The organism is Streptomyces sp. NPDC059166, assembly GCF_042755185.1.
Lineage (GTDB): Bacteria > Actinomycetota > Actinomycetes > Streptomycetales > Streptomycetaceae > Streptomyces.
In genome coordinates this window covers 114,675-159,640 of sequence record NZ_JBHZCI010000015.1, presented here as the reverse complement: position 1 = coordinate 159,640, position 44,966 = coordinate 114,675, and the positions used below count along the sequence as shown (strand labels likewise).

Here is a 44,966-nt window from a genome sequence, read left to right as displayed (position 1 = left end):
GTCGAGTTCAACGGCGAGAACAACCACGTCCACCTGCTCGTGAACTTCCCGCCGAAGGTCGCCGTGTCCAAACTGGTCAACAGCCTCAAAGGCGTGTCCTCGCGCAGGCTCCACCTGAGGGCACCTCCCGGCCGAAGGCTGGGGGAGAGTTCCCCGACCTCGTCCGCCACTACTGGCGGGCCCAGCGTCTGTGGTCCGGCTCGTACTTCGCCGGGTCGGACCCACTCGGGGCAGTTGACCGCCCAGATGCCGACCCGGTCGCCCTTCCCCACCCCGGACGCCATGAGCCCGCGGGCGAGTTCCGCCACGTCCGCGCCGAACTCGGCGTACGTCCAGCGGCGACCCGAGGTCACGTCGACCAGCACCTCACGCTCCCCGAACGCCTCGATCGCCCGGTCCAGGTTGCGTCCGATGGTGTCACCCAGCAAGGGCTTGTCGCCGGTGCCGTGCGCGTAGGAGAGTCCGGTCACAGCAGGTCCCCCTCGGCGTACTCGGTGCCGCCGCCCTGAGCGGTGCGCTCACGCAGCTCGATCCTGCGGATCTTCCCCGAGACGGTCTTGGGAAGTTCGGCGAACTCGATTCGGCGGACCCGCTTGTACGGCGCGAGGACCGCCCTGGAGTGCTCGAAGAGCACCTTCGCGGTGTCGGCGCCGGGCTCCCACCCCTCGGCGAGGACGACGTAGGCCTTCGGTACGGAGAGCCGCACCGGGTCGGGCGCCGGTACGACGGCGGCCTCGGCGACCGCCTCGTGCTCCAGCAGCGCGCTCTCCAGCTCGAAGGGCGAGATCTTGTAGTCGCTCGCCTTGAACACGTCGTCCGCCCGGCCGACGTAGGTGATGTATCCGTCCTCGTCGCGGGAGCCGATGTCCCCGGTCCGGTAGTAACCCCCCGCCATGGCCTCGGCGGTGCGCTCCGGGTCGCCGTGATAGCCCGTCATCAGGCCGACGGGCGGGGCGGCCAGGTCCAGGGCGATCTCTCCCTCCTCCGCACCCGGTTCACCGGAGACCGGGTCCAGCAGTTCGACCTTGAAGCCGGGGCTGGGGCGGCCCATCGAGCCTGCCTTGAGCGGCTGTCCCGGCGAGTTGGCCACCTGGACCGCGGTCTCGGTCTGGCCGAACCCGTCGCGGATGGTGACGCCCCAGGCGCGGCGCACGCTCTCGATGACCTCGGGGTTGAGCGGCTCCCCCGCCGCCACGACCTCGCGGGGCGGGGTCTTCAGCTGGGTGAGGTCGGCCTGGATCAGCATCCGCCAGACCGTCGGCGGGGCACAGAAACTGGTGATCGCGGACCGGTCCATCTCCGCCATGAGGCGGCCGGCGTCGAACCTGCTGTAGTTGAAGATGAAGACGGTGGCCTCGGCACTCCACGGTGCGAAGAGATTGGACCAGGCGTGCTTGGCCCAGCCCGGTGAGGAGATGTTCAGATGGACGTCGCCGGGCTTGAGGCCGATCCAGTACATGGTGGCCAGGTGGCCCACGGGGTAGGAGACATGGGTGTGCTCGACGAGCTTCGGACTGGCCGTCGTGCCGGAGGTGAAGTAGAGCATCAGGGGTTCGTCGGCGTCGGTCTCCCGGTCCGCGGTGAACTCCTCGGGCGCCTCGTCGGCGCCGCCGTAGGAGAGCCACCCCGCGACGTCGTCGCCGACGGCGATACGGGAGTAGTCCCCGGGTACCTCGTCGAACTTCGCCGTGTCCTGCGACCGGACGAGGACGTGCGCCACCCTGCCCCGGTCGACCCTGTCCCTCAGGTCGACCGGTCCGAGCAGCGGGGTGGCGGGGATGACCACGGCCCGCAGCTTCATCGCGGCGAGCGCCGTCTCCCAGAGCTCGGTCTGGTTGCCCAGCATGACGAGGATCCGGTCCCCGGCGCGCACCCCCTGTTCCCGCAGCCAGTTCGCCGCCTGCGCGGACCGTGCCGCCATCCGGGCGAAGGACACCTCCGTGCGCGTGCCGTCCTCCTCCACGATGTGCAGGGCGGTGCGGTGGTTGTCCTCGGCGATGACGTCGAACCAGTCGAGTGCCCAGTTGAACTGCGCGGGCCGGGGCCAGCTGAAGCCTTCGTACGCCGCGGTCCAGTCCTCACGGTGCTCGATCAGGAAGTCCCTGGCCTCCCGGAACATCTCGGTCGCACTCGTTGCCGGCATATGTCCTCCTCGTTGCTGCCACGTTCCTGACATCATGGGAACAGTGACCCTGATCTCACCACCCCCGGACGGGGGTAGGGGCGACGGGGCGGGGAGTCAGCGACGTGCCGGAACGCGGTGAGACCGAAGAGCTGAGGTCGGCGCTGCTCGGCCTGCGCCGGACGAGCGGGCTGCCCGTCGTGTTCGGCGGGCTGCTGTCGGACGCCCGTCATGCCCGGATCGGGGAGCTGAACGGGACCCGGACCCCGGCCCTGCGCGGGCTCGTCATCTCCTCCGGAAGCGGTCTCGGCGGCAAGGCCATCGCCTTGTCCCGGCCCTGCGCGGTCACCGACTATCCCTCCTCGCGCCACATCAGCCACGAGTACGACACGGCTGTCGCCGCGGAGGGCCTGCGCTCGGTGGTGGCGGTGCCCGTGGTCGTGGGGCGGACGGTACGCGGAGTGCTGTACGGGGCTCTGCGTGCGCCGCTGACGCTCGGGGACCGCACGTTCGACGCGGTGGCGTCCGCCGCACGGGACGTGGAGCAGGCGCTGGCCGTACGGGACGAGGTGCGCCGGCTCCTGGCGGCCACCGGCGGACAGGTCGCCGGTCCTGGCGTCCAGGCCGGGCCCTGGGAGGACGTACGGGAGGCGCACCGGGAGCTGCGGGCCCTCGCCCCGAGGATCGTCGACCCCGCCCTGCGTGACGAACTGCTCGCGGTGTGCGGGCGGCTGGCCTCGGCCGCAGGCCCGGAAGCCGCACCGGCGCCCCGTGTGCGTCTGGCCCCGCGCGAGGTGGATGTGATCGCCTGCGTGGCCTCGGGCGCCACGAACGCCGCTGCGGCCGAACGTCTGGGGCTCAGGCCGGAGACCGTGAAGAGCTACCTGCGGTCCGCGATGCGGAAGCTGGGGGCTCGTACCCGGTTGGAGGCCGTGGTGGCGGCCAGGCGCGCGGGGCTGCTCCCGTGACCGCGCACCGTGGGCGGAAGCTGGGGGCTCGTACCCGGTTGGAGGCGGTGGTGGCGGCCAGGCGCGCGGGGCTGCTCCCGTGACCGCGCACCGTGGACGGACCCGGGGGTGGCACCGGAGGTGCGGCCGGATCGCGGTGCCGCAGCCCTGAGATGAGCGGGTACGGGGCCACGGTGCTCGGCTGCTCGGCTCATGGGCAGACGGGGCGGCTCAGGGTCTCGCCCGGTTCCGAGGCCGTCCGGACGCGGCGGTGACCGGCGTTCCGGGAGGTTCCCCGCCCCGCGGCAGGTGGGCCACGCGTGCGGCGGCGTTCACGGGGCGGGCAGGTCACGACGGCCGTGCGGGGCGGTGGAACGGCGACACCCCGAGGCCGGCGGCATCGCCGGGGAAGCGGTGTCCGCCCCCATGATGGGGCGGTGATCAGTGTCCTGTTCGCCGTGCTGACCGCGCTCAGCAACGGCACCGCCTCGGTACTGCAGCGCCGTGCGGCCCTGCGCGTGCCCGACAGCGAGGCGATGCGGCTGTCGCTCGTCGGACACCTGCTCCGCCAGAAGGTGTGGCTGGGCGGCATCGGCCTCGTGATCGTCGCCGCCGTGTGCCAGGCGGTGGCGCTCGCCACGGGGCCCATCGCCGTGGTCCAGCCGATCTTCGTGATCGAGCTTCCGGCGACGCTGCTCATCGCGGGGTTCGTGATGCGCGTGGGTGTGGGGCGCACGGTGTGGGTGGGGGTGGCCACCGTGACTCTGGGCCTCGCCGTGGGTATGGCCGCGGCCGCGCCGGTCGGCGGGAGCGACGACGTCCAGGGGGCGGCCTGGATCCCGGCTCTGGTGGCGACCGGGGCGTTCGAGTTCGCCCTGATCACCGCCGCGCTGTCCACCTCGGGGAACGCCAGGGCAGCGCTGCTGGGCCTGGGGGCGGCCTGCGGCTACGCGCTGACGGCGGCACTGATGAAGGACGCCATGGCCCGGCTGGACAGCGACGGCGCGGTGGGCCTGTTCACCGCCTGGCAGTTGTACGCCACCGCGGCGGCGGGTGTGGGCGCTCTGTTCCTCCTGCAGAACGCCCTGCAGGCCGGGTCGCTGGTGGCGGTGCAGCCGATGCTGACCCTGGGGGACGCGCTGATCAGCATCACCTACGGGGTGACGCTGTTCGGTGAGGAGCTGCGCACCGGCTGGTGGCTGCTGCCGCAGATCGCGGGGCTCGCGCTGATCGCCGTCGGCTGTGTGGTCCTCGCCCGCTCCCCTCTGGCGAGCGCGAGCACCCCGCAGGAGGTGCGGCGGTGAACGGTCAGGGGCGGCCGCTCGCCGGGACGGCTTCGCCGGCCGGTACCGGCCCGGGCGGGGTCCCGTCGCCGAACGGACGGCCGCCGAGCTGCTCCCGGTGGTGCGGGGTGAGCCAGCCCGAGAGGCCGGGGCCCAGAGGGACGATGCCGGTGGGGTTGATCCCGGTGTGCACCTGGTAGTAGTGGCGCTTGATGTGGTCGAAGTCGACGGTGTCGCCGAAGCCCGGGGTCTGGTACAGGTCGCGGACGTACGCCCACAGGACGGGGTCCTCGGCGATCTTGGAGCGGTTGCACTTGAAGTGCCCGTGGTAGACGGCGTCGAAGCGTACGAGCGTGGTGAACAGCCGGATGTCGGCCTCGGTGATCGTGTCGCCGACGAGGTAGCGCCGGGCGGCGAGGCGTTCGGAGACCAGGTCGAGGCGTCGGAAGACATCGACGTAGGCGGCCTCGTACTCCGCCTGTCCGGCGGCGAACCCGGCGCGGTAGACGCCGTTGTTGACGTCCCGGTAGACGCCGTCCATCACGGTGTCGATCTCGTCGCGCAGCGGCTCGGGGTAGAGGTCGGGCGCGCCCTCGCGGTGCAGGGCGGTCCACTCGGTGGCCAGGTCCAGGGTGATCCGCTGGTAGTCGTTGGTAACCAGGGTGCCTGTCGGTACGTCGACGATCGCGGGGACGCTGACCCCTCCGGGATAGCCGCGCTCCCGCGCGTCGTACGCCTCGCTGAGGTATCCGATGCCCAGTACCGGGTCCTTGCCGCCCTCGTCCAGGGTGAAGCGCCAGCTGCGGTCGTCCTGGATCGGGTCGGCGACGGCCAGGGAGAGGGCGCTCTCCAGACCGAGCAGCCGGCGTGAGACGAGTGCGCGGCTCGCCCAGGGGCACGCGCGGCTGACGACCAGGCGGTAGCGCCCGGCCTCGACGGGCCAGCCGTTGCGGCCGTCGGCGGTGATGCGGTCGGCGAAGTGGCTGCGGGACCGCTTGAACGGCTTGCGGCCGTACGCGTCGTTCCCGTCCTGGTCGCGGGCCTCGGTGTCGCTCACGGTGTGCTCCTCGGCGAGTGGGTGGCGTCGGCGGCGGTCGTGCCGGCTGTCTCCGCGTGTCTCCTTCCCCGTCGGCCCGCCACGACGTCGGCGAGCGCCACGATCAGGGCGGCGAGGACGAACGCGACGGAGACGAGGAGTCCGTGGTCGTATGCTCCCGCCCAGCCCCCCGGGCCGAGCCGGGCGAAGAAGACGGAGCCCACCGCGGCGATCCCGATCGCCGAGCCGACCCGCTGACTTGTCTGGAGGGTGCCGCCCGCGCTTCCCGCGTTGTTCACCGGGACCTCGGCGAGGGTGAGGGTCTGGTTCGGGGCGATGACGAGGCCGCTCCCCAGCCCCGCCAGCAACAGTGGTGCCGCCATCGCGAGGCCGGCTCCACGACCCGGCACCAGGTGTGCCGCGAGGGCGGTGAGCCCGAGTCCGGCCGCCACCATGACGAGGCCCACGACGATGAGCGGCCGGCCGAAGCGGCCGACCAGCCGGCCTCCGATGCTCGCGGAGGCGCCCGCGCCCAGGGCGAACGGGGTGATGGCGAGTCCGGCCTCCAGGGCGCTGTAGCGCAGTCCCGACTGCAGGTAGAGGGTGCTGATGAAGAAGATCGAGGTGAATCCCGCGAAGTACAGAAGGATCATCAGGCAGCCCAGCCAGAAGGACCGGAGCCTGAAGAGCGCGAGGTTCAGCACCGGCTCGACGCTGCGCCGGGCGCATCGGGACTCCCAGGCGACGAACACCGTCAGCAGCACCGCGGACACCGGTACGAGCAGCCACTTGCCGTTGCCCTGCCACTGCTGGGCCTGGACGAACGGCAGCAGCAGCGTGAGGACGCCCGCCCCGAGCAGCAGCACGCCGACGGGGTCGAGGTCGCGGAGGCGGACCCGGGTCGCGGAGGGAGTGTCGGGGAGCAGGCGTCTGGCCAGCAGGAGGCAGACGATCCCGATCGGGAGGTTGACGTAGAAGACCCAGCGCCAGCCCTCCTGCGTGCCCGCGCTCTGGATGATGAGGCCGCCCAGCAGCGGACCGACGGCGGTGGAGATGCCGACGACCGTGCCGAACATGCCGAAGGCCCGGCCACGTTCGCGGCCGGAGAACATCTGCTGGATGAGTGCGGAGATCTGGGGCGAGAGGAGGCCGCCGGCGGCGCCCTGGAGGAGTCGGGCGATGACGAGCCAGAGGCTGGACTGCGCGGCTCCGCACGCGGCGGACGCGAGGGTGAAGAGGGTCAGCCCCACCATGAACATCAGGCGGCGGCCCCGTGCGTCGCCGAGCCGGCCGCCCGGGACGAGTACGAGGCCGAACGCGAGTGCGTACCCGGACAGCACCCACTGCAGGTCGGACTCGGGGGTGTCGAGTCCCTCCTTGATGGACGGCAGCGCCACGTTGACGATCGAGACGTCCAGCAGAGTCATGAAGCCCGCGACCAGGCACACGGCGAGCGCGCGCCAGCGGCGGGGGTCGGTGGGGACCGGACCGGAAGAGGGCGTGTCCCCGTCCCTCGCGCTCGCTGACATGATCCGCACCCTAAGGGCTGCCCGGCGATTCCCGGCGCATCAGCGCGCGGCTTCGGATGCGGTGCACCGTCCACGGTCTCCGCCCGGCCGAGCCGTACACCCGCTGTCGTCTCCAGCACCGGCCCCGACGTCCAGGAGTCCCTGCGGACCCCCGACTCCCCCGGTTTTTGCGGCGTGTGACGCCCCATCGGGGGTAGCGATGGGGCATGACTGTCGGGAAAACGAGCGTTCTCGTCCTGGACTGTGCCGAACCCATGGAACTCGCGCACTTCTACGCCACTCTCCTCGACGCCGAGACGCGGATCGGGAGCGATCCCGATTTCGTCGAGATCGTCGGCAACAGCGGGGTGCACCTCGCCGTGCGCCGCGACCACGGCTACGCCCCGCCCAGCTGGCCGCGACCGGAGGATTCCCAGCAGGCGCACCTGCGGGTCCTGGTGGACCCGGGTGACATGGACGAGGCGGAACGGGAGGCGATAGGCCTCGGCGCACGGCCGGTGGACACGGGCGACACCAACAGCGGACCGCGCGACGTCCGTGTGTACACCGATCCGGCCGGGCACTCGTTCTCGCTGGCCGTGTACCCGGCGCGCCTGCCGGAGCACACCACCGGGTGAGGCCTTCCGGGGGCGGGCAGACCCGAGTGTCCGCCGGTACGGGTGCCCGGGTCGGGGAGCATCCGGTTCCGGTTCCTCGGTCCTGGATCCCTCCGATCCGGTTCCCTCCCGGCCCGGGGGGCGTCGGACGGGAGCCATCGGTTCGGATCTCACGGCCCGGGTCCCCCGCCCCGGATCACCTCGGTCCGGCACCACCCGATGGACCTGGTCACCGGCCGGGGCCGTACACGGCTTCGGTCCGGTTCGCGGTTCGCGGTGGGTATGGACGGTGCGGGCATCGATCCGATTCGCGGTGGGTATGGCGGCGCGGGCTTCGGTCCGGTTCCGGTTCTCGGCGGGTATGGACGGTGCGGGCATCGATCCGGTTCGCGGGTCGCGGCGGGCACGGACGGTGCGGCATCGATCCGGTTCCTGTGCGCCGGGCGCCCCCACCGGCGCACAGGGACGCTCCCGGCTTCCCGGCATCGACGCGTCCGAGGGTGAACTGCCGTGCCCGCACTCCGGATTGACGCCCGGATTTAACCTCCGGTCTCTTGCCATGACAGGTCTACGCGCATAGCTTTTGGCCCCTCACCACACTTCTGGGGGCAATTCCCGTGCACATAGCCAGACCCGGTTCCGCCCTGCTGGCCACCGCCGTCGCCGTGACCCTGTCGGTGACCGCGCTGCCCGCCGCCTTCGCGGCGCCCTCGTCGTCGGCCGTCATCTCGGAGGTGTACGGCGGCGGTGGCAACTCCGGCGCGACGCTGACCCGCGACTACATCGAACTGGCGAACGCGGGGCAGAGTACGTTCGGCCTGTCCGGCTACAGCGTCCAGTACCTCCCGGGCACGCCCTCCGCCGGATCACTCTGGCAGGTGTCCCCTCTGTCGGGCGCCGTGGCGCCGGGCGGCCGGTACCTGGTCGCGGAGGCCGCGGGTACGGGCGGCACGGTGGCCCTTCCCGCCCCGGACACGACCGGCACCATCGCGATGTCCGCGACGAGCGGCACGGTGGCGCTCGTCTCCGGCACGACACCTCTGACCTGCAAGACCGCGGCGGACTGCGCGGCCGACACCCGGATCGTCGACCTCGTCGGATTCGGCTCGGCGGTCGTGCGGGAGGGTTCCGGCCCGGTGACGGGTGCCTCCAACACCGCTTCCGTGGCCCGCGGTTCGTCCCTGGCGGACACCGACGACAACGCCGGCGACCTGACCGCGGGCACCCCCACACCGGTCAACGCCGCCGGAGAGACCTCCGGCGGCTCGGGCCCGGGCGAGCCCGGCGGGCCGACCGAGCCCGGCACGGTCCGGATCCACGACATCCAGGGCACGACCCGCCTGTCCCCGCTCACCGGGCAGCAGGTCGCCGGGGTCCCCGGTGTCGTCACCGGTGTGCGGACCTCGGGCTCGCGCGGGTTCTGGATGCAGGACACCGCGCCGGACGGCGACGCCCGTACGAGCGAGGGCCTGTTCGTCTACACCGGGTCCTCGGCACCGGCCGTCTCCGTCGGTGACTCCGTACTGGTCAGCGGCAAGGTGGCCGAGTACTACCCGGCCACCGGGACCCAGTCCCTCACCCAGATCACCGCGCCGCTGACCACCGTCCTCTCCTCGGGCAACGCTCTGCCCGAGGCCGTCGCCCTCGACGCCCACTCGGTGCCGGACGCCTATGTGCCGACGGCCGGCGGCGCCTCGGTCGAGACGCTCGGCCTCGACCCGTCCGTGTACGCCCTGGACCTGTACGAATCCCTCGAGGGCTCCCGCGTCACGATGGCCGACACCCGGGTGACGGGCGCGACGACCGCGTACGACGAGGTCTGGGTGACGGTCAAGCCCAGGGAGAACCCCACCCGGCGCGGCGGCACGCTGTACCGGTCCTACGAGGACCAGAACACCGGCCGTCTCAAGGTGATGTCCCTGGACCCGGCACAGCCCGTCCCGGTCGCGAACGTGGGTGACGTGCTGTCCGGCACGACGACGGGTGTCGTCGACTACGCCTCGTACGGCGGATACAACGTCCAGGCCACCCAGCTGGGCACGCTCCGGGACAACGGGCTGAAGCGCGAGGTGACGCGGAAGCAGAAGCGCCGGGAGCTGGCGGTCGCCACGTACAACGTGGAGAACCTCGACGCGGCCGACGAGCAGGAGAAGTTCGACACCCTGGCGCAGGGGGTCGCGGTGAACCTCTCGTCGCCCGACATCGTCTCCCTGGAGGAGATCCAGGACGACAACGGTGCGGTGAACGACGGCACGGTGGGATCCGAGGCCACCCTGAAGCGCTTCACGGACGCGATCGTCGCGGCGGGCGGCCCCAGGTACTCCTGGCGCTATGTCGCTCCGGAGGACGGCAAGGACGGGGGCGAGCCCGGAGGCAACATCCGCAACGTGTTCCTCTTCGACCCTCACCGGGTCGAGTTCGTGGACCGTGCGGGCGGTGACGCGACCACCGCGGTGACCGCGGTGAAGACGCGGAAGGGAGTCGCGCTCTCCGTGTCACCGGGCCGGATCAACCCCACGAGCACCGCCTGGGACAGCAGCCGCAAACCGCTGGTGGGCGAGTTCCGCTTCCGTGGGGAGTCCGTCTTCGTCATCGCCAACCACTTCGCCTCCAAGGGCGGCGACCAGCCCCTGCACGGCCGTTTCCAGGAACCGGCGCGCGGTTCGGAGATCCAGCGGGTGCGGCAGGCGGCCGAGGTGAACACCTTCGTCACCTCCCTGCTGAAGGCGGACAAGTCGGCCCGGGTCGTCGCACTGGGCGACCTCAACGACTTCGCCTTCTCCGACACCATGAAGGCGCTGACCGGCGGCAAGGTTCTCAAACCGCTGATCACCACCCTGCCGGCGCGCGAGCAGTACAGCTATGTGTACGACGGGAACTCGCAGACGCTGGACCACATCCTGACCAGCCCCGCCGTACGCCGCTTCGACTACGACGTGGTGCACATCAACGCCGAGTTCGCGGACCAGGCCAGCGACCACGACCCGCAGATCGTGCGGATCGACGTGAAGGGCGGAGGCCACCGGCACTGACCGGAGCGGGTGGCGGCGCGACGGTCGTCGCCACCCCGTCCCGCACGCGTGACAGCCCTAGACGGCCGGGACGTCCGCACCCGGTCGTGCCTGGTGGGGGAGCCGGACGGCGGACGGTTCGAGCGGCTGGTCCGTGAAGAACCGGGTCACCAGGTCCGCGACCTCCTCGGAGCGCTCGAGCACGACCCAGTGGTCGGACTCCGGAAGGGTGAGGAAGCGGCTCCCCTCGATCGTCCGGGCGAACTCCCGCTGCAGCTCCGGTGACGTGACCGTGTCGTGCTCCCCCGCGAACACCAGCGTGGGTACGCCCGACAGCCCGCCGGTGAAGTCCGGCCGGTCGGCGATCGCCCGGTGCAGCGAGTCGGCGGCGTGCGCGGAGTGGGCGAGGGCGTGTGTGAAGGAGCGTCGCACGTAGCGGCGCGCCAGCTCACCGCGGTGCACGGGTTTGGCGGGGTCGCGGCACATCAGCCCGTCGGCGGCCAGTGCGGCGAACTTCTCGGGGTCCCCGTCGGCGAGTGCCCGCTGCGCGCGGTGCCAGTGGGCGACCTGGTCGTCGCCGATGTGGGTGGGGACTCCGCCGAGGACGAGCCTGGCGACACGCCGCGGGTCGTGCCGGGCGCAGCCGAAGGCGATGGCGGCGCCGTAGGAGAAACCGAAGAGGTTGATCCTGGCGACGCCCAGATCGTCCAGGATTCCGGTGACCGCCGCCCGGAGGATCTCGGCGCTCGGTCCGGGGGGCAGCGGGTCGGCCGTGCCCATGCCGGGCAGGTCGGCGGTGACCACATCGGTCAGCGGGCCCAGATGGTCGTCCATCTGGGGCCAGCCGAACATGCCCTGCAGTGCTCCGCCGATGACGACTACCGGTTCGGTGGCCGGAGCACCGGCTCCGGGGTCGCGGGGCAGGAGGCGGTAGCCGTAGCGCAGTCCGTCCACGGTCAGGCTGCGGATGATCTCCTCGGGCACGCTGCTCCTCGCTTCCGTCATGCCCTGGTGAGCACGAGCGCGGCGTTGTGACCGCCGAATCCGAGTGATGTCTTGACGGCACAGTCGAACGCCGCGTTCCGGGCCTCCTTCTGCACGATCTCCATGGGGATGGCCGGGTCGGGCGCCTCGAGGTTGACGGTCGGCGGGACCACCTGGTGCTGGAGGGCGAGGACGGTCAGGGCGGTCTCGATGCCGCCGGCGGCACCGAGGGTGTGACCGGTCATGGCCTTCGTCGAGGTGACGAGCGGGTGTTCGCCGAGGACGCGGCGGAGCATGGTCGCCTCGATGAGGTCGTTGGCGACGGTCGACGTGCCGTGGGCGTTGACGTGGCCGACATCGACGGCATCGATTCCGGCGTCGGCGAGCGCGGTGCGCAGCGCCCGCTCGATCCCGAGGCCGTCGGGGTCGGGGGCGACCGCGGAGTGGGCGTCGCTGGAGGCGCCGTACCCGGCGACGCGGGCGCGGACGGTGGCGCCCCGGGCACGTGCGTGTTCGGGGCGCTCCATGACGAGCAGCCCGGCGCCCTCCCCCACGACGAACCCGTCGCGGTGGGTGTCGAAGGGGCGGCACGCGGCTGACGGGTCGTCCCGGCGGGTGGAGACCGCCCTCATCTGGCATGCGCTGGCGATCAGCAGCCGGGAGCGGACCGATTCAGCACCGCCTGCCACGACGATGTCGCAGGCCCCGGTGCGGAGCATCTGATGAGCCGTGCCGATGGCGACGGTGCCGGACGAGCAGGCCGTGGAGACGGCCTGGCTGGGGCCGTGCACCCCCAGGTCCATGGCGACACTGCTGGCCGCGCCGTTGACGACGCTCAGCGGGGCGAGCTTCGGGGATACGCGCCGCGCACCGCGCTCGGTGAGGGTGGTGTGCTGCTCGTCGTAGAACGGCAGCCCGCCGTGGGCGGATCCGATGACGACGGCGACCCGCCCGCTGTCCCAGACCGAGGGGTCGAGTCCGGCGTCCGCGACCGCCTCACGGGCGGCGACCACGGCGAGTTGTGAGAAGCGGTCCATGAGCCGCTGCGCCGCGACGCCCAGTACCGCCTTCATGTCGAGGTCTTCGACGGTGTACATGAAGTCGCACGGCAGGCCATCCAGTTCAGGCAGATGCGGAACCGAGGGCGCTCCCGCGGTGTCGCACACCCCGCGCCAGGCGGCGTCCACGCCCACTCCGGAGGCGGTGACCAGGCCGATCCCGGTGACGGCGGCGCTGAACGGCTCGATGCCCGGCCGGGAGGGCCTGCGCGCGAACGGCCCGCGCCCCGTCACGCGCCGGCCTTGCTGCACACGGCCGTGACCAGGTGGCCCACGGTGTCGCGCGACGACAGCACGACGTCCTCCAGGTCGACGTCCAGCCGGTCCTCGATGAGGAGTCTGAGTTCTTCCAGCGCGAGGGAGTCCAGCCGCAGCTGACGGAGCGGCACCTCGGGCCTGATGGCCTCCGGATCGGTTCCGAATCTGGTGACGAGCAAGGCGCTGATCTCTTCCGAGGTGCTCATGGCGACGCTCCTCCGCTCTCGGTACGCGGTGACGCCGGCCGCGTGGTGGGTGGGGTGGCCATCGGGGGACGCCGGCTGCTCGGGAGGGACCCTTTATACGCCTTCGCGGCCGGTTCCCAGGCCCTCGTTCCCCCGTGAGGAGGGGTAGCGGCCAGGTGTACGAATCCCTCCGGCTCTCATGGGGGATTCCAGGGGCACGAACGTACGGGTGCGGCGTCGCGGACGGAGCCCCGCAGGGGACGCCGGGTGGCCGCGCCGACGCGGGCGCCTGTTCGGCCACTCGCAACTCGGCACATCCGTCGCCCAGTTGTGCTCCCCACAACCGGGCAGAGGATCCCGGAACACGTCCCGCACTCCTGCGCGGGCGGGATCCGCGGGACCGGCCGGTACGGGTGGCGGTCCAACAGCACTCCCTCCGGGAGTGTTTGAGCCGTAGGATCCGCGATCATGACCTTCGAAACGGTGCACCCCGCCGCTCCCGCCCCTGACGGGCCCGCCCTCTTCCCGACCATGTCGACGATGCGCGCCATGCGCAGGCTGAAGCCCGACGCAGTACCCCAGGAAACGCTCGACCAGCTGATACAGGCGGCCGTTTGGGGTCCCAGCGGTGGCAACATGCAGCGCTACGAGTACGTCGTGGTGACCGACCGCGCGGTCATGGCCGAGCTCGCGCCGCTGTGGAAGCGGTGCGTGGACGCCTATCTCGCGACGACCGGCAAGCACGCCCCCGACGGCATGCCCGCCGAGGCGTACGCGCGGATGGTCGCGGCGATCGAGTACCAGCGTGACCACTTCGCGGACACCCCGGCGCTGATCATCCCCTGCTACCAGTTCCCGGAACCGGAGTTCGACGAGGAAGGACTCGGCGTCTACGCCGAGGCGCTCGGCCCGGCGGGCCTGGAGCAGATGGCGGCCACCCAGACGCGCTTCCAGGCGCTCGCCGAGGGCTCCTGCGTCTATCCGGGCGTCCAGAACATCCTTCTCGCCGCACGTGCCCTGGGGCTCGCGGCCAACGTCACCATCTGGCACCTGATGCTGGAGCAGGAGTGGAAGAAGGCGCTCGGGATCCCCTCCGACATGCACACCTTCGCCGCGATTCCGGTGGGGTGGCCGCAGGGGAACTTCGGGCCGGTCCGGCGCCGCCCCGTGGCGGACGTCGTCCACCGGGACCGCTGGTAGCCACTGCGCGGGCCGTCACCCCGGGCGGGTGACGGCCCCTGGACGGCCGGTCGGACGGGCGTGGACGGCCCGCGTGCGGACTCCGCGGGACGGATCAGACCAGCCGCGGTCCGCGGCGGGCGGTCGCGGCCGAGCTGGTACCCGGGTAGACGTCGATACGCCCCGCTCCAGGACGCAGGCGCCCGTCGGGTCGTCGGTCCAGTAGCCGAGGTCCTCGGCTCCCAGGGTGAAGCGCACCCGGCGCTCCTCCCCCGGCCGGAGGGTGACACGCTCGAAGCCGCGCAGCCTGCGGACCGGCTGGACGACGGCTGCCGCGACGTCGTGCACGTACAGCTGGACGACCTCGTCGCCGTCGCGGTCCCCGGTGCTGGTGACCGGGACCGTGACCTCGACCTGCCCGCCGCAAGGGCGTCCAGGGTGTGCGCCCCGAAAGGCCCAGCTCCTGCGCCCCTGGCGCGACGGGTCGTCCACCCCTGGCCCGGATCCCAACTCCATTGGAGTGACGGGCAGTTGGACACGCGTAGACCTCATTGTCATGCGTCGATCACATCGATAGCCTGTGCGGGCTCAGCGGCCCCAGGCCCGACGTCACCCGGGTCCGGCGGTCCCCTTCTCCCCACAAGACCTGGAGCAGGTATGCCCCCACGACCCGTCGGCCACACCCGAGGCCGCGCGGCCGTCCTGGCCTCTCTCACCGCCACCGTCCTCGTCGTCACCGGGTATCCGGCCGGCGCGGCCCCGGCCGGGACCGACCCCATGAACAAGGCCCTCCAGCGGGCAGCAGAGAAGTACGGAGTGCCGCGCGACCTGCTCGCCGCCGTCGGCTACGGAGAGACACACCTGGACGGCCACCACGGGCGTCCCAGCCAGGACAACGGCTACGGCGTCATGCACCTCGTCAGCAACCCGGTGAACCACTCCCTCGAGAAGGCCGCCTCCCTGACCGGCGAGCCGGCGGCCGAACTCCGCGAGGACGACGGGACCAACATCCTCGGCGGGGCGGCCGTACTGCGCAGCCACGCCGACGCGCTGGGGCTGGACAAGGCCGAGCGGGCGGACATCGACGCCTGGTATCCGGCGGTCGCCCGCTACAGCGGAGCCGAGGGCGCCGTCGCCTCGCTCTACGCCGACACCGTCTACACCTTCCTCGCCGAAGGGCTCAGAGCCACCGTCGCCGGAGGCGAGAAGGTCACCGTCACCTCCCGGCCGGTCTCCCCCGAGAAGGGCGTCCTCGCGAAGGCCGACGTCACCGCGCAGAGCCCGGACTACCCGCCCGCGCTCTGGGTCGCCGCCGACTCGGCCAACTTCGCCACGGGCCGCACCGCGACCGTCGACAAGGTCGTCATCCACGTCACCCAGGGCTCGTACGCCGGAACGATCAGCTGGTTCCAGAACGCGACGTCCAAGGTCAGTTCCCACTACGTCGTCCGCTCCTCGGACGGCCAGATCACCCAGATGGTCCGCGACAAGGACACCGCGTACCACGCGAAGAGCGCCAACGCCTCGTCTCTCGGCATCGAGCACGAGGGCTTCATCGACGACCCGTCATGGTTCACCGACACCATGTACCGGTCGTCGGCCGCTCTGACGAAGTACCTGTGCGACCGGTACGGGATCCCGAAGGACCGGTCGCACATCATCGGGCACAGCGAGGCTCCCGGGAACGACCACACCGACCCGGGCGCGAACTGGAACTGGTCCTACTACATGCAGCTCGTCGGCGGTTCCGGCAGCGGGGCCGACGGCCTCAGCTTCTCGTCCTACACGACCCAGAAGTCAGGATCGACGGGCGACCAGGTGAAGGCCGTCCAGACCCTGCTGAACCAGCAGGGCTACGAGGCCGGCGCGGCGGACGGCGTCTTCGGCTCCACCACGCAGAGCGCCGTGGCGGCCTTCCAGAAGGCGCGCGGCCTGACCGCCGACGGCGTCGTCGGCCCGAAGACCTGGACGGCGCTGCTCTCCGCGGGAACCACTCCGGTCCTCACCAAGGGCTCCTCGGGAGACGCGGTGAAGCGGCTGCAGCGAACGCTCACGGCTGCGCTCGGCCGTACGGTGACGGCGGACGGAGCCTTCGGGGCACGGACCGACACGGCCGTACGCGACTACCAGAGCTCGCGGAGCCTGGGCGTCGACGGCAGCGTCGGCCCCGCCACCTGGGAGGCGCTGCAGGCAGGGCGCTGACGTACGGCGCGACGGCCGGGGAGGGCGCGACAGCCCCCGGCCACGACGTGGGCCCGTGTCCGGACCGGACACGGGCCCACCGCCTCAGAGACCTGCCGGGCGCATCACTTCAGGCCGAAGGCCCTGATGATCTCCTGGTCGACGACCAGGCCGCCGGGGCCTTCCGCGTGCACCTTGAGCGAGACCGAGGCCGCGCCCTTGGCCGGCGTCCTCAGTTGTGTGGTCCACGCTCCGGAGCCGCCCTTGGCCAGATCGACCGGGCTCCAGCGCTTGCCCTCGTCGTAACTGATCCACATCGAGGCGGACTTGGCCTTCACGGCGCCCTTCAGCCATTCCTGGGTGCCGGACTCCAGTCCGAGCTCGATCCGCTTGCCGGCCTCGACGTCACCCGCCAGGTCGGTGTCGACGTCGTAGTCGAGCTGCAGCATCGGGATGTCGGCCCGGGCGCCGTCGGGCAGCGCACCGGAGCGGAAGCCCCACTCGGAGTGGGTACGTGTGGAGGTCTTCCAGGTCTCCTCATCCCTTGCGGAGTCGATCACGAGGCGGTACGGAGTGCTTTCGTCGGACAGATCCCAGACCGACGTCGCCCGTCCCGCCCCCTTCTTGAGGAGCTTCTCACCCTGGTAGAAGGCGTAGGAGGTGGTGTCGTACTCGTCCTCGGGCATCGAGCCGGAGTGGCCCTCACCCGAGTCGGTCCACGGGGTGATGTTGAACTGGATGGTGTCGTCCGCGCGGAACGGCCCCCAGTACGCGGTGCCGAGTCGCGGACCCACCACCGGGGCGAACCACTCGTCGTGGTAGCTCGAGCCCGCCTCGTAGTCGGCCTCGGGGCCGCGGACCTCGTGCGCGGTTCCGTTGTCGGCGGTCAGGACGGAGTGGTTCTCGTACCAGAAGGAGTCGCCCGGGAGCGGGTTGACCCACTCGGTCCGGGTTCCGGGGAACTTCTCGTACTCCTCGAAGCCGAGGCCCGGGCCGTATTCCGGGATGTCGTAGCGGTAGCCGCCGCCGAGGTTCTCCTCGTGCCCGTGGAACGTGTTCGTGATCTCGGCGAGCTGGCGGGTCGAGGGCGCGAAGGCCAGGGACCGGTCGGGCACGGCACCGTCGTGGCGGTCGACCAGGTCGTACAGGTACCCGGCGAACCTCTTCTCGGCGACGGTCACCTTCTTGCCGTGCCGGGCCGCCTCGATCAGCTCCTGTCCCGCGATCCGCTGTGCCGAGACGACCGGGATCGACGCCTGCTCGCCGTAGGGGGCGTAGCGCTCCATCAGCCTGCCGCGGCCGTCGTTGACGACGAGGAGGGCCTGGGCACCGGCCGCGAGGGCGTTGGCCAGACGGTCGGCGGGCGCCACCGCGTCGCCGCGCTCGACGACCACGGCCTTGCCCTTGGCGTTCAGGCCGTCGTAGTCCGCCTCGGCGCCCTTGCCGGCGTAGACCGCGGTGAGCTTCGACGTCCTCCTGTCCGCGAGGGCGGAACCGCTCTGCGGGGTGGCGGGGACGTCCTGGCCGTCGGCCGTGACGTCGATCTGCTCCTCACCCTGGCGCCAGCGGGTCAGGAAGCTGAAGTCGCCCTGAGTGGGCTTCTTCGTGGGGCTCGCCCACAGCTGGTCGTAGGTCAGGGGAATCTGGTAGGCGTCCCGCTGTACCACGCCCCCTGGCGAGGTGCGCGCCATGTCGTAGCGCAGTTGCCGGGTCTCCGTCTCCTTGGGGGTGCGCACACTGATCCTGCGGGCCTCGGAGGCGTCGAGGGTGACCTTGGTGGCCGTGGTCAGCAGGATCTCGGGGGCCGCGAGGAACGCCAGTCCCTTCGAGTCCGCCCGGTCGCCGTCGACCTCCAGCGCGCTCCAGGCGGTGTAGTTGCCCGGAGGGAGCCGCAGGGTGGTCTCGCCGTCGACGGGGACGATGCTGAGCTGGGGGTCACCGAGTGCCCCGAGGATGACGTTGTCCGCCGCCGGCTTGCCCGCCCGGTCGCGCAGACGCAGGGTCAGGTCGTAGAGCTCGCGCTCCTTGGTCATGGCGAAGCCGGTGTGGGCCACGGTCGCACCCGAGGCGTCCTTGGCGACGACCTGTCCGGAGTACTGGGTGGCGTTCGCTGCCTTCGACGGGTCCAGCGAGAGGACGGCCTCCGCGGTGGAGCCGGCGGGGACGGTCAGCTTCCGTGTGGAGAGCGTGTACGCCTCGGCGTCGGTGCCCGTGCTCAGGTCGAGCGTGACGTCCTGGTCACCCGTGTTGCGGTAGGTGATGGTCCGCTCCGCGACCGGGTCGGACGCGCTGTGCGGCCAGTCGTAGGAAGCGACCGCGACCGAGCCGGTGGCCTCGACGGTCGTGTCGATCGCCGCCTTCACATCGAGGCGACCGGTGCCCTGCTGGTACGGCGAGTAGGCGGGGAGTACCAGGGACGAGCTCATCAGCGCGTCCTTGATGCGCTGCCCGGTCCATCCGGGGTGACGCTGCTTCAGGATGGCCGCCGCTCCCGCGACATGGGGTGTGGCCATCGAGGTACCGGACATCCGCTGGTACATGCCCTCGATGCCGGGGACCGACTGCGAGGCCGCGGCGTTGATGTCGACACCCGGAGCCGAGAGGTCCGGCTTCAGGCCGTGGGACCGTACGAGCGGGCCCATGGAGGAGAAGGCGGCCCGCCCGTCCTGCTTGTCGACGGCGGCGACGGTGAGCGCGCTCGCCGCCGAGCCCGGCGCGCCTATGGTCCCCTCGCCGTAGGCGTTGCCCGCGGCGATGACGAAGAGCGGGCCTCCGTCGGCGGAGAGCGTGTCGACGGCCTGTGCCATCGGGTCGGTGCCGTCGTCGGGAATGCTGGAGCCGAGGCTCATGGAGACGACGTCGGCGCCTTCGGACTTCGCCCACTCCATCGCCTCGATGATGCCGGAGTCGGCGCCGGACCCGGTGTCGTCCAGCACCTTGCCGACGATCAGGTCCGCGCCGGGGGCCACGCCCTTGTTGACGCCGTCCGAGGCGGCACCCGATCCCGCGACGGTGGAGGCGACGTGCGTGCCGTGGCCGTGCTTGTCGTCCACCTCCGCGCCGGGGACGAAGCTCTTCGACGCCTTGACGCGGTCCTTGACGTCCAGGTGCGTCGCGTCGATGCCGGTGTCCAGGACGGCGACCGTGGTGCCCGTTCCGTCGTAGCCCGCCGCCCAGGCCTGATCCGCGTTGACCTGGGGAACCGAGTCCTTGAGCGTTGCCCGGGCCTTGCCGTCGAGCCAGAGCTTGGTGATGCCGTCGTCGAGCGAACGGCTGTTCTCCGTACGGGAGATGTCGCCCCAGAAGGCGCGGGCGTCGTCCTTGTCGGCCTTGAGCGCCGCACCGTGGACGGACTCCAGCGGGCGGACGTCGGTGCTGCCCTCGGGCGCCGCGGGCAGCGAACGTCCCTTCGAGGCCGCGTAGGTGGCGATCAGCGGGATGCCGGCGGAACGCTTGTCGTCGTAGCCCATGGCGACCAGGGCCGAGACGTCGAACAGCCGCTTGTCCAGCTTGTCCGCGGCGATGAGCGAGGTGGCCTCGTCGGGGATGACGAAGAGCTCCTCGCCGGCCTGCTGGACGTGCACGCCGCCCTCGGCCCCGTCGGGCCGGTCGACGGTCACGGTGTCCTGAGCTCCGGCGCCGTCCCTGTAGTGGACGACGTCCCCGGTGATCAGCGTGATGTCGTAGTCGTGCACCTGCGATACGCGTTGGCCCCCGGCGGCGGAGGTCGCGGGGGCGGCGCCGGCGGAGGCCGCCACGGGGAGCATGACGCCGCTCACGAGGGCGACGGACGTCGCTATGAGCAGGGCCCTGTGTCCCGCGCGAGCGGGTCTCGCCCGGCCGGAGACGGAGGAGGGGGAAAATGTCATGCAGCTGATCTACCGGTAAATCAGCTGCGGCAGGCGGCCTCGCCCCGGCGTGAAACCGCCGTGGCGGTTATCCGCCTTCCGGTGCCGGGGGCTTGCGGCGGGGTTCAGGCCACCGAGGCCAGCGGAGTGCCGTCCTCGTGGTGGATCGGGGTGTGGGCGCCCTTGAGCGGCAGCCCGCTGCCGCCCCTCCGCTCCGCGACGATCTCCGCCACGATGGAGAGCGCGGTCTCCTCCGGCGTCCGTGCCCCGAGGTCCAGCCCGATCGGCGAGTGCAGCTTGGCGAGTTGACGTTCCGTCACACCCACCTCGCGCAGGCGTTCGTTGCGCTCCAGGTGGGTACGGCGGGACCCCATCGCGCCGACGTAGGCCACCGGGAGCCGCAGTGCCAGTTCCAGCAGGGGTACGTCGAACTTCGCGTCGTGCGTGAGGACGCAGAGCACCGTCCGCGCGTCCACCTCGGTGGTCGCCAGATAGCGGTGCGGCCAGTCCACGACGATCTCGTCGGCCTCGGGGAAGCGGGCCTCCGTGGCGAACACGGGACGGGCGTCGCACACCGTGACCCGGTAGCCGAGGAACCGGCCGGCCCGGACCAGGGCGGCCGCGAAGTCGATGGCCCCGAAGACGATCATCCGGGGTGGCGGCACGCTCGATTCGACGAGAAGGGTGAGAGGGCTGCCGCAGCGGGACCCCTCGGCCCCCACGGCGATCTCGCCGGTGCGGCCCGCGTCGAGCATCGCCCGCGTCTCGGCGGCGACTGTGCGGTCCAGCTCCGGGTGGCCTCCGAGACCTCCCTCGCGCGTCCCGTCGGACCGCACGAGCAGGGGCCGGCCGAGCATCTCGGCGGGGCCCTCGGTGACGCGGGCGACGGCGGCCGCCCGGCCCTGCGCCGCGGCCGCGAAGGCCGCGGCGAACACCGGGCGCGCGGGATCCTCCGCGCGCACCGGGGTGACCAGGATGTCGATGACACCGCCGCAGGTCAGACCTACCGCGAAGGCGTCGTCGTCGCTGTAGCCGAAGCGCTCGCGGACGGTGTTCCCGTCCTCCAGCGCCTGCCGGCACAGCTCGTACACCGCGCCCTCCACACATCCGCCGGAGACCGACCCGACGGCCGTGCCGTCGCTGTCCACCGCGAGGGCGGCGCCGGGCTGCCTGGGTGCGCTTCCGCCGACCGCCACCACGGTGGCGACGGCGAACTCGCGTCCCTGCCCGACCCACCGGTGGAGCTCCTCGGCGATGTCCAGCATGGCGTGTCTCCTTACGACTGAGGTGCGGGGGCGCGGTGGACGTCAGCTGACGCCCAGCCAGCTCTCGATGGGATGGAGGGCGAAGTAGACGAAGAAGACGAGCGTCAGGACCCACATGAAGGCACCGACCTCGCGGGCCCGGCCCTGGGCGGTCTTGATGGCCGTGTACGAGATGACGCCCGCGGCGACACCGGTGGTGATGGTGTAGGTGAACGGCATCAGGACGACGGTGAGGAAGACCGGTACGGCGACGGAGCGGTCCGCCCAGTCCACGTGCCGGGCGTTCTGCATCATCATGGCGCCGATGACGACCAGGGCGGCCGCGGCGACCTCGGCCGGGACGATCGCCGTCAGCGGGGTGAAGAAGAGGCAGGCCGCGAAGAACAGTCCGGTGACGACCGAGGCGAGCCCGGTGCGGGCACCCTCGCCGACGCCGGTCGCCGACTCGACGAACACGGTCTGGCCGGAGCCGCCGGCGACGCCGCCGATGGCACCGCCGGCGCCGTCGATGAACAGCGCCTTGGACAGGCCCGGCATCCGGCCCTTGTCGTCGGCGAGGTTGGCCTCGGTCCCCACGCCGATGATGGTGGCCATGGCGTCGAAGAAGCCCGCGAGCACGAGCGTGAAGACGATCATGCCGACGGTCATGACGCCGACGTCTCCCCAGCCGCCGAACTCGACGTCGCCGAAGAGCGAGAAGTCCGGCGAGGAGACGGCGCTGCCGCTCAGCTCGGGCGGGCCGCTGCTCCAGGACTTGGGGTCGATGTCGCCGACGGCGTTGACCACGACCGCGATGACGGTACCGACGACGATGCCGATGAGGATGGCACCGGGGACGTTGCGCGCCTGCAGCATGAAGATGAGCAGCAGGGTCACGGCGAAGATGAGCACCGGCCATCCGGTCAGCTCACCGGTGGGGCCGAGGGACAGCGGGGTGGCCGTCCCCTGGTGGACGAATCCCGCCTTGACGAGACCGATGAGGGCGATGAAGAGCCCGATACCGATGGTGATGCCGTGCTTCAGGGCGAGCGGGATGGCGTTCATGATCATCTCGCGGAGCCCGGTGACCACCAGGAGGCAGATCACCACACCGTAGATCACGCACATGCCCATGGCCTGCTGCCAGGTCATGGCGGGCGCCACCTGGGAGGCCAGCACTCCGGAGACGCTGAGGCCGGCGGCGAGAGCGAGCGGCACCTTGCCGACGAAGCCCATCAGCAGGGTGGTGGCCGCCGCGGCGAGCGCGGTGGCCGTGATCAGACCCGACTGGCCGAGGAGCTGGCCGTCGACGTCCTTGCCGCCGAGGATCAGCGGGTTGAGCAGCAGGATGTACGCCATGGCCATGAAGGTCGTGACGCCACCGCGCACTTCACGGGCGACGGTCGAACCGCGCTCGGATATGTGGAAGTAACGGTCGAGCCAGGATCGTCCGGCGGGGACACGCGAGCCGGGGCCCGCGTCCTCCGCGCTCGTCCTGGGTTCTACGGACTGCTGGGTCATGTTGCCTGACTCCCAAGGTTCACAGGGGCACCCGCGTGGAGATCGGAGAAGTGCGGGATTTGGGATGCTGCGAGGCGCACGACCCGGGGGACGGCCCGAGACGAACTCTTCGTGCAGACGGTGCGGTGATGCGTGGACTCCGGACGGTGCGCGCGCGGGGAAGTGTGACGTTCACGGCAGATACGCACCGCCCGGAGGGTATTGACGAGCCGTCAGACTCCGGTGATGTGCTCGGGGCGCACCGGTGTCCGGTTGAGCTCGAGTCCGGTCGCGTTCCGGATCGCCGCGAGGACGGCCGGGGTGGACGACAGGGTGGGGGCCTCGCCGATGCCGCGCAGCCCGTACGGGGCGTGGTCGTCGGCGAGTTCGAGCACGTCGACCGGGATGGTCGGCGTGTCGAGGATGGTGGGGATCAGATAGTCCGTGAAGGAGGGGTTGCGCACCTTCGCGGTCTTCGGATCGACGATGATCTCCTCCATGACGGCCACACCCAGACCCTGGGTGGTGCCGCCCTGGATCTGGCCCACGACCGACAGCGGATTGAGCGCCTTGCCGACGTCCTGGGCGCACGCCAGCTCGATCACCTTGACCAGGCCGAGCTCGGTGTCGACCTCCACCACCGCGCGGTGCGCGGCGAAGGAGTACTGGACGTGGCCGTTGCCCTGTCCGGTGCGCAGGTCGAATGCCTCGGTGGGCCGGTGGCGCCACTCGAGCTCGATGTCGACGGCCTCGCCCTCCAGCACGTCGGCGATGCCGGCCAGCACCTCGCCGCCGTCGGTGACCACCTTGCCTCCCTCCAGGAGGAGTTCGGCGGTGGCCCAGGCCGGGTGGTAGGTGCCGAACTTGGCGCGGCCGATCTCCAGGACCTTCTCGCGGACGGCCTCGCAGGAGTTCTTGACGGCGCCGCCGGTGACGTAGGTCTGGCGGGACGCCGAGGTCGATCCCGCCGAGCCGACCTGGGTGTCGGCCGGGTGGATGGTGACCTGGCTGACGCCGAGTTCGGTACGGGCGATCTGGGCGTGGACGGTGACGCCGCCCTGCCCGACCTCGGCCATGGCGGTGTGGACGGTGGCGACCGGCTCACCGTTGATGACCTCCATCCGCACGCGGGCGGTGGAGTAGTCGTCGAAGCCCTCGGAGAAGCCGACGTTCTTCAGCCCGACCGCGTAGCCGACGCCGCGGACGACGCCTTCGCCGTGGGTGGTGTTGGAGAGTCCGCCGGGCAGCGCACGGACGTCGACGGACGTGCCGTCCGCTCCGGCCGCCAGCCACTGCTGCTCGGGCGGCAGCGGCCGGGACTTGACCCTGCGCAGGAGTTCGGCGACCGGGGCCGGCGAGTCGCAGGGCTGTCCGGTGGGGAGCAGTGTGCCCTGCTCCATGGCGTTCAGCTGCCGGAGCTCGACGGGGTCCATGTCCAGGGCGGCGGCGAGCTTGTCCATCTGTGCCTCGTAGGCGAAGCACGCCTGGACCGCGCCGAAGCCGCGCATGGCGCCGCAGGGAGGGTTGTTGGAGTAGAGGGCGATGGCCTCGATGTCCACGTCCTCGACGGCGTAGGGGCCGACCGCGAGCGAGGAGGCGTTGCCGACGACGGCCGGGGAGGCGGAGGCGTAGGCACCGCCGTCCAGCACGATCCGGCACTTCATGTGGGTGAGCTTGCCGTCCTTGGTGGCCCCGTGCTCGTAGTGCAGCTTCGCGGGGTGGCGGTGGACGTGTCCGAAGAAGGACTCGAAGCGGTTGTAGACCATCTTGACGGGCTTGCCGGTGCGCAGCGCCAGGAGGCAGGCGTGGATCTGCATCGACAGGTCCTCGCGCCCGCCGAAGGCGCCGCCGACACCGGAGAGCGTCATGCGGACCTTGTCCTCGGGGAGACCGAGGACGGGCGCGATCTGGCGCAGGTCGGAGTGGAGCCACTGGGTGGCGACGTAGAGCTCCACACCGCCGTCCTCGGACGGCACGGCGAGGCCGGACTCGGGTCCGAGGAAGGCCTGGTCCTGCATCCCGAAGACGTAGTCACCGGTGACGATGACGTCGGCCCGCGCGGCCGCGGCGTCTGCGTCGCCGCGGATGATGGGCTGGCGGTGGACGATGTTGGGGTGCGGGACATGGCCGATGTGGTGGTCGTCGCGGTTCTCGTGCACCAGGATCGCGTCGGGCGCCGTCGCGGACGCCTCGTCCGTGACGAGCGGGAGCTCGGCGTAGTCGATCTTGATCTTGGCGGCGGCCCGGCGGGCCGTCTCGGGGTGGTCCGCGGCGACGATCGCCACGGGTTCGCCGTGGTGGCGGACCTTGCCGTGGGCGAGAACGGGGGTGTCCTGGATCTCCAGCCCGTAGTTCTTCATCTCCGCGGGCAGGTCGTCGTAGGTCAGGACGGCGTAGACGCCGGGCGTGGCGAGGGCCTCGCCGAGGTCGATGGAGCGGATCTCGGCGTGGGCGACGGTGGAGCGGAGCGTGTGGCCCCACAGCATGTCCTCGTGCCACATGTCCGAGGAGTAGGCGAACTCACCGGTCACCTTGAGGGTGCCGTCGGGGCGCAGGGTGGACTCACCGATGCCGCCCCGGGTCTGCGAACCCTGGGTGATCTTGGTGGGGGTGCCGGCCGGTACGGTCGCGGCTCGTGGGTGCAGCGCCATGGCTATCGGACCGCCTCTTCCTGACGGGCGGCCGCGAGGCGGACCGCGTCGAGGATCTTCTCGTAGCCGGTGCAGCGGCAGAGGTTGCCGGAGAGCGCCTCGCGGATGTCCTGGTCGGACGGGGAGGGCTGCGTCTCCAGCAGTTCGTCGGCCGCGACCAGCAGCCCGGGGGTGCAGAAGCCGCACTGCACGGCTCCGGCGTCGATGAACGCCTGCTGGACGGGGGAGAGTTCGCCGGCCTCGGCGCTCTGCCCGTCCGTGGGCCTGGCCTGCCAGCGCTGGGCGGCGTCCAGCGAGGTCCCGCAGGAGCCGGCCGCGCAGCCGCTGCCCGGGTGGGCGCCCTCCCGGTGCTTGGCGTAGTCGGCGAGGCCCTCGACGGTGACGACCTCCCGGCCTTCCGCCTGGCCCGCCGCGACGAGACAGGAACAGACCGGCACGCCGTCGAGGCGGACCGTGCACGACCCGCATTCGCCTTGTTCGCAGGCGTTCTTGGAGCCGGGGAGTCCCATGCGCTCGCGCAGGACGTAGAGGAGGGACTCGCCCTCCCAGACGTCGTCGGCCTCCTGCTTACGGCCGTTGACGGTGAAGTTGACTCGCATGATCAAGCAGCTCCTTCGAGGGTGCGTCCCGTTCCTCGGAACTGCTCCCAGGTCCAGCCCAGCGTGCGGCGGGCCATGATGCCGACGGCGTGCCGGCGGTAGGCGGCGGTGCCGCGTACGTCGTCGATGGGGTTGCAGGCGCCCGCGGCGAGCTGGGCGAACTGCTTGGCCACCGAAGGGGTGATGATCTTCCCGCTCTCCCAGAAGCCGCCCTCCTCCAGCGCCGCGTTGAGGAAGTCCTCGGCCTCCTTCGCCCGTACCGGGGTCGGGGCCGCCGAGCCGATGCCGGTCCGTACGGTGCGCGTCTCCGGGTGGAGGGCGAGGCCGAAGGCGCAGACGGCGATCACCATCGCGTTGCGGGTGCCGACCTTGGAGTACTGCTGCGGGCCGTCGGCCTTCTTGATGTGGACGGCCCGGATGAGTTCGTCCGGGGCCAGGGCGTTGCGCTTTACGCCGGTGTAGAACTCGTCGATCGGGATCATCCGCGTCCCCCGTACGGACGCGGCCTCCACCTCGGCTCCCGCGGCGAGCAGCGCCGGGTGGGCGTCCCCGGCCGGTGAGGCGGTGCCCAGGTTGCCGCCGACGCCTCCGCGGTTGCGGATCTGCGGCGAGGCGACGGTGTGCGAGGCGAGCGCGAGGCCGGGCAGCTCGGCGCGGAGGTGCTCCATGATCGCGCTGTACGGCACGGAGGCGCCGAGGCGTACGGTGTCCTGGCCCACCTGCCACTCGGACAGGTCACCGATACGGTTCAGGTCCATGAGGTACTCGGGCCGCCGGTGGTCGAAGTTGATCTCGACCATCACGTCGGTGCCACCCGCGATGGGCACAGCCGTCGGGTGCTCGGCCTTGGCGGCGAGCGCCTCCTCCCAGCTGGCGGGGCGAAGGAAGTCCATCAGTGGCTCTCTTCTTCTCAATCGGGTCGTTCGGCTGGGGCTGGGGACGGCCGGCCCTCGGGGTCGTTCCTGGTGTTGTTGACTCGGTGTGTGGCCCAGTACACAAGGCTTGCTCCACTCGGTGCAGTCACCGAAACCATGAAGGAATTGGCTGGCCCCCGCCCCAGTCTTGTAGATTCGAACGAATGGCGGGTACCGGTAACCTCACCGCAATTCACAGGTCACCTCCGTCGTCCCCCGCACCAACGAAGAGATCGGCGGCAATCGACGATGCGGCTGCGCGCACTGCTGGACACCGAGGCGCTGGGTCTGCGGCTGCTCGGCGGCGAGGACGAGCTGGACCGGTCGGTCCGGGGCGTCATGACGACCGACCTGCGCGACCCGAGCCGGTATCTCTCGGGCGGAGAGCTCGTCCTGACGGGACTGGCGTGGCGCAAGGAGGCGGCGGACTCCGAACCCTTCGTACGCATCCTGGCGAACGCCGCGGTGGCCGGTCTGGCCGCCGGTGAGGCGGAGCTCGGCGCCGTACCGGACGACCTGGTGCAGGCGTGTCTGCGCCACCGGCTGCCGCTCTTCGCGGTCGACGAGACCGTCGCCTTCGCGACGATCACCGAGCACGTCGTGCGCCAGGTCTCCGGGGAGCGCGCGGGGGACCTCGCGGCGGTGGTGGACCGCCATCGCAGGCTGATGACCGCCGGGCCGGCGGGCGGGGGCCCGGAGGTGGTACTCGACCTGCTGACCTCCGACCTCGACCTGCGCGCCTGGGTACTCTCCCCCACCGGACGCCAGATCGCCGGTGCCGGAGACCCCCTGCCGCCCGGGGCGGGGGCGGAGCTGGCGGGACGCCATCTCGCAGCGACCCGTACCGGCCGGCCCGGCCCGCACCGGGCCGAGGTGGACGGCACGGCGTACTCCCTGTTCCCCGTGCGCCACACCGGGCGTAGCACTCTGCCCTCCCCCGCGCGTGACGTGCGCGAGTCGGTGCTCTCGGACTGGCTGCTGGCCGTGGCGGCCGACGCGGGTGACTGGCCGGACGCCAGGCTGGACCTGCTCGAAGGCGTCACCCAGCTGATCGCCGTCGAGCGGGACCGCCGCGACGCGGCCCGCTCGGTGCGCCGCAGGCTCGCCCAGGAGGTCCTGGAGCTCGTCCAGACCGGTGCCCCGCCGTCCGAGATCGCCGCGCGACTCCGGGTGGCCGCCCCCGTGCTGCTGCCCGGCCTCGGCACCGCACCGCACTGGCAGGTCGTGGTGGCGCGTGTGGAGTGGGCCGCGGAGGATTCCGGGCTCTCGGGCGGCAGGGCGGCACAGGCCCTGCTCGAGGAGATCCTGGTCGATCCCGACGTGTCGGGACCCGACTCTGCGGACCGGATCGCCGTGGCGCACACGGGCGAGGAGGCCGTCGCCCTCGTACCGCTGACGGCGGTGGCCTCCGCCGCGTCGGGCGCGGACACCCGGGAGGAGGCACAGCCCCAGGACACCGCGCTGCACGCGGACGTCCTCCTCGGCGCCGTACGGGCACCGCTCGCCGCGGGCCTGGCGGATGACGGCCGCCTGACACTCGGTGTCAGCGCGGCCGTACATTCCGCCGAGGGACTGCGCGGCGCCCTGGAGGAGGCACGCCACGCCCGCAGGGTGGCCGCGGCTCGCCCCGGCCCGGTCTGCGCGGCCGGCCACCACGAGCTCGCCTCGCACGTCCTGCTGCTGCCCTTCGTGCCGGACGACGTCCGCCGGGCGTTCACCGCCCGGCTCCTGGACCCGCTGCGCGACTACGACCGCCGCCACCGCGCGGAGCTGATCGAGACGCTGGAAGCGTTCCTGGACTGCGACGGTTCCTGGACGCGCTGCGCCACCCGGCTGCACCTGCACGTCAACACACTGCGCTATCGCGTCGGACGGATCGAGCAGTTGACGGGCCGTGACCTCTCGCGCCTCGAGGACAAGCTCGACTTCTTCCTCGCCCTGCGTATGAGCTGACATCCGGGGCCTCACCGGCCCCGGCGGGCTCCCGGTGATTGTGAAATCTTTCACCTGACATCGATCCCACCCCTTGGCCCGGCGTGCCAATCCGTGCTGAGATGCGCGCAGACCCTGGCCGACCGGCGGTCGCCGGCCGGCCTTCGCAGCTCGATGGCGCGCTCGGGGAGGGCAATGTGGCGCATACCGCCATGTCTGGTTCCGGAACGACAGCTGATGACGATCCGCCGCTCCAGACAGCGGTATGGCGGCTGCGTTCTCGCGCCTGCTGGACCGACGCGGCAGCCCTGCTCGAACCCGCGGCGGCCACGGACCACGCGGCAGCCCTCCAGCGGACCTCCCTGCTGATCGAGCGGTGCCTCTACACGGGAGCCGGCTGGACGGACGCCGAGGACGCACTGCGCGGCGCCGAGGCCCTCGCCCACGACGACTCCGAACGCGGCGCGTCCGCCTGCGAGCGCGGCTACCTCGCCTACGCCTCGACCCTGCTCGGGGCACGCGACCGGGCCGACGAGGCGAGCGTGGCGCTCAGCCGGGCCGCCGCGCTGCTCTCACCCGCGGCACCCGGCCGTCCTCTGCTGGACTTCCGCAGGGGCCTGATCGCCCAGAACATCGCCGACTCCCCCCAGGCGGCCCGAGCGGCCTACCGCAGGGCGCACGCCGGAGCGGTCGCCGGCGGCGACGACCTCCTGCTCTCCTTCACCTGGCGGCATCTCGCCTCACTCGCCCTGCGCGAGGGCGAGCTCGCGGAGGCACGGCACGGCTTCGCAGAGTCGTTGCGGATACGGGAGGAACTGGGGTACCTGGTCGGGACGGCTCCGGCACTCATCTCACTGGCGGACGCCGAGGCGGAGCCCGAGGTGGCGGCACGGCTGCGCGCGGAGGCGGGACGGCTCTTCCGGCTGCTGGGCGGCGTCCCCACCTGGCTGGCACCGCGACTGGAACCGCCTGCCCCCGGGACGGCCGAGGCGAACTGACGGAACCCGGCCGGGCGGCCCGCACGGTCGGCATGCTCGATGCCCGGGCCGGGTGGCCCGGCCGGGTCAGCGGCCCGCGCCGCCGAGGTGCCGGGTCACCAGGGAGCGCACCACAACGAGGTCCCCGGCGACGAGCGCGTCCAGCAGGGCGGAGTGTTCCGCGGCGTCGGCGGGCAGATCGGCCCGAGCCCCGGCCGGGCTGTTCACCGGCGGCCACTGGGACCTGCGGTGCAGGTCGTCGGCGACCGCGACGAGCTGCTCGTTGCCGGCCAGTGCCAGCACGGCCCGGTGGAAGGCCCGGTCGCTCTCGGCGTAGGCCGCCCGGTCCCCTCCGGCCGCCGCCACGACGGTGGCGTCGGCCAGCGGGCGCAGGGCGCACCAGTCGGCCGGCGGCACCGTCCGCGCGAGCCGGAGCACGACGGGCACCTCGATCAGCGCGCGCACCTCGGCGAGCTCCGCGAGCTCCCGCGGCCCCCGCTCGCTGACCCGGAAGCCCCTGTTCGGCACGACTTCGACGGCGCCTTCGACGGCCAGCTGCTGCATCGCCTCGCGCACCGGGGTCGCCGACACGCCGAACCGGGCGCCCAGCGCCGGGGCGGAGTAGACACGCCCCGGAGTCAGCTCCCCTCCCACGAGCGCCGAGCGGAGCGCGTCGAGTATCTGTCCGCGCACGGAGTGCCGCTGAACCGTACGGGGCCTCTCGGGCCCGTCATGGGGGTGCTCGCCACGGGCCTGCTCGGGCACGCGGGAGTGCTCGGCGCCGCCCGGGGAGAGGTGCGGACGCGCGTCCTCACGCGCTCTGGCCTGCTCCACCCGGACCTCCTCCTGCCGACGGTCCGGCTCGCGGCGTGCCGGACCCCTGTGCACGATAGGCCCAGAGGGCGCCGGTTCAAACATCGAGATCATCGGGTAAGGTAAGGCTTACCTGTAAATGATCGCGATTCGGTGGTCCCCGCATGACCCTGCCCGCCCTGCTCACCGCCCCCGCCCCCTCTCCCCTGACGGCGGCGTACGAACGCCTGGCCGAGGTCTTTCCCGGCCTGCGCGCGGACGTGCTCGTCGGTGACGCGGAGGCGCCCACGGGTGGCGGATGGGTCGGCGCCGCCGATCTCGCGGCGGGCGGGGCGGCGCTGGAGGAGTTCCTCGCCTGGGACGACGAGCAGGTGCTACGCGACTACGGCACCCGCGCCCGCCCCGACGTGGTGGCCAGCTTCGGTCTCCACCGGTACGCCTGGCCGGCCTGCCTCCTGGTCACGCTGCCCTGGTTCACGCACCGCCGGGTCCCCCGGATCCCCGTCGGCGATGTCTTCTTCCACCGGGGACTGGGCCGCCTGGCCCTCCGGGTCGAGGAGTTCGCCTGCCTTCCCGACGACCCGGCGGCCGGACAGCCCGGCGCCCACGTGGTCGCCGACGAGGCGGCGCTGCGGGCCGAGGTCCTCGACGCCGTGGCCCGGCACATCGAGCCGGTGCTGGACGGGTTCCGGCCGCGGATGCGCCGGGGGAAGCGCGCCCTGTGGGGCATGGCGACGGACGAGATCGTCGAGGGTCTCTGGTACGTCGCCCACCTGCTGGGCGAGGAGGACCGCGCGATGAGGGAGCTGGAGCTCCTGCTGCCCGGCACCACCAAGCCCTACGTCGGGACGGCGGGCTTCCGTGAACTCACCGGCCCCGAGGGGCAGTCGCTCCCCACGCGCGACCGCGCGAGCTGCTGCCTCTTCTACACCGTGCGCCCCGAGGACACCTGCGTCACCTGCCCGCGCACCTGCGATGCCGACCGTGTCCGGAAGCTGGCCGCCGCCACCTCCTGAAGCACGCGACGCCGACACCACCCGGCCGGGCGACAACGATTCGAATGCGACTCGGCCCGATCGCGCGGGCATTCGAAGATTTTCCGTCCAACGATGAGCCTCACCGACCCGATGGCGTTCAGTTGGCACGAAAACCCCCTGAGAGCGACGGCACTTCCGCCACGATGGCGCCCGAAACGCCCTACGTGACGCAAGGGACCGCGCATGAGACTGACCGACATATCGCTTGACTGGCTGCTTCCGGGCGCCGTGCTGCTCGTGGGAGTCATGGCGGCGGTGACGGTGGTCGCGCGCGGCAAGCGCGCCGCTGGGAAAGCCGCGGCCGACGACAGCTGGGAACGCAGCGAGGAGCGCCGAAGGCGCAAGGAGGCGCTCTACGCCACCGCCTCGTACGTCCTGCTGTTCTGCTGTGCCGCGGTCGCCGCCGCCCTCTCCTTCCACGGGCTCGTCGGCTTCGGCCGGCAAAACCTCAGCCTCTCCGGGGGCTGGGAGTACCTCGTACCGTTCGGCCTCGACGGGGCCGCGATGTTCTGTTCCGTGCTCGCGGTACGGGAGGCCAGCCACGGCGACGCCGCGCTGGGCTCCCGGCTGCTGGTGTGGACGTTCGCCGGTGCGGCGGCCTGGTTCAACTGGGTCCACGCGCCACGCGGCATGGACCACGCCGGCGCCCCGCACTTCTTCGCGGGGATGTCGCTCTCGGCCGCGGTGCTGTTCGACCGCGCGCTGAAGCAGACCCGTCGTGCCGCGCTGCGCGAGCAGGGCCTGGTGCCGCGCCCGCTGCCGCAGATCCGGATCGTCCGGTGGCTGCGCGCCCCCAGGGAGACCTTCGGCGCCTGGTCGCTGATGCTCCTCGAGGGAGTGCGGACCCTGGACGAGGCGGTGGACGAGGTGCGCGAGGACCGCCGCGAGAAGGAACAGGACCGCCACCGCCGCCGGGACCAGGCGAAGCTGGACCGGGCCCACATCAAGGCCCTGAACCGGCAGAACCGGGTCTGGGGGCGCGGCGGCCGAACCGGCCGCCAGGTGGACGTCCAGGCCATCGCCCCCTCGGCCGGTGGCGGCCCACCGGCCGTCGCGGAACCCGCCATAGCGGAACCGGGACAACTGCCTCTACGCCCCCGGCCATCCCTGCAAGCCGCGAACCGATCGAACTCCAGGAGTACTTCGGCAAAGACAACGAGCGGTGATCCCGCGACGGTCGACCTCACCGCCGAGGACGACACCCAGGCCCTGCCCCGGCTCGATTCGCTGGAGCAGAAACTGAAGGACCTGGAGCAGCAGTTCGGCTGAGAGTCATGGTTCATCCCCCCCTCAGCTCGAACCACACCACCTTGCCCAGGGCCTGCGCTGTCACTCCCCAGGAGTCGGCCAGGCTCTGGACGAGGATCAGCCCCCTGCCGTGCGTACCGTCGTCGGCGTTCGGTACGTACGGCGCGGGTTCCTGACCGGGCACGAAGTCCCTCACCTCGACCCGTAATCGACCGGGAGCCTCGGTCACCGTGACCACCGCGCCGTTGCGTGTGTGGATGAGGGCGTTGGTCACCAGCTCGCTCAGGAGCAGCTCCGCCACCGCCACCTCCTCGGCCCCTCGGCGGGGACCCAGGAACTTCCCCAGCTCCGCACGGACTCCGCCCACCCCGGACAGGTCGGTGTGCCCGAGTCTGCGCCGCAGCCGAGAGCCACTCCCCTGTCTCTCCGTCATGTCCCCCGAACGCACACCGAATCGACCTCCCCCAGAATCCGCCGCGTCGTGTCACAGGTCGAACACCGTCCCGGGATGCATGCCCCACAGCCTGCAAGTCACGCGTCAACAGGTGAACGAACGACCGATGCCGGAGAGGCCCGCCGATCCTCCGCCGTCGGCCTCGGCATGCCGGCCTTCGCCGACGCCGCCGGCCGCACCACCGCCACATCGACGTACCCGCTCCGTTTCCGGGAGTCCATGGTCGCCACGAAGGTGGACTGCCTACACTCCGACCCATGCGAACGGTCTTCGTGTTTCCCGCAGGTGAGCGAGCCGACGCCGTCGCCTCGCTCGACCGGCATCTGCCCGGGCAGCGCGATCCGCGGACCCTGGACGGCAACCCCTGCATCGACATCGACGACGAGCGGACCGGCCATCTCTTTTCCGACTGGGATCCCCAGGATGTGGCCGTCCTCGAGGCTGCCGTCGGACATCACCCCACCTGGGCGGTGCAGATCGACGTCTCCGGGCGGATCGACGGCACCGCCGAGGTTCACCGGATGATCGCGCTGCTCCTGGAGCATGGAGGCGTGGCAACGGACGACTACACCCCCCACCCTTGGACTCTGCCGGAAATCCTGTCCGGAGCAGTGATCGGCGGTCTGCGCTTCTTCGACTTCCGCGGCTGTCACGGACCCGATCGCGAACCGGAGCGCTCCTGACTCGATCACCTCACCAGCGCGAGGCGGCAGGACCTCGATGATCTCGACGGTGCCGGCGGCCGGCCGGGCCTCGTGCCCGGTGATCACATCACCAGGCTCCAGACGCCGCCACCGCTCGGGCTGCGGGGGAGCTGCCGGTCGGACGTCGGCGGTCTCCCCGCCGGTCTCGCCGGGCGGTCGGGGAACGCGACCGTCCGGCGGCAGGCTGACGTCATGGGCAGTGGCGTTCCGAAGCCTGTCGGGTCAGGTGCTGAGTGGGTGTCCGGTTGTCGAGTCGACGTGCTCCGGGATCTCGTCATGGCGATCGCCCACGGTCGGTGTCCCGGTGGGCTCGAACATGAGGATCGCGGCGCCGGACGGGGCGTACGGCTTGTGCTCCGTACCCCGGGGGACGGTGAAGACCGCCCCTTGCGGGAGCAGGACCGTGCGCTCCCCGTCGGTCTCGCGCAGGGAGATGTGCAGCTCGCCGTCGAGTACCAGGAAGAACTCGTCGGTGTCGTCGTGCACGTGCCAGACGTGTTCGCCCTCGACCTTGGCGATGCGGACGTCGTAGTCGTTGACGCGCGTCACGATGCGGGGGCTCCACAAGGCGTCGAAGGAGGCCAGAGCCTTGCTGAGGGGGATGGGTTCGCTGCTCATGTGCTCATCCTGAGCCGTTTCGCCTGACCACCGTGAGTGCTAGGAATTGCATATGGCGAAAGAATCCTCGCACGCGGCTCAGGCGGCGGGCATACACCGGGTCGTCGTGGTCGTGGACGAGAACTCCAACCCGTTCGAGCTCGGCTGCGCGACCGAGGTCTTCGGTCTGCGCAGACCGGAGATCGGCCGTGATCTCTACGACTTCAGGCTCTGCTCCCCCGAGCCCCACACCCTGATGCGAGACGGATTCTTCACGCTCACGGGAGTCGCCGGCCTGGAAGCGGCCGACGCGGCGGACACCTTGATCGTCCCCAACCGCCCGGACACCGAAGTGCCCCGCCGCCCCGCCGTGCTCGATGCCGTCCGCCGGGCACACGCCCGCGGTGCACGCCTGGTCGGCTTCTGCAGCGGCGCCTTCACACTGGCCGAGGCCGGAGTCCTCGACGGGCGCCGGGCCACCGCGCACTGGCAATGGGCGGATTCCTTCCGGACCCGCTTCCCCTCCGTCCGGTTCGAAGCAGACGTGCTGTTCGTGGATGACGGTGACATCCTCACCGCGGCAGGCAGTGCGGCCGCGCTCGATCTGGGGCTGCACGTGGTCCGCCGCGATCACGGCGCGGAGGTCGCCAACTCCGTGAGCCGGCGGCTGGTATTCGCGGCACACCGGGACGGCGGGCAGCGGCAGTTCGTGGAGCGCCCCGTCCCCGACCTGCCGGACGAGTCCCTGGCACCTGTCCTGGCCTGGGCCCTGGAACGGCTGGACTCACCGCTCACCGTGTCCGGCCTTGCGGCGCGTGCGGCGGTCAGTCCGGCGACGCTGCATCGCCGCTTCCGGGCGCAACTGGGCACGACCCCGCTGGCGTGGCTGACAGGGGAACGGCTGGCTCTGGCGTGCCGCTTGATCGAGCGGGGCGAGTCCCGGTTCGAGGTGGTCGCGCGCCGCAGCGGGCTCGGCACCGCTGCCAATCTGCGCACGCTGATGCGCCGCGAGACCGGCATCACCCCGTCTGCGTACAAGCGCCGGTTCGGGCCGGAGGCGAACTGAGGGCGGGCGTGCCCTGCCGACGAACCACCGGCGCCTCACCGTCTGCTGCCGCCCGGGGGCGAGCAGGCTCGTCAGCTCCGGGACCGCCTCGGAAGAGTGGCGGGACAGCTTGGGCCCTGCCGCATGACCGACGCCCCGTCAGCCGCCCGCCGGGGCGGACAGATCCTTGACGTCGGCTTTCGCCGCGATGCCCCTCACTTCTCTACTCACGGTTGACTTCCGGAAACTGCACGTGAGTTGGCCTTGACGCCGGGTCCACGCGACCAACCGGGAGCGCGTCGAGCGGGAGCTCGCGCGGGCCCGCGCGGGGCAGGGGCCCACGCTCTTCGACGACCTGGTCGGCATCATCGCCGACCGGAGGGCTCCCGTCACCCTGGAGCTGAGGTGAGCCGCGGCCCGGATGGCCGTGCCGGCGAATCCCCGCCCCCCGCCTCAGGGCCGGGGTACGTTGCGGATGTTCGAGCGGGCCATCTGCAGCATCCGGCCGACCCCGCCATCCAGGACGATCTTGCTCGCGGACAGGGCGAAGCCGGTGACCATGTCGGCGCTGATCTTCGGCGGGATGGAAAGTGCGTTCGGATCGGTGACCACGTCCACGAGCGCGGGCCCCTTGTGTCTGAAGGCGTCCTTGAGCGCGCTCTCCAGCTGCTTGGGCTTCTCCACCCGCACCCCGTAGGCCCCCGCCGCCCGCGCGATCGCCGCGAAGTCGGGGTTCTTGTTGGTCGTGCCGAAGGACGGCAGGCCCGCCACCAGCATCTCCAGTTCGACCATCCCCAGTGAGGAGTTGTTGAAGAGGACGACCTTCACGGGCAGGTTGTACTGGACGAGGGTGAGGAAGTCCCCCATCAGCATGGTGAATCCGCCGTCGCCGGACATCGACACCACCTGCCGGCTCCGGTCGGTGAACTGCGCCCCGATCGCCTGCGGCAGAGCGTTGGCCATCGAGCCGTGGCTGAACGAGCCGATCACCCTGCGTCGCCCGTTCGGCGTGAGGTAGCGGGCCGCCCAGACATTGCACATACCCGTGTCGACGGTGAACACCGCGTCGTCGTCGGCCAGTTCGTCGAGCACCGAGGCGACGTACTCCGGATGGATCGGCACGTGCTTCTCGACCTTGCGGGTGTAGGCCTTGACCACGCCCTCCAGCGCGTCGGCGTGCTTCTTCAGCATCCGGTCCAGGAATCTCCGGTCGGACTTGGCCTTCACCTGGGGGGTCAGGGCGCGCAGCGTCTCGCGTACGTCGCCCCAGACCGCCAGGTCGAGCTTGGAGCGGCGGCCGAGGTGCTCGGGGCGGACATCGACCTGGACGATCTTCACATCGGTCGGCAGGAACGCGTTGTACGGGAAGTCCGTGCCGAGCAGGATGAGCAGGTCGCACTCGTTGGTCGCCTCGTATGCCGCTCCGTAGCCGAGCAGCCCGCTCATCCCGACGTCGTACGGATTGTCGTACTGGATCCACTCCTTGCCGCGCAGCGCGTGGCCGACCGGTGCCTTGACCCGTTCGGCGAACTCCATGACCTCGGCGTGCGCGCCCGCCGTGCCGCTCCCGCAGAAGAGCGTCACCCGTTCGGCGTCGTCGATCATCTTGCGGAGGGTCTCGATCTCCTCGTCGCCGGGCTTCACCGAGGGCCGCGAGGTGACCAGGGCGTGCTCGACGGATTTCTCCGGGGCCGGACGTGAGGCGATGTCACCGGGCATCGAGACGACGCTGACCCCGCCGCGGCCGATGGCGTGCTGGATCGCGGTCTGCAGCAGACGAGGCATCTGCTGCGGGTTGGAGATCATCTCGTTGTAGTGGCTGCACTCCTGGAAGAGCAGCTCGGGGTGGGTCTCCTGGAAGTATCCGAGCCCGATCTCGCTGGACGGGATGTGGGAGGCGAGGGCGAGCACCGGGGCCATGGATCGGTGGGCGTCGTACAGGCCGTTGATGAGGTGGAGGTTGCCGGGCCCGCAGGATCCGGCGCAGGCGGCGAGGGTGCCGGTGATCTGCGCCTCGGCACCGGCGGCGAACGCGGCGGTCTCCTCGTGCCGGACCTGGATCCACTCGATCGCGGAGTTGCGCCGGACGGCGTCGACCACGGGGTTGAGGCTGTCGCCGACGACTCCGTAGAGCCGCTTGACCCCCGCGCGCACGAGGATGTCGACGAACTGCTCCGACACGTTCTGCTTGGCCATGGGGGATTCCCTCTCCGACTCCGGCTGGTCCCTTCCCCCATCAACCCACGGTGTGCCGGGTTACGCCTCCCAGACGGCCGCGCTCGTACGGTCGTCGGCGTATCCCTTGGCGCGCAGCTGTGTGTCGGCGAGGTAGGCGGGCAGTCCGGGCGGGCCCCCGGCCGACCAGCGCCGCGCCAGCTCCTGGGCGAGTCCCGGCTCGCCGCGCATGGGGTCGGCCAGCCCCTGGCCGCAGAGCAGCAGGGTGTCCCCGGGCCGTGCGACCGAGGCCCGGAAGCGGAAGGGCTCCGTGGGCGGCTGCGGGGGCTGTCCTGCGTACGGGGACGGGGGCGTGGTGATCTGCAGGTCCATCGTCAGCCGGTCCCCGCCCGGGCTCTCCTCGCTCGCCGCACCGGGCTCGGGGAGGTGCGGGTCGAGGTCCTGCCAGGCTCCGTCGCGCAGACGGAAGAGGCCGCCGGGCCCGGTGCCGAAGAACACCCGGGTGCGGCAGCCGGGGTCCGCCGTCAGCAGCAGGCAGCGCAGTCCGGCGGTGTACCCGGAGGGGTCGAGTCCCTGTTCGGCCGCGCGGGCCCGGAGCTTTCCGTAGGTGCGGTCGGTCAGGCGGTGCAGACCCGACTTGAGATCTCCCCTGCGGCCCGCCCTTATGTCCTCGGAGAGCCGGGCATGGCTGCGGGCGACGGCGCCCGCGATCCAGCGGCAGGCGTCGGCCGCGGCCAGATGCGCCCGTTCACCCGCCCGGGCCCCGCCGCCCACCGCGACGAGCACCAGCGAGCCTGCGCCCTCCCCGAACCGGGCGGTCAGAAGTGCGTCGCGCCGGGGCTCGCCGCGGAAACGTGCCGAGTCGCCTCGCACGGAGGCGGCCCGGAGCGTGTACGTCCCGTACCGGGCGCCGTCGACGACGGTGTCGGGCACGAGTGCGTCGAGGTCGCCGGGACCGGCCGCGGGCAGGGCGGCCGGCTCGGCGTCGTAGGTGGGCGGCCGGTCACCGATGTGGGCCACGGCCGGGCGTTCGGCGGGTGCGGGGGCCGGAGGCCCGGGTGGCGGTGGCGGCACGGGCCGCGGCACGGCGAAGGTCTGCGGCCGGGAGGGCCCGGCGGGGGGCTCCCACGGCGCCCGGTCCACCGGGACGGTACGTGAGGGTCGCGGCGGCCCCTGTGCGGGTTCCACGTCCGACGCCCGCGGATCGGGCAGACGCATGACCGTGACCGGGTGCTCCTCGCGGCCCACGGTGTCCGACACGGAGTCGAACCGGTCGTCGAGGCTGTCGGCCCCTCCCCCGGTCCCGGCGTCCGGTGCGGTCTCGTCGTCGTACAGCGCGCCCCACCAGTCGTCCTCGTGGGCGGGCGTCTCCCCCTGCTGGCTCATGACCTAAGTGTCGACCGCTGGGGCCGTACGAAACCGGGTCATCCGGAAAGTGTTCCGTAAGTGTCGGCCCGCCGGGCGTCCCCACCCCCCACGGGAAGGCAGCCCGGCGGGCCGGTCGGTGACCGGCCCGCCGCCCCGGGGGGAGGGCCGATGTGGCGCCAGGTTGTCAGAGGGATCGCGGGGACGGGGCATGATGACCCCGGCGGGTTTACGCCGTGGCCACATCCCGCCACGGCGGACCGGCCGGGAGCGGGCGCGGACACGCGCGGGGAGCTATGTGGGGAGGGCCGGGGGATGCTGGCTGCGATAGGGCTCGACGAGAGGCAGGAGGCGGCCTACCGGGCGCTCGTCACGACAGGCGCCGCGGAGCTGTCCCTTCTCGCGCGCCGGCTGGCCGTACCCGAGGCGGAGGCTGAGCACGCCCTACGGCGCCTGGAACAGCGGGGGCTGGTCGCCCCGTCGTCCTCCCGCTCGGACCGCTGGGTCGCCGCGCCGCCGGGGGTCGCCCTCGGCGCTCTGCTCTCCGAGCAGCGCCACGAACTCGAGCAGGCCGAGCTGGCGTCCGCGCTGCTCGCCGAGCAGTACCGGGCCGACGCGGCGGAGCCCGCGGCACACGACCTGGTGGAGGTGGTGACCGGTGCGAGCGCCGTCTCCCACCGGTTCCACCAGCTCCAGCTGGGCGCCACCTCGGAGGTGTGCGCGCTGGTGACGGGAAAGCCCATCGCGGTCTCGGGGATGGAGAACGAGTCCGAGGAGCGGATGGCCATGCGCGGTGTCCGCTACCGCGTGGTCATCGAGCGCGACGTGCTGTCCTCCCCGTCCGGCATCACGGAGCTCTCGGCGGCCCTGAGCCGCGACGAGCAGTGCCGGGTGACCGACAGGGTGCCCACCAAGCTGATGATCGCGGACGCCACGCTGGCCATGGTGCCGCTGAGCGGCCGCGGCACCGAGCCGGCGGCTCTGGTGATCCACTCCAGCGGACTGCTGGAGTCCCTGATGGGGCTCTTCGAAGCGGTGTGGAGGGACGCGATGCCGCTTCGGCTGGGGGCGGGCGGGATCAGCGAGGAGCACGGGCCCGACGCCGACTCCACCGATCTGGAGATACTCTCCCTGCTCCTGGCCGGCCTCACGGACGCCAGCGTCGCGAAGCAGCTGGACCTGGGGCTGCGGACGGTCCAGCGGCGCGTCAAGGGACTGATGGAACTGACCGGCGTCACCACGCGTCTGCAGCTCGGCTGGCACGCGTACGAGCGCGGCTGGGTCGCGCGCGCCCCGCGCTGACGGGGACGGCCCGCGCGTTCGGTCGCCCGGAGGGCCACGTCGGCGGGCGCGACCGCGGGGACTCCGGCACGCTGGTCGAATGAGTGTGTGGCAGCTCTTTGCCGTCGGGGCGGTGATGCTGCTCGGACTGGTCGGTGTCCTGGTGCCGGGGGTGCCGGGGCAGGCGATCGTCTGGGCCGCCGTCCTCTGGTGGGCGCTGACGGACCCGACCCCCGTCGCCTGGGGTGTGCTGATCGGATCCACCTGCCTGCTGCTGCTGAACCAGGCGCTCAAGCCGCTGCTGCCCGCCAGGCGCCCTCGCGAGTCCGGCGCCCCACGCCGGACTCTGCTGGCCGGGGGGATCGCGGCGATCGCGGGGTTCTTCGTGATCCCGGTGGTGGGGGCGGTCCTGGGCTATGCGGGTGCGGTCTACGGCGCGGAACGCCTGCGTCTGGGCAGCAGGGCGGCGGGCTGGAGTTCGCTCAGGTCGGTGATGCGGGCGACCGGTTACTCGGTGCTCGTGGAACTCTTCTGCTGCCTGCTGGCGGTCGGCGCCTGGCTGGGCGCCGTCGTCTGGGGCTGAGGCCCGCCGGACGCCGCTCGCGTCCGGACTCCCGCGGGCGTGCCCGCGGCACGGGAGTCCGGACGCGGCCCGGTGGCTACCGTGCCCCTCCGCGCTTCATCGCCATGGCCTGGCGGCCCTCCGCCCCCCTGCGCTTCCATTCGCGCAGCGTCTCGCTGCGCAGCCGGGCGTCGGTCTTGGCCGCGATGCGCTGGTTCTCCCTCAGGAGTTTGCGGTAACTGTCGAGCCTCCGTTCGGCCAGGGAGCCGTCCTCGATGGCGCCGAGCACCGCGCAACCCGGCTCCGCCTGGTGGGCGCAGTCGTGGAAGCGGCACTCCCGCGCCAGCTCCTCGATCTCCGAGAAGACCTGGCCGACCCCGGTCCCGGCGTCCCAGAGGCCGACGCCCCGGAGTCCCGGCGTGTCGATCAGAACACCTCCGCCGGGCAGCACGAGCAGGTTGCGGGTGGTCGTGGTGTGACGGCCCTTGCCGTCGACGTCGCGAGCCGCCCGCACCTCCATCACGTCGGTACCGAGCAGGGTGTTGGCGAGCGTCGACTTGCCGGCGCCCGAGATCCCGAGCAGCACGCTGGTCCCGCCCGACACGATCGCGCGGAACACGTCGACGCCCCCTCCGGTGCTGGAACTGACGGGGAGTACCTGCACCCCGGGGGCGACGCGCTCGACGTCCTGGACGAGGTGGGACAGGGTGACGGTGTCCGGCACCAGGTCCGCCTTGGTCAGGAGCACGACCGGCTGGGCCTCGTACCGGCCGGCGCCCTGCCCAGGTCCCAGCAGGGCCGCGCCCTCGGTACTGGACATGGCCAGCGCGAGGAAGCGTTCCAGCCGGCCGAGGTCGAGTTCGACGGCGAGCGACACGCAGATGACGATGTGGTCGATGTTGGTGGCGAGCACCTGTCCTTCGGAGCGCTGCGAGGACGTCGAGCGGACGAAGGCGGTGCGCCGGGGAAGCAGGGTGCGGACGAACCTGGGGTCGCCGTCCGGGTCGACGGCCACCCAGTCACCGGTGCAGACGATCCGCATCGGGTCGCGGGGCACCACGAACGCGGTGTCGGCCCTGAGTGTGCCGCCGGGAGTGACCACGTCGCACTGTCCGCGGTCGACCCGCACCACGCGTCCCGGCAGGAGGCCCTGCTCGGCGTACGGGGTGAAGGCGTCGGCCCATGCGTCGTCCCAGCCGTACGGAGCGAGAGGGTGCGACGGGACGGAGGCCTGGAAATCGTGGAAAGACAAGGGGAACCCTTCACAAGGGCGGTCCCGGCCACGCGCGTCGGGCGCGAGGAGAAGGTTCAGCCGGTGGCCGCAGGGGTGGGAGAGATGCACTTCGGGTTGTGGGCAGCGCCCATCGCAACGACAGTCATCAATGTCCTCACCTCCTGGTTCCTCGAACTTCGCACACAGTAGTCCGGTGCCCGCCCGCACTTCAAAGGGTTTTCGGGAGCGGACGTCGGCCGGTGCCGCTCGGGGCCGTTACGCCGAGTTCTTCCCCGATCAGGTGATACGCGTGCGTAAGGACGGGTCTCGGGCGGTTAGGGTGCCGCACATGACATCACCGAACACCGTCACCTCCCCTTACTCACAAGCCCAGTTGGGCACACAGGTCCTGATCGGCTGGAGCGGGTCCGGTCGGCCGGGGGAACCTGACAGGGCGTTCCTCCTCACCTACTCCCTGGGCGACGGCCCGGACGGGCCCGAGGCCGGAGCCGTGGCCATGCGCACAGCGCTGCAGCGCAGCGGGCTCCGGGTGGGGGGAGAGACCCTGGACGCCACCGCGTTGCCGAACCTGCCGGTGAAGCTCGTCGTCCAGGCCGGACAGGCCGTGCTGACACTCCCGCACTTCAAGGCCCAGTACGCCGTCCCGCCCGAGTGGCTGGCAGCGGCCGGATCGGAGGGCACGGTGCACGGGATGTTCGCCACCCGCCCGTGGCCCGCCGCCGTCCCCGGCCGGCAGGTCACGGAGGAGCTGCTGAGCTCGTTCGCGGGCGATCCGGAGGTCATCGCGTCCTCCGCCCACTGCCTCCTGCCGGTACGCAGCCTCGGCTGACGGCAGGAGTCCGGGCGCACGACGAGGCCCACCACCCCGTGGGGTGGTGGGCTCGAAGGACGTGGCGTGGGGTCAGTTGTTGCCGACGCCGTTGCCGGAGATCACCGGGATGTCGTTCAGGATGTGCGACAGCGGCTCGTCGCCCTTGGCCTGCGTGGAGTTGTCCGCGCACTGCTGGTTCTGCGGGTTCGACAGGACGTTGACGTCCTGCACGGCGATCGGGATGAGACCGATCAGCGAGCCCACGTTGGCCTTGACCGGCAGGGCCACACAGGGCTTGTTCAGCGAACCCTGGACGAGGCTGAGCTGCGGGCTCTGGTCGCCCCGGGTCGCGCTGTTGCCGTACTCCGCCTCGGCACCGTTGCCGTTGCTCGTGGTCGTGCCGTGGTCGTCGCCGATCGCCATGGCCGAGGGGGCCGCGGCGGCGGACAGGCCGATCAGGGATACGGCTACCGCGGCGCCGGCCATCATCTTCTTCATCACGCTTCACCTTTCGGAGCGTCCCGTTGTGGAACGTACTGATAACCCCAAGCGGAGCGATCGGTTCCGCTGCACCACTCGAACGAGTTTGATCACGCTCCCGGGCGACGCGGGACTACCTGTCCCGCTCCCGGCTGTCCGGAGTACGGGCGGCCGGCACGAAGACGCTTCGCCCGCCCGGCGAGGAGTCGCCGGGCGGGGGCGGCGGGGTCCCGGCGCGGCCCGGCCTTCGTACCCCCGGGTCCGCGGAGGCCCGGCCCCATTCCGCGAGCAGCCGGTCGTAGATGGGCGTCAGGCTCTCCGGCGTTCCGTCGCGGCCGGACGCGTGATGACTGTCGTACGGGTCCATGGGGCGCACCTACCCGGACGGGCCCGCCGCGTCGGCCGGAACTGCGGCATCCGGCCCAATTCCCGCACTATCGGGCTACCTGACGGATGGACGCCGGCTCACGGACCGACCGGCGGACAGACCCGTGGGGCCGCTCCGCCGGATGCCCGACCGCTGGTCGGTCATGGTCCGGACGGCACGGCCCCACAGGCGTTCACCGGTTACGACAAGGCGGGAAACGGTGCACCCTGACCTGAGCGGACAGAGACGGGAAGCCGGAGCGGCTCGGTGTCAGTTGTTGCCCGCACCGTTGCCGGAGAGCACCGGGATATCGTCCAGGATGTGCGAGAGTGCCTCGTCGCCCTTGGCCTGGGTCGAGTTCTCGGTGCACTGCTGGTTCTGCGGGGAGGACAGGACGTTGATGTCCTGGACCGAGATCGGGACGAGTCCGAGGAGTGAGCCGACGTTGGCCTTGGCCGGCAGAGCGATGCAGGGCTTGTTGAACGAGCCCTGGATGAGGCCGATCTGCGGGCTCATGTTGCCGTAGGTGCTGCTGTTGCCGTAGTACTGCTCGGCGCCGTTGCCGTTGCTCGTGGTGGTGCCGTGGTCGTTGCCGATCGCCATGGCCGAGGGGGCCGCGGCGGCGGAAACACCGGCGACGGATGCGGCCATGGCCGCCGACGCCAGGATCTTCTTCATCATGAACGTGCCCTTCTGGTTTTTCTGTTGCCCGCCTGTCCGGAGCGTTCTGCACAACTGCGGACAGTGATCACCGGTTGC

37 protein-coding genes and 2 pseudogenes are annotated in these 44,966 nt (G+C 71.6%); 16 read left to right on the top strand and 23 right to left on the bottom strand.

Translation table 11 applies throughout. The features are described from left to right. Positions 1-111, top strand: a pseudogene (locus ACFXOA_RS14210) (transposase); the annotation flags it as partial. Positions 112-218: 107 nt separating this feature from the next. On the opposite strand, the pseudogene ACFXOA_RS14205 reads toward ACFXOA_RS14210, so the two are convergent. Beyond that, positions 219-470: pseudogene (locus tag ACFXOA_RS14205) on the bottom strand (AMP-binding protein); the annotation flags it as partial. Then, on the bottom strand, positions 467-2,143 hold the full coding sequence (locus tag ACFXOA_RS14200; RefSeq protein WP_385026723.1) for an AMP-binding protein: 1,677 nt from the start codon (positions 2,141-2,143) through the stop codon (positions 467-469). The pseudogene ACFXOA_RS14205 and the gene ACFXOA_RS14200, both read right to left, overlap by 4 nt. Positions 2,144-2,247: 104 nt before the next feature. Here ACFXOA_RS14200 and ACFXOA_RS14195 point away from each other — a divergent pair, with 104 nt between their 5' ends. Together ACFXOA_RS14195 and ACFXOA_RS14190 are read left to right on the top strand one after the other, a co-directional pair. Next, positions 2,248-3,090, top strand: a complete 843-nt coding sequence (locus ACFXOA_RS14195) for a response regulator transcription factor (RefSeq protein ID WP_385026720.1) — start codon at positions 2,248-2,250, stop codon at positions 3,088-3,090. A 416-nt stretch (positions 3,091-3,506) separates the two neighbouring features. Then, positions 3,507-4,373, top strand: coding sequence for a DMT family transporter (locus tag ACFXOA_RS14190; protein ID WP_385026717.1), 867 nt, complete (start codon positions 3,507-3,509; stop codon positions 4,371-4,373). A gap of 4 nt (positions 4,374-4,377) precedes the next feature. Here the strand turns inward: ACFXOA_RS14190 and ACFXOA_RS14185 are convergent, their stop codons facing one another. After that, entirely contained in the window at positions 4,378-5,409 is a 1,032-nt protein-coding gene (locus ACFXOA_RS14185; protein WP_385026714.1) for a glutathione S-transferase family protein, read from the bottom strand. Next, positions 5,406-6,917, bottom strand: a complete 1,512-nt coding sequence (locus tag ACFXOA_RS14180) for an MFS transporter (RefSeq protein WP_385026711.1) — start codon at positions 6,915-6,917, stop codon at positions 5,406-5,408. The genes ACFXOA_RS14185 and ACFXOA_RS14180 overlap by 4 nt, the downstream gene beginning before the upstream one ends. A 206-nt stretch (positions 6,918-7,123) precedes the next feature. Here ACFXOA_RS14180 and ACFXOA_RS14175 point away from each other — a divergent pair, with 206 nt between their 5' ends. Continuing rightward, positions 7,124-7,534 carry a VOC family protein gene (locus ACFXOA_RS14175; RefSeq protein WP_385026708.1) on the top strand — a complete coding sequence of 137 codons (411 nt, stop codon included), beginning with the start codon at positions 7,124-7,126 and terminating at the stop codon, positions 7,532-7,534. A gap of 596 nt (positions 7,535-8,130) precedes the next feature. Further along, positions 8,131-10,545 carry an endonuclease/exonuclease/phosphatase family protein gene (locus ACFXOA_RS14170; protein ID WP_385026705.1) on the top strand — a complete coding sequence of 805 codons (2,415 nt, stop codon included), beginning with the start codon at positions 8,131-8,133 and terminating at the stop codon, positions 10,543-10,545. A 57-nt stretch (positions 10,546-10,602) separates the two neighbouring features. Here ACFXOA_RS14170 and ACFXOA_RS14165 read toward each other — a convergent pair whose 3' ends face one another. The 3 genes from ACFXOA_RS14165 to ACFXOA_RS14155 are packed head-to-tail and all read right to left on the bottom strand — an operon-like array spanning position 10,603 to position 13,030. After that, on the bottom strand, positions 10,603-11,508 hold the full coding sequence (locus ACFXOA_RS14165) for an alpha/beta fold hydrolase (protein WP_385026742.1): 906 nt from the start codon (positions 11,506-11,508) through the stop codon (positions 10,603-10,605). A gap of 17 nt (positions 11,509-11,525) precedes the next feature. Continuing rightward, positions 11,526-12,800 (bottom strand): beta-ketoacyl-[acyl-carrier-protein] synthase family protein, encoded by a 1,275-nt coding sequence (locus tag ACFXOA_RS14160; RefSeq protein ID WP_385026702.1) that lies wholly within the window; start codon positions 12,798-12,800, stop codon positions 11,526-11,528. Beyond that, positions 12,797-13,030: an acyl carrier protein gene (locus ACFXOA_RS14155; protein ID WP_385026699.1), complete on the bottom strand. Its 234-nt coding sequence runs from the start codon at positions 13,028-13,030 to the stop codon at positions 12,797-12,799. Before ACFXOA_RS14155 ends, ACFXOA_RS14160 begins: the two co-directional genes overlap by 4 nt. Before the next feature lie 447 nt (positions 13,031-13,477). Between ACFXOA_RS14155 and ACFXOA_RS14150 the strand changes: the two genes are divergently transcribed. Next, positions 13,478-14,209 (top strand): nitroreductase family protein, encoded by a 732-nt coding sequence (locus ACFXOA_RS14150; RefSeq protein WP_385026697.1) that lies wholly within the window; start codon positions 13,478-13,480, stop codon positions 14,207-14,209. A 15-nt stretch (positions 14,210-14,224) separates the two neighbouring features. Here the strand turns inward: ACFXOA_RS14150 and ACFXOA_RS14145 are convergent, their stop codons facing one another. After that, positions 14,225-14,704, bottom strand: a complete 480-nt coding sequence (locus ACFXOA_RS14145; protein ID WP_385026694.1) for a fibronectin type III-like domain-contianing protein — start codon at positions 14,702-14,704, stop codon at positions 14,225-14,227. Positions 14,705-14,845: 141 nt separating this feature from the next. Between ACFXOA_RS14145 and ACFXOA_RS14140 the strand changes: the two genes are divergently transcribed. Then, entirely contained in the window at positions 14,846-16,390 is a 1,545-nt protein-coding gene (locus ACFXOA_RS14140; RefSeq protein ID WP_385026691.1) for a peptidoglycan-binding protein, read from the top strand. 104 nt (positions 16,391-16,494) lie between these two features. On the opposite strand, the gene ACFXOA_RS14135 is transcribed toward ACFXOA_RS14140, so the two are convergent. The 6 genes from ACFXOA_RS14135 to ACFXOA_RS14110 form a co-directional block, all read right to left on the bottom strand. Further along, positions 16,495-20,136, bottom strand: coding sequence for a S8 family serine peptidase (locus tag ACFXOA_RS14135; protein ID WP_385026739.1), 3,642 nt, complete (start codon positions 20,134-20,136; stop codon positions 16,495-16,497). A 206-nt stretch (positions 20,137-20,342) separates the two neighbouring features. Continuing rightward, positions 20,343-21,482 carry an XdhC family protein gene (locus ACFXOA_RS14130; protein ID WP_385026688.1) on the bottom strand — a complete coding sequence of 380 codons (1,140 nt, stop codon included), beginning with the start codon at positions 21,480-21,482 and terminating at the stop codon, positions 20,343-20,345. Between the two features lie 42 nt (positions 21,483-21,524). After that, positions 21,525-22,982 (bottom strand): NCS2 family permease, encoded by a 1,458-nt coding sequence (locus ACFXOA_RS14125; protein ID WP_385026685.1) that lies wholly within the window; start codon positions 22,980-22,982, stop codon positions 21,525-21,527. 212 nt (positions 22,983-23,194) lie between these two features. Continuing rightward, positions 23,195-25,612 (bottom strand): xanthine dehydrogenase family protein molybdopterin-binding subunit, encoded by a 2,418-nt coding sequence (locus ACFXOA_RS14120; protein WP_385026682.1) that lies wholly within the window; start codon positions 25,610-25,612, stop codon positions 23,195-23,197. Positions 25,613-25,614: 2 nt separating this feature from the next. Beyond that, positions 25,615-26,211, bottom strand: coding sequence for a (2Fe-2S)-binding protein (locus ACFXOA_RS14115; RefSeq protein WP_385026679.1), 597 nt, complete (start codon positions 26,209-26,211; stop codon positions 25,615-25,617). Between the two features lie 2 nt (positions 26,212-26,213). Further along, a complete protein-coding gene (locus tag ACFXOA_RS14110; RefSeq protein WP_385026676.1) occupies positions 26,214-27,104 on the bottom strand; it encodes an FAD binding domain-containing protein in 891 nt (296 codons plus the stop codon). 270 nt (positions 27,105-27,374) lie between these two features. Here ACFXOA_RS14110 and ACFXOA_RS14105 point away from each other — a divergent pair, with 270 nt between their 5' ends. Together ACFXOA_RS14105 and ACFXOA_RS14100 are read left to right on the top strand one after the other, a co-directional pair. After that, positions 27,375-29,078, top strand: a complete 1,704-nt coding sequence (locus tag ACFXOA_RS14105; protein WP_385026673.1) for a PucR family transcriptional regulator — start codon at positions 27,375-27,377, stop codon at positions 29,076-29,078. Positions 29,079-29,269: 191 nt separating this feature from the next. Continuing rightward, entirely contained in the window at positions 29,270-30,055 is a 786-nt protein-coding gene (locus tag ACFXOA_RS14100) for a hypothetical protein (RefSeq protein WP_385026670.1), read from the top strand. Between the two features lie 66 nt (positions 30,056-30,121). Here the strand turns inward: ACFXOA_RS14100 and ACFXOA_RS14095 are convergent, their stop codons facing one another. Continuing rightward, positions 30,122-30,868, bottom strand: a complete 747-nt coding sequence (locus ACFXOA_RS14095) for a GntR family transcriptional regulator (protein ID WP_385026667.1) — start codon at positions 30,866-30,868, stop codon at positions 30,122-30,124. 143 nt (positions 30,869-31,011) lie between these two features. Here ACFXOA_RS14095 and ACFXOA_RS14090 point away from each other — a divergent pair, with 143 nt between their 5' ends. After that, on the top strand, positions 31,012-31,863 hold the full coding sequence (locus ACFXOA_RS14090) for a (2Fe-2S)-binding protein (protein WP_385026664.1): 852 nt from the start codon (positions 31,012-31,014) through the stop codon (positions 31,861-31,863). 204 nt (positions 31,864-32,067) lie between these two features. Continuing rightward, entirely contained in the window at positions 32,068-33,153 is a 1,086-nt protein-coding gene (locus ACFXOA_RS14085; RefSeq protein ID WP_385026661.1) for a DUF2637 domain-containing protein, read from the top strand. 10 nt (positions 33,154-33,163) lie between these two features. Here ACFXOA_RS14085 and ACFXOA_RS14080 read toward each other — a convergent pair whose 3' ends face one another. After that, complete coding sequence (locus tag ACFXOA_RS14080) at positions 33,164-33,565, bottom strand: ATP-binding protein (RefSeq protein WP_385026658.1); 402 nt, start codon at positions 33,563-33,565, stop codon at positions 33,164-33,166. A gap of 278 nt (positions 33,566-33,843) precedes the next feature. Between ACFXOA_RS14080 and ACFXOA_RS14075 the strand changes: the two genes are divergently transcribed. Beyond that, positions 33,844-34,269, top strand: a complete 426-nt coding sequence (locus ACFXOA_RS14075; protein ID WP_385026655.1) for a hypothetical protein — start codon at positions 33,844-33,846, stop codon at positions 34,267-34,269. Positions 34,270-34,512: 243 nt separating this feature from the next. Here the strand turns inward: ACFXOA_RS14075 and ACFXOA_RS14070 are convergent, their stop codons facing one another. Then, positions 34,513-34,908: a cupin domain-containing protein gene (locus ACFXOA_RS14070; protein ID WP_385026652.1), complete on the bottom strand. Its 396-nt coding sequence runs from the start codon at positions 34,906-34,908 to the stop codon at positions 34,513-34,515. A 52-nt stretch (positions 34,909-34,960) separates the two neighbouring features. On the opposite strand from ACFXOA_RS14070, the gene ACFXOA_RS14065 reads away from it, so the two are divergent. After that, complete coding sequence (locus ACFXOA_RS14065) at positions 34,961-35,953, top strand: GlxA family transcriptional regulator (protein ID WP_385026649.1); 993 nt, start codon at positions 34,961-34,963, stop codon at positions 35,951-35,953. Between the two features lie 432 nt (positions 35,954-36,385). On the opposite strand, the gene ACFXOA_RS14060 is transcribed toward ACFXOA_RS14065, so the two are convergent. After that, positions 36,386-38,128 carry a pyruvate dehydrogenase gene (locus tag ACFXOA_RS14060; RefSeq protein ID WP_385026646.1) on the bottom strand — a complete coding sequence of 581 codons (1,743 nt, stop codon included), beginning with the start codon at positions 38,126-38,128 and terminating at the stop codon, positions 36,386-36,388. A 60-nt stretch (positions 38,129-38,188) separates the two neighbouring features. Then, a complete protein-coding gene (locus tag ACFXOA_RS14055; RefSeq protein ID WP_385026643.1) occupies positions 38,189-39,493 on the bottom strand; it encodes a protein phosphatase 2C domain-containing protein in 1,305 nt (434 codons plus the stop codon). A gap of 294 nt (positions 39,494-39,787) precedes the next feature. Between ACFXOA_RS14055 and ACFXOA_RS14050 the strand changes: the two genes are divergently transcribed. Together ACFXOA_RS14050 and ACFXOA_RS14045 are read left to right on the top strand one after the other, a co-directional pair. Continuing rightward, the gene (locus ACFXOA_RS14050) at positions 39,788-40,774 is read left to right on the top strand and encodes a helix-turn-helix domain-containing protein (protein ID WP_385026640.1); all 987 of its coding nucleotides are present in this window, start codon (positions 39,788-39,790) and stop codon (positions 40,772-40,774) included. Positions 40,775-40,853: 79 nt separating this feature from the next. Next, positions 40,854-41,336 carry a DUF456 domain-containing protein gene (locus ACFXOA_RS14045; RefSeq protein ID WP_385026637.1) on the top strand — a complete coding sequence of 161 codons (483 nt, stop codon included), beginning with the start codon at positions 40,854-40,856 and terminating at the stop codon, positions 41,334-41,336. Between the two features lie 76 nt (positions 41,337-41,412). Here the strand turns inward: ACFXOA_RS14045 and rsgA are convergent, their stop codons facing one another. Continuing rightward, on the bottom strand, positions 41,413-42,567 hold the full coding sequence (rsgA, locus tag ACFXOA_RS14040) for a ribosome small subunit-dependent GTPase A (RefSeq protein WP_385026634.1): 1,155 nt from the start codon (positions 42,565-42,567) through the stop codon (positions 41,413-41,415). A gap of 310 nt (positions 42,568-42,877) precedes the next feature. Between rsgA and ACFXOA_RS14035 the strand changes: the two genes are divergently transcribed. Beyond that, positions 42,878-43,378: a DUF5949 family protein gene (locus tag ACFXOA_RS14035; protein ID WP_385026631.1), complete on the top strand. Its 501-nt coding sequence runs from the start codon at positions 42,878-42,880 to the stop codon at positions 43,376-43,378. A 72-nt stretch (positions 43,379-43,450) separates the two neighbouring features. On the opposite strand, the gene ACFXOA_RS14030 is transcribed toward ACFXOA_RS14035, so the two are convergent. From ACFXOA_RS14030 to ACFXOA_RS14020, 3 genes are all read right to left on the bottom strand, one after another. Further along, positions 43,451-43,858, bottom strand: coding sequence for a rodlin (locus ACFXOA_RS14030; protein ID WP_385026628.1), 408 nt, complete (start codon positions 43,856-43,858; stop codon positions 43,451-43,453). Between the two features lie 115 nt (positions 43,859-43,973). Then, complete coding sequence (locus ACFXOA_RS14025; RefSeq protein WP_385026625.1) at positions 43,974-44,207, bottom strand: hypothetical protein; 234 nt, start codon at positions 44,205-44,207, stop codon at positions 43,974-43,976. Between the two features lie 270 nt (positions 44,208-44,477). Next, positions 44,478-44,888 (bottom strand): rodlin, encoded by a 411-nt coding sequence (locus ACFXOA_RS14020; protein WP_385026622.1) that lies wholly within the window; start codon positions 44,886-44,888, stop codon positions 44,478-44,480. Between the last annotated feature and the right edge of the window lie 78 nt (positions 44,889-44,966).

What these genes read in the sequence shown, in the direction of transcription:
- ACFXOA_RS14200 (WP_385026723.1), bottom strand. Translation starts at nt 2,143, where the DNA reads ATGCCGGCAACGAGTGCGACCGAGATGTTCCGGGAGGCCAGGGACTTC.
- ACFXOA_RS14180 (WP_385026711.1), bottom strand. Translation starts at nt 6,917, where the DNA reads ATGTCAGCGAGCGCGAGGGACGGGGACACGCCCTCTTCCGGTCCGGTC.
- ACFXOA_RS14175 (WP_385026708.1), top strand. Translation starts at nt 7,124, where the DNA reads ATGACTGTCGGGAAAACGAGCGTTCTCGTCCTGGACTGTGCCGAACCC.
- ACFXOA_RS14155 (WP_385026699.1), bottom strand. Translation starts at nt 13,030, where the DNA reads ATGAGCACCTCGGAAGAGATCAGCGCCTTGCTCGTCACCAGATTCGGA.
- ACFXOA_RS14150 (WP_385026697.1), top strand. Translation starts at nt 13,478, where the DNA reads ATGACCTTCGAAACGGTGCACCCCGCCGCTCCCGCCCCTGACGGGCCC.
- ACFXOA_RS14145 (WP_385026694.1), bottom strand. Translation starts at nt 14,704, where the DNA reads ATGGAGTTGGGATCCGGGCCAGGGGTGGACGACCCGTCGCGCCAGGGG.
- ACFXOA_RS14140 (WP_385026691.1), top strand. Translation starts at nt 14,846, where the DNA reads ATGCCCCCACGACCCGTCGGCCACACCCGAGGCCGCGCGGCCGTCCTG.
- ACFXOA_RS14135 (WP_385026739.1), bottom strand. Translation starts at nt 20,136, where the DNA reads ATGCTCCCCGTGGCGGCCTCCGCCGGCGCCGCCCCCGCGACCTCCGCC.
- ACFXOA_RS14130 (WP_385026688.1), bottom strand. Translation starts at nt 21,482, where the DNA reads ATGCTGGACATCGCCGAGGAGCTCCACCGGTGGGTCGGGCAGGGACGC.
- ACFXOA_RS14125 (WP_385026685.1), bottom strand. Translation starts at nt 22,982, where the DNA reads ATGACCCAGCAGTCCGTAGAACCCAGGACGAGCGCGGAGGACGCGGGC.
- ACFXOA_RS14120 (WP_385026682.1), bottom strand. Translation starts at nt 25,612, where the DNA reads ATGGCGCTGCACCCACGAGCCGCGACCGTACCGGCCGGCACCCCCACC.
- ACFXOA_RS14115 (WP_385026679.1), bottom strand. Translation starts at nt 26,211, where the DNA reads ATGCGAGTCAACTTCACCGTCAACGGCCGTAAGCAGGAGGCCGACGAC.
- ACFXOA_RS14110 (WP_385026676.1), bottom strand. Translation starts at nt 27,104, where the DNA reads ATGGACTTCCTTCGCCCCGCCAGCTGGGAGGAGGCGCTCGCCGCCAAG.
- ACFXOA_RS14105 (WP_385026673.1), top strand. Translation starts at nt 27,375, where the DNA reads ATGCGGCTGCGCGCACTGCTGGACACCGAGGCGCTGGGTCTGCGGCTG.
- ACFXOA_RS14100 (WP_385026670.1), top strand. Translation starts at nt 29,270, where the DNA reads ATGTCTGGTTCCGGAACGACAGCTGATGACGATCCGCCGCTCCAGACA.
- ACFXOA_RS14090 (WP_385026664.1), top strand. Translation starts at nt 31,012, where the DNA reads ATGACCCTGCCCGCCCTGCTCACCGCCCCCGCCCCCTCTCCCCTGACG.
- ACFXOA_RS14085 (WP_385026661.1), top strand. Translation starts at nt 32,068, where the DNA reads ATGAGACTGACCGACATATCGCTTGACTGGCTGCTTCCGGGCGCCGTG.
- ACFXOA_RS14080 (WP_385026658.1), bottom strand. Translation starts at nt 33,565, where the DNA reads ATGACGGAGAGACAGGGGAGTGGCTCTCGGCTGCGGCGCAGACTCGGG.
- ACFXOA_RS14075 (WP_385026655.1), top strand. Translation starts at nt 33,844, where the DNA reads ATGCGAACGGTCTTCGTGTTTCCCGCAGGTGAGCGAGCCGACGCCGTC.
- ACFXOA_RS14070 (WP_385026652.1), bottom strand. Translation starts at nt 34,908, where the DNA reads ATGAGCAGCGAACCCATCCCCCTCAGCAAGGCTCTGGCCTCCTTCGAC.
- ACFXOA_RS14065 (WP_385026649.1), top strand. Translation starts at nt 34,961, where the DNA reads ATGGCGAAAGAATCCTCGCACGCGGCTCAGGCGGCGGGCATACACCGG.
- ACFXOA_RS14060 (WP_385026646.1), bottom strand. Translation starts at nt 38,128, where the DNA reads ATGGCCAAGCAGAACGTGTCGGAGCAGTTCGTCGACATCCTCGTGCGC.
- ACFXOA_RS14055 (WP_385026643.1), bottom strand. Translation starts at nt 39,493, where the DNA reads ATGAGCCAGCAGGGGGAGACGCCCGCCCACGAGGACGACTGGTGGGGC.
- ACFXOA_RS14050 (WP_385026640.1), top strand. Translation starts at nt 39,788, where the DNA reads ATGCTGGCTGCGATAGGGCTCGACGAGAGGCAGGAGGCGGCCTACCGG.
- ACFXOA_RS14045 (WP_385026637.1), top strand. Translation starts at nt 40,854, where the DNA reads ATGAGTGTGTGGCAGCTCTTTGCCGTCGGGGCGGTGATGCTGCTCGGA.
- ACFXOA_RS14035 (WP_385026631.1), top strand. Translation starts at nt 42,878, where the DNA reads ATGACATCACCGAACACCGTCACCTCCCCTTACTCACAAGCCCAGTTG.
- ACFXOA_RS14030 (WP_385026628.1), bottom strand. Translation starts at nt 43,858, where the DNA reads ATGAAGAAGATGATGGCCGGCGCCGCGGTAGCCGTATCCCTGATCGGC.
- ACFXOA_RS14025 (WP_385026625.1), bottom strand. Translation starts at nt 44,207, where the DNA reads ATGGACCCGTACGACAGTCATCACGCGTCCGGCCGCGACGGAACGCCG.
- ACFXOA_RS14020 (WP_385026622.1), bottom strand. Translation starts at nt 44,888, where the DNA reads ATGATGAAGAAGATCCTGGCGTCGGCGGCCATGGCCGCATCCGTCGCC.